Source organism: Pseudomonas sp. GD04058, from assembly GCF_029836855.1.
GTDB lineage: Bacteria > Pseudomonadota > Gammaproteobacteria > Pseudomonadales > Pseudomonadaceae > Aquipseudomonas > Aquipseudomonas bharatica.
The window spans coordinates 1-57149 of record NZ_JAOECN010000015.1 but is presented as its reverse complement, the minus strand read 5'-3'; the positions used below and the strand labels follow the sequence as shown (position 1 = coordinate 57149).

At 62.2% G+C, this 57149-nt stretch carries 50 protein-coding genes and 2 tRNA genes (1 of these 52 running past the window's edge); 32 read left to right on the top strand and 20 right to left on the bottom strand.

All coding sequences use genetic code 11. The annotated features are described in order from the left end of the window. Positions 1–395, top strand: the 3' portion of a protein-coding gene (locus N7650_RS14590) for a hypothetical protein (protein WP_051032725.1). It extends 43 nt beyond the left edge of the window; the window shows 395 of its 438 coding nt (coding positions 44–438); the start codon falls outside the window, past its left edge; the stop codon is at positions 393–395. Between the two features lie 25 nt (positions 396–420). Here N7650_RS14590 and yhbY read toward each other — a convergent pair whose 3' ends face one another. Beyond that, positions 421–729, bottom strand: a complete 309-nt coding sequence (gene yhbY / locus N7650_RS14585) for a ribosome assembly RNA-binding protein YhbY (RefSeq protein ID WP_009404291.1) — start codon at positions 727–729, stop codon at positions 421–423. Positions 730–832: 103 nt separating this feature from the next. Here yhbY and rlmE point away from each other — a divergent pair, with 103 nt between their 5' ends. From rlmE to N7650_RS14505, 16 genes are all read left to right on the top strand, one after another. Then, entirely contained in the window at positions 833–1459 is a 627-nt protein-coding gene (gene rlmE / locus N7650_RS14580; protein ID WP_009404292.1) for a 23S rRNA (uridine(2552)-2'-O)-methyltransferase RlmE, read from the top strand. A 202-nt stretch (positions 1460–1661) separates the two neighbouring features. Beyond that, positions 1662–3569, top strand: coding sequence for an ATP-dependent zinc metalloprotease FtsH (gene ftsH, locus N7650_RS14575; RefSeq protein ID WP_009404293.1), 1908 nt, complete (start codon positions 1662–1664; stop codon positions 3567–3569). Between the two features lie 8 nt (positions 3570–3577). After that, complete coding sequence (gene folP / locus N7650_RS14570) at positions 3578–4429, top strand: dihydropteroate synthase (protein WP_279898801.1); 852 nt, start codon at positions 3578–3580, stop codon at positions 4427–4429. A gap of 17 nt (positions 4430–4446) precedes the next feature. Further along, positions 4447–5787 (top strand): phosphoglucosamine mutase, encoded by a 1341-nt coding sequence (gene glmM / locus N7650_RS14565; RefSeq protein WP_009404295.1) that lies wholly within the window; start codon positions 4447–4449, stop codon positions 5785–5787. A 66-nt stretch (positions 5788–5853) separates the two neighbouring features. Beyond that, on the top strand, positions 5854–6609 hold the full coding sequence (gene tpiA / locus N7650_RS14560) for a triose-phosphate isomerase (RefSeq protein ID WP_009404296.1): 756 nt from the start codon (positions 5854–5856) through the stop codon (positions 6607–6609). Positions 6610–6612: 3 nt separating this feature from the next. Continuing rightward, positions 6613–7008 carry a preprotein translocase subunit SecG gene (secG, locus tag N7650_RS14555; protein WP_009404297.1) on the top strand — a complete coding sequence of 132 codons (396 nt, stop codon included), beginning with the start codon at positions 6613–6615 and terminating at the stop codon, positions 7006–7008. 19 nt (positions 7009–7027) lie between these two features. Next, positions 7028–7113, top strand: a tRNA-Leu gene (locus N7650_RS14550). 96 nt (positions 7114–7209) lie between these two features. Next, positions 7210–7286, top strand: a tRNA-Met gene (locus tag N7650_RS14545). A gap of 129 nt (positions 7287–7415) precedes the next feature. Next, positions 7416–7874: a ribosome maturation factor RimP gene (rimP, locus tag N7650_RS14540; RefSeq protein WP_009404298.1), complete on the top strand. Its 459-nt coding sequence runs from the start codon at positions 7416–7418 to the stop codon at positions 7872–7874. 58 nt (positions 7875–7932) lie between these two features. Then, positions 7933–9414 carry a transcription termination factor NusA gene (gene nusA / locus N7650_RS14535; RefSeq protein WP_009404299.1) on the top strand — a complete coding sequence of 494 codons (1482 nt, stop codon included), beginning with the start codon at positions 7933–7935 and terminating at the stop codon, positions 9412–9414. A gap of 26 nt (positions 9415–9440) precedes the next feature. Beyond that, positions 9441–11960 carry a translation initiation factor IF-2 gene (infB, locus tag N7650_RS14530; RefSeq protein WP_009404300.1) on the top strand — a complete coding sequence of 840 codons (2520 nt, stop codon included), beginning with the start codon at positions 9441–9443 and terminating at the stop codon, positions 11958–11960. 122 nt (positions 11961–12082) lie between these two features. Continuing rightward, positions 12083–12484: a 30S ribosome-binding factor RbfA gene (rbfA, locus tag N7650_RS14525; RefSeq protein ID WP_009404301.1), complete on the top strand. Its 402-nt coding sequence runs from the start codon at positions 12083–12085 to the stop codon at positions 12482–12484. Between the two features lie 3 nt (positions 12485–12487). Continuing rightward, entirely contained in the window at positions 12488–13405 is a 918-nt protein-coding gene (gene truB, locus N7650_RS14520; RefSeq protein WP_009404302.1) for a tRNA pseudouridine(55) synthase TruB, read from the top strand. A 149-nt stretch (positions 13406–13554) separates the two neighbouring features. Further along, complete coding sequence (gene rpsO, locus N7650_RS14515; protein ID WP_009404303.1) at positions 13555–13824, top strand: 30S ribosomal protein S15; 270 nt, start codon at positions 13555–13557, stop codon at positions 13822–13824. Positions 13825–14077: 253 nt separating this feature from the next. Then, a complete protein-coding gene (pnp, locus tag N7650_RS14510; RefSeq protein ID WP_009404304.1) occupies positions 14078–16183 on the top strand; it encodes a polyribonucleotide nucleotidyltransferase in 2106 nt (701 codons plus the stop codon). Between the two features lie 372 nt (positions 16184–16555). Then, positions 16556–16909 (top strand): BON domain-containing protein, encoded by a 354-nt coding sequence (locus N7650_RS14505; RefSeq protein ID WP_009404305.1) that lies wholly within the window; start codon positions 16556–16558, stop codon positions 16907–16909. 112 nt (positions 16910–17021) lie between these two features. On the opposite strand, the gene N7650_RS14500 is transcribed toward N7650_RS14505, so the two are convergent. From N7650_RS14500 to dksA, 15 genes are all read right to left on the bottom strand, one after another. Then, positions 17022–19949: a DUF748 domain-containing protein gene (locus tag N7650_RS14500; protein WP_279898795.1), complete on the bottom strand. Its 2928-nt coding sequence runs from the start codon at positions 19947–19949 to the stop codon at positions 17022–17024. 99 nt (positions 19950–20048) lie between these two features. Next, entirely contained in the window at positions 20049–21065 is a 1017-nt protein-coding gene (locus N7650_RS14495; RefSeq protein ID WP_279898793.1) for a class I SAM-dependent methyltransferase, read from the bottom strand. Positions 21066–21143: 78 nt separating this feature from the next. Then, the gene (locus N7650_RS14490) at positions 21144–22322 is read right to left on the bottom strand and encodes an acetyl-CoA C-acetyltransferase (protein WP_009404308.1); all 1179 of its coding nucleotides are present in this window, start codon (positions 22320–22322) and stop codon (positions 21144–21146) included. Positions 22323–22527: 205 nt separating this feature from the next. After that, a complete protein-coding gene (locus N7650_RS14485) occupies positions 22528–23400 on the bottom strand; it encodes an oxygenase MpaB family protein (RefSeq protein ID WP_279898792.1) in 873 nt (290 codons plus the stop codon). A 58-nt stretch (positions 23401–23458) separates the two neighbouring features. Next, on the bottom strand, positions 23459–25393 hold the full coding sequence (gene acs / locus N7650_RS14480; protein ID WP_279898790.1) for an acetate--CoA ligase: 1935 nt from the start codon (positions 25391–25393) through the stop codon (positions 23459–23461). A 132-nt stretch (positions 25394–25525) separates the two neighbouring features. Next, positions 25526–27190 carry a glucose-6-phosphate isomerase gene (pgi, locus tag N7650_RS14475; RefSeq protein ID WP_279898788.1) on the bottom strand — a complete coding sequence of 555 codons (1665 nt, stop codon included), beginning with the start codon at positions 27188–27190 and terminating at the stop codon, positions 25526–25528. Between the two features lie 166 nt (positions 27191–27356). Continuing rightward, a complete protein-coding gene (gene panC, locus N7650_RS14470) occupies positions 27357–28214 on the bottom strand; it encodes a pantoate--beta-alanine ligase (RefSeq protein ID WP_279898786.1) in 858 nt (285 codons plus the stop codon). Then, complete coding sequence (gene panB, locus N7650_RS14465) at positions 28211–29011, bottom strand: 3-methyl-2-oxobutanoate hydroxymethyltransferase (protein ID WP_009404315.1); 801 nt, start codon at positions 29009–29011, stop codon at positions 28211–28213. Before panB ends, panC begins: the two co-directional genes overlap by 4 nt. Before the next feature lie 606 nt (positions 29012–29617). After that, positions 29618–30097 carry a 2-amino-4-hydroxy-6-hydroxymethyldihydropteridine diphosphokinase gene (gene folK, locus N7650_RS14460; protein ID WP_009403749.1) on the bottom strand — a complete coding sequence of 160 codons (480 nt, stop codon included), beginning with the start codon at positions 30095–30097 and terminating at the stop codon, positions 29618–29620. Next, positions 30094–31482: a polynucleotide adenylyltransferase PcnB gene (locus tag N7650_RS14455; RefSeq protein ID WP_009403751.1), complete on the bottom strand. Its 1389-nt coding sequence runs from the start codon at positions 31480–31482 to the stop codon at positions 30094–30096. The genes folK and N7650_RS14455 overlap by 4 nt, the downstream gene beginning before the upstream one ends. A gap of 727 nt (positions 31483–32209) precedes the next feature. Then, positions 32210–33649, bottom strand: a complete 1440-nt coding sequence (locus tag N7650_RS14450) for a sigma-54 dependent transcriptional regulator (protein ID WP_279898784.1) — start codon at positions 33647–33649, stop codon at positions 32210–32212. A 22-nt stretch (positions 33650–33671) separates the two neighbouring features. Then, on the bottom strand, positions 33672–36626 hold the full coding sequence (locus tag N7650_RS14445; protein WP_279898783.1) for a sensor histidine kinase: 2955 nt from the start codon (positions 36624–36626) through the stop codon (positions 33672–33674). Next, entirely contained in the window at positions 36610–36786 is a 177-nt protein-coding gene (locus tag N7650_RS14440) for a hypothetical protein (protein WP_003250005.1), read from the bottom strand. Before N7650_RS14440 ends, N7650_RS14445 begins: the two co-directional genes overlap by 17 nt. A 152-nt stretch (positions 36787–36938) precedes the next feature. Further along, entirely contained in the window at positions 36939–37826 is an 888-nt protein-coding gene (gene gluQRS, locus N7650_RS14435; RefSeq protein ID WP_279898782.1) for a tRNA glutamyl-Q(34) synthetase GluQRS, read from the bottom strand. Positions 37827–37889: 63 nt separating this feature from the next. Continuing rightward, on the bottom strand, positions 37890–38336 hold the full coding sequence (gene dksA / locus N7650_RS14430) for an RNA polymerase-binding protein DksA (protein ID WP_009403762.1): 447 nt from the start codon (positions 38334–38336) through the stop codon (positions 37890–37892). 213 nt (positions 38337–38549) lie between these two features. Here dksA and N7650_RS14425 point away from each other — a divergent pair, with 213 nt between their 5' ends. Both N7650_RS14425 and sfsA read left to right on the top strand, forming a co-directional pair. Continuing rightward, the gene (locus N7650_RS14425; protein WP_009403764.1) at positions 38550–39722 is read left to right on the top strand and encodes a pyridoxal phosphate-dependent aminotransferase; all 1173 of its coding nucleotides are present in this window, start codon (positions 38550–38552) and stop codon (positions 39720–39722) included. Next, positions 39722–40435 carry a DNA/RNA nuclease SfsA gene (sfsA, locus tag N7650_RS14420; RefSeq protein ID WP_279898779.1) on the top strand — a complete coding sequence of 238 codons (714 nt, stop codon included), beginning with the start codon at positions 39722–39724 and terminating at the stop codon, positions 40433–40435. Before N7650_RS14425 ends, sfsA begins: the two co-directional genes overlap by 1 nt. Here the strand turns inward: sfsA and N7650_RS14415 are convergent. Beyond that, the gene (locus N7650_RS14415) at positions 40425–40742 is read right to left on the bottom strand and encodes a Rieske 2Fe-2S domain-containing protein (RefSeq protein ID WP_037061568.1); all 318 of its coding nucleotides are present in this window, start codon (positions 40740–40742) and stop codon (positions 40425–40427) included. The genes sfsA and N7650_RS14415 overlap by 11 nt on opposite strands. Before the next feature lie 137 nt (positions 40743–40879). Between N7650_RS14415 and N7650_RS14410 the strand changes: the two genes are divergently transcribed. The 4 genes from N7650_RS14410 (at position 40880) to N7650_RS14395 (ending at position 44468) form a co-directional block, all read left to right on the top strand. Continuing rightward, positions 40880–41758 carry an ABC transporter substrate-binding protein gene (locus tag N7650_RS14410; protein ID WP_009398797.1) on the top strand — a complete coding sequence of 293 codons (879 nt, stop codon included), beginning with the start codon at positions 40880–40882 and terminating at the stop codon, positions 41756–41758. Positions 41759–41808: 50 nt separating this feature from the next. Beyond that, positions 41809–42792, top strand: a complete 984-nt coding sequence (locus tag N7650_RS14405) for an iron ABC transporter permease (RefSeq protein WP_167654043.1) — start codon at positions 41809–41811, stop codon at positions 42790–42792. Beyond that, positions 42792–43559, top strand: a complete 768-nt coding sequence (locus tag N7650_RS14400; protein ID WP_279898777.1) for a heme ABC transporter ATP-binding protein — start codon at positions 42792–42794, stop codon at positions 43557–43559. The genes N7650_RS14405 and N7650_RS14400 overlap by 1 nt, the downstream gene beginning before the upstream one ends. A gap of 75 nt (positions 43560–43634) precedes the next feature. Beyond that, positions 43635–44468, top strand: coding sequence for a ChaN family lipoprotein (locus N7650_RS14395; RefSeq protein ID WP_279898886.1), 834 nt, complete (start codon positions 43635–43637; stop codon positions 44466–44468). A gap of 185 nt (positions 44469–44653) precedes the next feature. Here the strand turns inward: N7650_RS14395 and N7650_RS14390 are convergent, their stop codons facing one another. The 3 genes from N7650_RS14390 to N7650_RS14380 all read right to left on the bottom strand — a co-directional run bounded on the left by N7650_RS14390 (position 44654) and on the right by N7650_RS14380 (position 47114). Continuing rightward, the gene (locus N7650_RS14390; protein WP_279898775.1) at positions 44654–44926 is read right to left on the bottom strand and encodes a TfoX/Sxy family protein; all 273 of its coding nucleotides are present in this window, start codon (positions 44924–44926) and stop codon (positions 44654–44656) included. 161 nt (positions 44927–45087) lie between these two features. Further along, on the bottom strand, positions 45088–45432 hold the full coding sequence (locus N7650_RS14385) for a pentapeptide repeat-containing protein (RefSeq protein WP_009398806.1): 345 nt from the start codon (positions 45430–45432) through the stop codon (positions 45088–45090). 119 nt (positions 45433–45551) lie between these two features. Beyond that, on the bottom strand, positions 45552–47114 hold the full coding sequence (locus N7650_RS14380) for a bifunctional aminoglycoside phosphotransferase/ATP-binding protein (RefSeq protein WP_279898774.1): 1563 nt from the start codon (positions 47112–47114) through the stop codon (positions 45552–45554). A 118-nt stretch (positions 47115–47232) separates the two neighbouring features. On the opposite strand from N7650_RS14380, the gene mrcB reads away from it, so the two are divergent. From mrcB to msrQ, 9 genes are all read left to right on the top strand, one after another. Beyond that, complete coding sequence (gene mrcB, locus N7650_RS14375) at positions 47233–49554, top strand: penicillin-binding protein 1B (protein ID WP_009398810.1); 2322 nt, start codon at positions 47233–47235, stop codon at positions 49552–49554. Positions 49555–49579: 25 nt separating this feature from the next. After that, positions 49580–50323 (top strand): tetratricopeptide repeat protein, encoded by a 744-nt coding sequence (locus N7650_RS14370; protein WP_009398813.1) that lies wholly within the window; start codon positions 49580–49582, stop codon positions 50321–50323. Continuing rightward, on the top strand, positions 50320–50652 hold the full coding sequence (locus N7650_RS14365) for a YqcC family protein (protein WP_158467777.1): 333 nt from the start codon (positions 50320–50322) through the stop codon (positions 50650–50652). Before N7650_RS14370 ends, N7650_RS14365 begins: the two co-directional genes overlap by 4 nt. A gap of 412 nt (positions 50653–51064) precedes the next feature. Then, positions 51065–52789, top strand: a complete 1725-nt coding sequence (locus N7650_RS14360) for an acetolactate synthase 3 large subunit (protein ID WP_009398816.1) — start codon at positions 51065–51067, stop codon at positions 52787–52789. A gap of 1 nt (position 52790) precedes the next feature. Then, positions 52791–53282 carry an acetolactate synthase small subunit gene (gene ilvN / locus N7650_RS14355; RefSeq protein ID WP_008096911.1) on the top strand — a complete coding sequence of 164 codons (492 nt, stop codon included), beginning with the start codon at positions 52791–52793 and terminating at the stop codon, positions 53280–53282. Between the two features lie 53 nt (positions 53283–53335). Next, positions 53336–54352: a ketol-acid reductoisomerase gene (gene ilvC, locus N7650_RS14350; protein ID WP_009398817.1), complete on the top strand. Its 1017-nt coding sequence runs from the start codon at positions 53336–53338 to the stop codon at positions 54350–54352. Positions 54353–54499: 147 nt separating this feature from the next. Beyond that, positions 54500–55357, top strand: coding sequence for a CDP-diacylglycerol--serine O-phosphatidyltransferase (gene pssA / locus N7650_RS14345; protein ID WP_009398818.1), 858 nt, complete (start codon positions 54500–54502; stop codon positions 55355–55357). Positions 55358–55423: 66 nt separating this feature from the next. Then, positions 55424–56437 carry a protein-methionine-sulfoxide reductase catalytic subunit MsrP gene (gene msrP / locus N7650_RS14340; RefSeq protein ID WP_279898770.1) on the top strand — a complete coding sequence of 338 codons (1014 nt, stop codon included), beginning with the start codon at positions 55424–55426 and terminating at the stop codon, positions 56435–56437. Further along, positions 56437–57057, top strand: a complete 621-nt coding sequence (gene msrQ / locus N7650_RS14335) for a protein-methionine-sulfoxide reductase heme-binding subunit MsrQ (protein ID WP_279898769.1) — start codon at positions 56437–56439, stop codon at positions 57055–57057. The genes msrP and msrQ overlap by 1 nt, the downstream gene beginning before the upstream one ends. Positions 57058–57149 lie beyond the last annotated feature (92 nt).

The window sequence follows — 57149 nt, the reverse complement described above, 5'->3', positions numbered from 1 at the left end:
GCGTCGAAGCCATCCTCTGGCAACTGGCCCAGGTGTTCTGGGTCGGTGGCCTTTGGGTGTTTCATGTCGGCCTGGTGCCGGCGTTGAAGGTCAGCAGCCTGGCGCCCCTGCTGATAGAGGACATCTCTATCCAGATCGACCGCTGGTTGATCGGTGTGGCGGCGCTGGGATTGTTGACGCAATTGGCCGTGCTGGTGCGGCTGAAGGGATTGCCGGCATGCTGGCGGCTGTTCAGCGGCAAGTTGCTGCTGGTCGGTTTCACCGCTTGCATCGGCTATTACACCTTGCGCTACGGCTTCTCGGCCGGTGCGCGCTGGCAGGTGTTCTGCTTCGTCGTGCTGGGGCTCAGCGGCATTGCGCTGGTGGCCCAGCCCGTCCCGACCAGGGCGCGCTAAGACGCGCCGCTGACCGGTATCACCGTTACTTGTAGCGGTGGATATTGGACAGTTGCTTGTTCGGTTGCGGGTTACGGCGATACAGCAGGACCATCTTGCCGATGATCTGTACCTGTTCGGCTCGGCCGATCTTGCTCAGTTCATCCATGACTGCCCGACGCTCTTCCCGGTCTTCGAGCTTGACCTGCACCTTGATCAGTTCATGATCTACCAGGGCACGCTCGAGTTCGGCGAGGACACCTTCGGTCAAGCCATTGCCCGCCACGATCAGGACCGGTTTCAGGTCGTGACCAATGGATTTGTACTGTTTCTTCTGCTCGTTATTGAGCGGCATAATCTGACCCTTTCGTCTGGATTCTGTAAAAATGGCGGCCATTTTACCCGAGGGCCCGTGGCTCCGCCCAGTCAATCACGACGCTTAATCATCGAGGTGCCCAGTGGCGCAGCGTTCCAAGAGCAGCCATAACTGGCTGAGAGAGCATTTCAACGACCCTTTCGTCAAACAGGCGCAAAAGGACGGCTACCGCTCGCGCGCGAGCTACAAACTGCTGGAAATCCAGGAAAAGGACCGCTTGATCCGCCCGGGCATGAGCGTGATCGACCTCGGCGCCGCGCCGGGTGGCTGGTCCCAGGTCACCAGCCGGCTGATCGGCGGGCAAGGTCGGCTGATCGCTTCCGACATCCTGGAAATGGACAGCATTCCCGACGTGACCTTCATCCAGGGCGATTTCACCCAGGACGAAGTGCTTGCGCAGATTCTCGAAGCCGTAGGTAATTCACAGGTGGACCTTGTGATTTCGGATATGGCCCCCAACATGAGTGGTACGCCTGCTGTCGATATGCCGCGGGCGATGTTCCTTTGTGAGCTGGCCCTTGATCTGGCCAGTCGCGTCCTGCGTCCAGGTGGGGATTTTCTGATCAAGATCTTCCAGGGTGAAGGCTTCGATACCTATTTGAAGGACGTTCGTCAGAAATTCGACAAGGTCCAGATGCGCAAGCCGTCGTCGTCACGTGATCGCTCGCGTGAGCAATACCTTCTGGCGAGGGGTTACCGCGGCGAATAACGCGGCGGTTTAACGCGGTACCGATAGTATTTTCCAATCGGTCTCCCTGCGTGGTGTGGATGAATATCGTGTAGTCTGGATTCACAAAGGGTTACAGACGGCGCCAACAGCCGTTGTAGGAATGTAGTAAGTTAAGCCGCTGATTATCATGCGAGGCACGGTTGCGCCTAAACCTGCTTCAGAGGGTAGCGAATTGAACGATATGGCAAAGAATTTGATCCTGTGGTTGATCATCGCGGCTGTCCTGGTGACGGTGATGAACAACTTCTCCAGCCCGAATGAGCCGCAGACCCTCAACTATTCCGACTTCATCCAGCAAGTCAAGGATGGCAAGGTCGAGCGCGTCACGGTCGACGGTGCTGTCATTACCGGCAAGCGCAGCGACGGCGATACCTTCAAGACCATCCGTCCGGCGATCCAGGACAACGGCCTGATTGGCGACCTGGTCGACAATCACGTGGTGATCGAAGGTCGTCAACCCGAGCAGCAGAGCATCTGGACCCAGTTGCTCGTAGCCAGTTTCCCGATCCTGGTGATCATCGCGGTGTTCATGTTCTTCATGCGCCAGATGCAGGGCGGTGCCGGCGGCAAGGGTGGCCCGATGAGCTTCGGCAAGAGCAAGGCGCGCCTCTTGTCCGAAGACCAGGTCAAGACGACCCTGGCCGACGTCGCTGGTTGCGATGAAGCCAAGGAAGAAGTTGGCGAGCTGGTCGAGTTCCTGCGTGATCCGGGCAAGTTCCAGCGCCTGGGTGGTCGTATCCCACGCGGCGTGCTGATGGTCGGTCCTCCGGGTACCGGCAAGACCCTGCTGGCCAAGGCTATTGCAGGTGAGGCCAAGGTGCCGTTCTTCACCATTTCCGGTTCGGACTTCGTGGAAATGTTCGTCGGTGTCGGTGCCAGTCGTGTGCGCGACATGTTCGAACAGGCCAAGAAGCACGCACCGTGCATCATCTTCATCGACGAGATCGACGCCGTGGGTCGCCATCGTGGCGCCGGCATGGGCGGCGGTCACGACGAACGCGAGCAGACCCTCAACCAGTTGCTGGTAGAGATGGATGGCTTCGAAATGAACGATGGCATCATCGTCATTGCTGCTACCAACCGTCCTGACGTGCTTGACCCGGCGCTGCTGCGTCCCGGTCGTTTCGACCGCCAGGTGGTGGTCGGCCTGCCGGATATTCGCGGTCGCGAACAGATCCTCAAGGTCCACATGCGCAAGGTGCCGATCGGCGACAACGTCAACCCGGCGGTCATCGCGCGCGGTACACCTGGCTTCTCCGGTGCCGACCTGGCCAACCTGGTCAACGAGGCCTCGCTCTTCGCCGCTCGCGGTGGCAAGCGCGTGGTGGAGATGAAGGAGTTCGAACTGGCCAAGGACAAGATCATGATGGGCGCCGAGCGCAAGACCATGGTCATGTCGGAGAAAGAGAAACAGAACACTGCCTACCACGAGGCGGGCCACGCCATCGTCGGTCGCATCGTTCCCGAGCATGATCCGGTGTACAAGGTTTCGATCATCCCGCGCGGTCGTGCGCTGGGCGTGACCATGTTCCTGCCGGAAGAAGACCGCTACAGCCTGTCCAAGCGCGCGCTGATCAGCCAGATCTGCTCGCTGTACGGCGGCCGTATCGCCGAAGAGATGACCCTGGGCTTCGACGGCGTGACCACCGGGGCCTCCAACGACATCATGCGTGCCAGCCAGATCGCACGGAACATGGTGACCAAGTGGGGGCTGTCGGAAAAGCTCGGGCCGCTGATGTACGCCGAGGAAGAGGGCGAAGTGTTCCTGGGCCGAGGCTCCAGTGGCCAGCACACCAATGTGTCGGGCGAGACCGCCAAGCTGATCGACTCCGAGGTGCGCAGCATCATCGACCAGTGCTATGCCACTGCCAAGCAGATCCTCACGGACAACCGTGACAAGCTCGACGCCATGGCCGATGCGCTGATGAAGTACGAAACCATCGACGCCGACCAGATCGACGACATCATGGCAGGTCGTACACCGCGCGAGCCGCGGGACTGGGACAACGATTCCGGTACTTCGGGCACCGCTGCATCCCAGGGCGACCGTCCCGAGTCCCCTATCGGTGGTCCGGCTGCGCAACACTAAGGGTTGACATGACTTCACAGCAGTACCCAACCCGGTTGCCTTGCGGCAACCGGGTTCTCGACCTTTCCCGTACCCATGTCATGGGTATCCTCAATATCACTCCGGATTCCTTCTCCGATGGCGGCCGCTTCACCCAGCGTGATGCGGCCTTGCGTCATGCCGAGGAAATGGTTGCGGCAGGAGCCACGCTTATCGACGTCGGTGGCGAGTCCACTCGGCCAGGTGCGCGGGTGGTGACGGCGCTCGAAGAGCTGGAACGCGTTGCGCCCATCGTCGAAGCGCTCAATCGCGAGCTGGATGTGGTGATCTCCGTGGACACATCCACGCCGGCGGTCATTCGCGAGTCGGCGCGGCTGGGGGCGGGGTTGATCAACGATGTCCGCTCGCTGTCACGGGATGGCGCCCTGGATGCGGCGGCGGCCACCGGCTTGCCGGTATGCCTGATGCATATGCGCGGCGAACCCGGAAACATGCAGGACGACCCGCATTACGAAGACGTGACTGCCGAGGTCGGGCGCTATCTTGAAGCGCGTATGGCTGCCTGTGCGGCGGTCGGCATCGAGGCGGAACGCATTATTCTTGATCCGGGCTTCGGCTTTGCCAAAACCCTGGAGCATAATCTTAGTCTGTTCAAGCACATGGACAGCTTGCAGCGCCTGGGGCGCCCGCTGTTGGTGGGCGTTTCACGCAAGAGCATGATCGGCCTGACCCTCAACCGGCCAGTAAACGAGCGGATGTACGGTAGCCTGGCGCTGGCTGCCTTGGCGATGACAAAAGGGGCCGCGATCCTGCGTGTCCATGATGTCGCTGAAACCGTCGATGTCGTACGGATGATCGCCGCAGTACAAAACGCCGAGTAAAGAATGACGGAGCATTTATGAGCAGAAAATATTTTGGTACCGACGGCATTCGCGGCCGCGTCGGGGAATACCCGATCACTCCTGATTTCATGCTCAAGCTTGGCTGGGCGGCGGGCATGGCGTTCCGCAAGCAGGGCAACTGCCGGGTGCTGGTGGGCAAGGACACGCGCATTTCCGGGTACATGTTCGAATCGGCGCTGGAAGCCGGGCTGTCCGCTGCCGGGGCGGACGTCCTGCTGCTGGGCCCGATGCCGACCCCGGCCATTGCCTATCTGACCCGGACCTTCCACGCCGAAGCCGGTATCGTGATCAGCGCGTCGCACAATCCGCACGACGACAACGGCATCAAGTTCTTCTCCGGGCAGGGCACCAAGCTGCCGGATGAGGTCGAACTGATGATCGAGGAGTTGCTCGACCAGCCGATGACCGTGGTCGAGTCCAGCAAGCTGGGCAAGGTTTCGCGGATCAACGACGCGGCGGGCCGCTACATCGAGTTCTGCAAGAGCAGCGTGCCGAGCAGTACCGACTTTTCCGGGCTCAAGCTGGCCATCGACTGTGCCCACGGCGCAACCTACAAGGTAGCGCCCAGCGTGTTCCGGGAGCTGGGCGCCGATGTCACGGTGCTTGCCAACCAGCCCGATGGGCTGAATATCAACGAAAACTGCGGCTCCACCCACATCGAGTCATTGCAGGCGGCGGTCCTGGTCGGGCATGCCGACCTCGGCATTGCCTTCGATGGTGACGGTGATCGCGTGCTGATGGTGGATCACACCGGTGCCATCGTCGATGGTGACGAACTGCTGTTCATCATCGCTCGTGATCTGCAGGAGCGCGGCAAGCTGCAAGGTGGCGTGGTCGGGACGCTGATGAGCAACCTTGGCCTGGAGCTGGCCTTGAAGGACCTCGACATTCCGTTCGTACGTGCCAAGGTCGGCGACCGCTATGTCATGTCCGAGCTGCTCGAGCGCGACTGGATCATCGGCGGCGAGAACTCCGGGCATGTCGTGTGCTGCAGCCACACCACCACCGGCGATGCGATCATCGCGGCATTGCAGGTGCTGATGGCCCTCAAGCGTCGCGGCGAGACCCTGGCACAAGCCCGCCAGGCCGTGCGCAAATGTCCGCAGGTGTTGATCAACGTGCGTTTCGGCGCCAGCAAGGTCGACCCGCTGGAGCATCCTGACGTGAAGGCTGCTTGCGAGCGTGTCACCGAGGAGATGGCCGGACGTGGCCGCGTGTTGCTGCGCAAGTCCGGAACAGAGCCTCTGGTGCGCGTAATGGTCGAAGGTGACGACGAATCCCAGGTGCGTGGCCATGCCGAAGCCCTGGCAAAACTGGTAAGTGAAGTTTGCGTTTGATTTACGCTTGCCAGTGATGAATTGGTTGGGTAACATCTGCGCCCACTTTGACCCACGAGGTAAAGCATGCGTCGCCCAATGGTAGCTGGTAACTGGAAAATGCACGGTACCCGCGCCAGCGTCGCTGAGCTGATCAAGGGCTTGAGCAATCAGATCCTGCCGAGCGGTGTTGATGTCGCGGTGTTCCCACCGAGTCTGTTCATCAGCCAGGTGATCGAGGGGCTGGAAGGCAAATCGATCGTGGTAGGTGCGCAGAACGCTGCGGTGGAGTCCCAGCAAGGGGCTCTGACCGGAGAGGTGGCGCCGAGTCAGTTGGTCGATGCCGGTTGCAAGCTGGTGTTGATTGGTCACTCGGAGCGGCGGCAGATCCTGGGCGAGCAGGACTCGACCCTGATCCGGAAGTTCGCAGCGGCACAGTCCTGTGGCTTGAAGCCAGTGTTCTGTGTAGGGGAAACCCTCGAAGAGCGTGAAGCGAACAAAACGCTCGAGGTTGTGGGGCGTCAGTTGGACAGCATCATCAACCAACTGGGTATTTCTGCTTTTGCAGATGCGATTATCGCTTATGAGCCTGTATGGGCCATCGGCACTGGCCTGACGGCCACTCCGCAACAGGCGCAGGATGTGCATAAAGCCATCCGCGACCAGTTGGCGGCGAAGGATCCGGAAGTTGCGCAAAATACGCGGCTTCTATACGGCGGCAGCGTGAAGGCGGCCAATGCGGCTGAGCTGTTCGGCATGCCGGATATCGATGGGGGGCTGATTGGTGGGGCTTCCCTGAACGCAGACGAATTCGGTGCAATTTGTCGCGCCGCAGGAAACTGAAAAATGCTGGAAACAGTTATTGTCGTTCTTCATCTGTTGGGCGCACTGGGCTTGGTAGTACTGGTTCTGCTGCAACAGGGTAAAGGTGCGGAAGCGGGTGCATCTTTCGGCGCAGGTGCTTCAAATACTGTGTTCGGAAGCCAAGGTTCCGCTACCTTTTTGAGTAAGTTTACTGCTATACTAGCTGCCTCTTTCTTCTTAACTGCTCTTGGGTTAGGATACTTTGCTAAAGAGAAAGCTCATCAGCTGACTCAAGCAGGTTTGCCAGATCCAGCGGTTCTGGAAGTGCAGCAAAACAAACCGGCAACAGATGATGTACCGGTGCTCCAGGGGCAACAGCAACAGAAGAACGAAGCTGGCAACAATAGCGATGTTCCTCAGGCTCCAGAGCAGAAGTAACGGGTTTCAAAGTAGTATTGCCGAGGTGGTGGAATTGGTAGACACGCAACCTTGAGGTGGTTGTGCCCATAGGGTGTAGGGGTTCGAGTCCCCTTCTCGGTACCAATTGAAGCATGGGAGCCCGCACTAGCGGGCTTTCTTGCAGGTGGAGGTTGATTGACCCTCCCGGGGTTCGGTCGTATACTTTCGCCCCAGCTTTGTCGCGGGGTGGAGCAGTCTGGTAGCTCGTCGGGCTCATAACCCGAAGGTCGTTGGTTCAAATCCAGCCCCCGCAACCAGTTTTAGCGGAGCCCCTTTTCAGGGGCTTTTTGTTAGCTAAACAGTTCTCAGGCGCCACATTCCACGGCGCATTTCACGATGGGCGCTTGCCCATTTTTTATTTGCACAGCATGCACGAGGGGGTTCAGGTGTCGAGCAAGCTAGAACAGTTGCAGGCCTTGTTGGCCCCGGTAGTCGAAGCGCTTGGCTATCAATGCTGGGGGATTGAGTTCATTTCCCAGGGCAAGCATTCGGTACTGCGTATCTATATCGACAAAGAGGACGGCATCCTGGTGGATGACTGCGAAGTCGTCAGTCGCCAGGTCAGCGGTATTCTGGACGTTGAAGATCCCATCAGCACCGAATACACCCTGGAAGTCTCCTCTCCTGGCATGGATCGCCCGCTGTTCACCCTTGAACAGTTTGCTTCGCATGCCGGCGAACAAGTGAAGATCAAGCTGCGTACGCCCTTCGAAGGTCGTCGTAACTTTCAAGGCCTGATCCGTGGTGTTGAGGAGCAGGATGTCGTGGTCCAGGTGGACAATCACGAATTCCTGCTGCCCATCGACTCGATCGACAAGGCCAACATTATTCCCAGTTTTGACTGAGACATGCCGGAGCTGCGGTTGACGCGGTTCCAATGGCTTGCGAAAGGCGAGGCGTACGATGAGCAAAGAAGTACTGCTGGTTGTTGAGTCGGTATCCAATGAAAAGGGTGTACCGGCGGGCGTGATTTTCGAAGCGCTGGAGGTGGCCCTGGCCACTGCAACCAAAAAACGTTTTGAAGACGAAGTCGACCTGCGTGTGGAAATCAACCGCCACACCGGTAACTACGAGACATTCCGTCGCTGGACCGTGGTCGAGGACGAAGACCTCGACGATCCGGCCATCGAGCTGGCGGTAGACCAGGCCCAGGCCAAAAAGCCGGGCGCAGTGGCGGGCGACATCATCGAAGAGAAGATCGAGTCCATCGAGTTCGGTCGCATCGCAGCCCAGACCGCCAAGCAGGTCATCGTGCAGAAGGTTCGCGAAGCCGAGCGTGCACAGGTCGTCGACGCTTATCGCGAGCGCCTGGGCGAAATCATCTCCGGCACCGTGAAGAAGGTGACCCGCGACAACGTCATCGTTGACCTGGGTAACAACGCCGAAGCCCTGCTGGCTCGCGAAGACATCATTTCCCGCGAGACCTTCCGCGTCGGCGTTCGCGTTCGTGCGCTGCTCAAGGAGATCCGCACCGAGAACCGCGGCCCGCAGTTGATCCTGTCGCGTACCGCGCCGCAGATGCTGATCGAACTGTTCCGCATCGAAGTGCCGGAAATCGCCGAGGGCCTGATCGAAGTGATGGGCGCGTCCCGCGACCCGGGCTCCCGTGCCAAGATCGCCGTCCGCTCCAAAGACAAGCGTATCGACCCGCAAGGCGCCTGCATCGGCATGCGCGGTTCGCGCGTCCAGGCCGTTTCCGGCGAACTGGGTGGCGAGCGGGTCGACATCGTGCTTTGGGACGACAACCCGGCGCAGTTCGTCATCAATGCCATGTCGCCTGCCGAAGTGGCGGCGATCATCGTTGATGAAGACGCCCACGCGATGGACATCGCCGTGGCTGCCGACAACCTGGCCCAGGCCATTGGCCGAGGTGGCCAGAACGTGCGCCTGGCGAGCCAACTGACCGGCTGGACCCTGAACGTGATGACCGAATCGGACATCCAGGCCAAGCAGCAAGCCGAGACTGGCGACATCCTGCGCAACTTCATCGAAGAGCTGGAAGTCGACGAGGAACTGGCCCAGGTGCTGGTTGACGAGGGCTTCACCAGCCTCGAAGAAATTGCCTACGTACCGCTGGAAGAAATGCTCAACATCGATGGCTTCGACGAGGAAATCGTCAACGAGCTTCGCGCTCGGGCCAAGGACCGCCTGTTGACCAAAGCCATCGCTACCGAGGAAAAACTGGCAGACGCCCACCCGGCCGAAGACCTGCTCTCCCTCGAGGGCATGGACAACGACCTGGCAGCGGAACTGGCGGTGCGCGGCGTGGTTAACCGCGAAGACCTGGCCGAGCAGTCGATTGACGACCTGCTCGACATCGACGGCATCGACGAAGAGCGTGCCGGCAAGTTGATCATGGCCGCCCGAGCCCACTGGTTCGAGTAAGCAGGCTGGCCTGAGGAGAGAAGTGCATGACGCAAGTCACGGTGAAAGAATTGGCCCAAGAGGTCGCTGCACCGGTAGAGCGCCTGCTGCAGCAGATGCGTGAGGCAGGTCTGCCGCACACCGACGCCGGTCAGCTGGTGAGCGATAGTGAAAAGCAGGCTCTGCTGACCCATTTGAAAAGCAGTCACAAGGCGAAAGTGGAAGAACCGCGCAAGATCACCTTGCAGCGCAAGACCACCAGCACCCTGCGTGTTGCCGGCAGCAAGAGCATCAGCGTAGAAGTACGCAAGAAGAAGGTTTTCGTCCAGCGCAGCCCGGAAGAGATCCAGGCCGAGCAGAAACGCGAGCTGGAAGAGCGGCGCGCCGTCGAAAACGCAGCCCGCGAGAAGTCCGAGGCCGAAGCGCGTCAACGCGCCGAGGAAGAGGCTCGTCGCCAGGCGGCTGCCGACAAGGCTGCAGCGCCCGCAGCGCCAGCTCCGGCCGCCCAGCCAGCCGCTCCGGCGCCTGCCCCGGCAGCTGTCGAAGCTGCTGCTCCGGCTCCGACCGCCGAGCGCAAGAAAGACGACAACCGTCGCAACGACCGCACCCGTGACGACGACCGTCGTGGTGGCGAGCGCCGCAACGAAGCGCCGCGTGTTTCGGTCAAGGTCAAGGAGAAAGAGAAAGCTCCGACCCCTCGTGCTGCCCCACGTACCACCGACGAGGAAAGCGATGGCTTCCGTCGTGGCGGCCGCGGCAAGGCCAAGCCGAAGAAGCGCAACGCCCACGGTTTCCAGAGCCCGACCGGTCCGGTTATCCGCGACGTGACCATCGGCGAGACCATTACTGTTTCCGAACTGGCGCAACAGATGTCGGTCAAGGCCGCTGAAGTCGTCAAGTTCATGTTCAAGCTGGGCACTCCGGTGACCATCAACCAGGTGCTCGACCAGGAGACCGCTCAACTGGTCGCCGAAGAGCTGGGTCACAAGGTCACCCTGATCAGTGACACCGCCCTGGAAGACTCCCTGGCCGAATCGCTGAAGTTCGAAGGCGAGAGCGTTTCCCGTGCACCGGTCGTGACCGTCATGGGCCACGTCGACCACGGCAAGACCTCGCTGCTCGACTACATCCGTCGTGCGAAGGTCGCTGCCGGCGAGGCGGGTGGTATCACCCAGCACATCGGTGCCTACCACGTAGAAACCGACCGCGGCATGGTCACCTTCCTCGACACCCCGGGCCACGCCGCGTTTACCGCCATGCGTGCCCGTGGTGCCAAGGCTACCGACATCGTGATCCTGGTGGTTGCGGCGGACGACGGCGTGATGCCGCAGACCGTCGAAGCCGTCCAGCACGCCAAGGCTGCCGGCGTACCGCTGGTGGTTGCGGTGAACAAGATCGACAAGCCGGGTGCCGACCTCGATCGCATCCGCAACGAACTGGCCGTTCACGGCGTGACCTCCGAGGACTGGGGTGGCGACACTCCGTTCGTCAAGGTTTCGGCGAAGATGGGTACCGGTGTCGACGAACTGCTCGAAGCCGTTCTGCTGCAGGCCGAGATTCTCGAGCTCAAGGCGATGCCTACCGCTCCAGGTCGTGGTGTCGTGGTCGAATCGCGTCTGGACAAGGGCCGCGGCCCGGTCGCTACCGTGCTGGTTCAGGACGGTACCCTGCGTCAGGGCGACATGGTCCTCTGCGGCTCCAACTACGGTCGCGTTCGCGCCATGCTCGACGAGAACGGCAAGCCTGTTAAGGAAGCCGGCCCGTCGATCCCGGTCGAGATCCTCGGCCTGGACGGCACTCCGGATGCCGGTGACGAACTGAGCGTTGTGGCTGACGAGAAGAAGGCCCGTGAAGTCGCGCTGTTCCGCCAAGGCAAGTTCCGCGAAGTCAAACTGGCTCGTGCTCATGCCGGCAAGCTGGAAAACATCTTCGAAAGCATGGGCCAGGAAGAGAAGAAGACCCTCAACATCGTCCTCAAGGCCGACGTTCGTGGTTCTCTCGAAGCCCTGCAGGGCTCCCTCGGTGGCCTGGGCAACGACGAAGTACAGGTTCGCGTGGTCGCCGGCGGTGTCGGTGGTATCACCGAGAGCGACGCCAACCTGGCGCTGGCTTCGAATGCGGTCCTGTTCGGCTTCAACGTGCGTGCCGATGCCGGTGCGCGCAAGATCGTCGAGCAGGAAGGTCTGGATATGCGTTACTACAACGTGATCTATGACATCATCGAAGACGTCAAGAAGGCCCTGACCGGCATGCTCGGCAGCGATGTTCGCGAGAACATCCTGGGTGTCGCCGAAGTGCGTGACGTGTTCCGTTCGCCGAAGTTCGGCGCCATCGCCGGTTGCATGGTCGTGGAAGGTACGGTCTACCGTAACCGCCCGATCCGTGTACTGCGCGAAGACGTGGTTATCTTCGAAGGCGAGCTGGAATCGCTGCGTCGCTTCAAGGACGACGCGTCCGAAGTCCGTAACGGCATGGAGTGCGGTATTGGCGTCAAGAGCTACAACGACGTCAAGATCGGCGACAAGATCGAGGTCTTCGAGAAAGTCCAGGTGGCTCGTACGCTCTGATGCGCGAGCTTGGAAGCGCCAGGCAGGTGGCCGCATGGCCCCGCTGGATGCTCTGAACGCAACGCCCGGTCAGGCTTCATGCCTGGCCGGGCGTTTGCCGCTTTAGTTACAGGTAGCAAGACATGGCAAAAGAATATAGCCGTACCCAACGTATCGGCGATCAGATGCAGCGCGAGCTGGCCCAGCTGATTCGTCGTGAAGTGAAAGACCCGCGCGTCGGCCTGGTTACCATCACCGCCGTCGATGTCAGTCGCGATGTCGGCCATGCCAAGGTGTTCATCACCGTCATGGGCCAGGAAGGCGACGATGCGATCCAGCAAAGCCTGAAGGTCCTCAATTCCGCCGCCGGCTTCCTGCGCATGCAGCTTGGTCGCGAAATGAAGCTGCGCAGCGTGCCGCAACTGCATTTCCACTATGACGAAAGCGTCAGCCGCGGTGCCCACCTGTCGGCCCTGATCGAGCGCGCCGTTGCCGAGGACAGCCTGCACCAGAGCGCCGACGCTCCGGACAGCGACAAGGAGTAACCGGTGGCCCAGGTCAAACGCATCCGCCGTAACGTCAGCGGCATCATCCTGCTCGACAAACCGTTGGGGTTCACGTCCAACGCCGCGTTGCAGAAGGTCCGCTGGCTGCTCAACGCCGAGAAGGCCGGACACACCGGCAGCCTCGATCCGCTGGCTAGTGGCGTTCTGCCGCTGTGCTTTGGCGAAGCCACCAAGTTCTCCCAGTACCTGCTCGATTCCGACAAAGGCTACGAGACGGTCATGCAACTGGGTCAGACCACCAGTACTGCGGATGCCGAAGGCGAAGTGCTGCGCACCCGCGATGTGACCGTTGGTCGCGCGGACATTGAAGCGGTTCTGCCACGATTCCGTGGTGAAATCAGCCAGATACCGCCGATGTACTCGGCTCTCAAGCGTGATGGCCAGCCGCTGTACAAACTGGCCCGTGCAGGGGAAGTAGTGGAGCGTGAAGCGCGTTCTGTTACTATTACCCGCTTGGAACTGCTGGAGTGCGAAGGCACCCGGGTTCGCCTGTCGGTCGGCTGCAGCAAAGGCACGTATATTCGCACCTTGGTCGAGGACATCGGCGAGGTACTGGGCTGCGGTGCTTATGTCGCGGAACTGCGCAGGACCCAGGCCGGACCGTTCGAGCTGGCCCAGACCGTGACCCTCGAAGAACTCGAGGCGGCCCACGCCGAAGGTGGCAACGAAGCGATCGATCGCTTCCTGATGCCTTCCGACAGCGGTCTGCAGGACTGGCCGTTGCTGCAGTTCTCCGAGCACAGTGCTTTCTACTGGTTGCATGGTCAGCCGGTACGTTCGCCGGACGCGCCGAAATTCGGCATGGTCCGCGTTCAGGATCACAACGGTCGCTTCATCGGTATCGGTGAAGTGAGCGAAGACGGGCGCATCGCGCCGCGTCGACTGATTCGGTCGGAATGATCGAAACCGTCAGTGCAGGGCCTTGGCCAGGTACTGGGGGACACGAGGGTGGCTGTCAACAGGCATGGTCACACCTCATTTTCTTAATACAGGGCTTGTCCCTGGCCTGTTGGGAACCTTCGGGTTTCCGTTGATTTGGAGAAAGCCAAATGGCACTCAGCGTTGAAGAAAAAGCTCAGATCGTTGCCGACTATCAGCAAGCCGCCGGCGACACCGGTAGCCCGGAAGTGCAGGTTGCCCTGCTGACCGCCAACATCAACAAGCTGCAAGGCCACTTCAAGGCCAACGGTAAAGACCACCACTCCCGTCGTGGCCTGATCCGCATGGTTAACCAGCGTCGCAAGCTGCTGGACTACCTGAAAGGCAAAGACACCACTCGTTACAGCGCCCTGATCGGTCGTCTGGGTCTGCGTCGCTAATAGCGGCCCGACCAGTGGTGTGCGCGGCGTACTGCGGTCGTCAGCCGGGGGCTTCGGCTCCCCGGCACGCGAACGCACCCCGCGTATCCGAGAGGTTGGTTGGCTGTTCCGCCGGAGCGCTTAGCGCGATGGCAGGGCAGGCTCCCAACCTCTAGTTTTATCTGGACGGTCAATGGGGCCGATTCCCCGTTCTGCCCAAGAATTCGCAAGAAACCAGTTCCCCCAAGTGCAACTGAAGAGAAGGTAGGAAACCGTGAACCCGGTAATCAAGAAATTCCAGTTCGGTCAATCGACCGTAACCCTCGAAACGGGCCGTATCGCCCGTCAAGCGTCCGGTGCCGTACTGGTCACCGTCGACAATGATGTCACCGTGCTGGTCACCGTTGTCGGTGCCAAGCAGGCCGACCCGGGCAAGGGCTTCTTCCCGCTGTCCGTCCATTATCAGGAAAAGACCTACGCCGCCGGCAAGATCCCTGGTGGCTTCTTCAAGCGTGAAGGCCGTCCTTCCGAGAAAGAGACCCTGACCTCGCGCCTGATCGACCGTCCGATCCGTCCGCTGTTCCCAGAAGGTTTCATGAACGAAGTGCAGGTCGTCTGCACCGTCGTTTCCACCAGCAAGAAGACCGATCCGGACATCGCTGCGATGATCGGTACCTCGGCTGCGCTGGCCGTCTCCGGCATCCCGTTCGAAGGCCCGATCGGCGCTGCCCGCGTTGCCTTCCACGAAAGCACCGGTTACCTGCTGAACCCGACCTACGAGCAACTGGCTGCCTCCAGCCTGGACATGGTCGTAGCCGGTACTTCCGACGCCGTACTGATGGTTGAATCGGAAGCCAAGGAACTGACCGAAGACCAGATGCTGGGCGCCGTGCTGTTCGCCCACGACGAATTCCAGGCCGTGATCCAGGCCGTCAAGGAATTCGCCGCCGAAGCCGCCAAGCCGACCTGGGACTGGAAACCTGCGGTTGCCAACACCGAACTGCTGAACGCCGTTCGTGCCGAGTTCGGCGAAGCCGTTTCCCAGGCCTACACCATCACCGTCAAGGCCGACCGTTACGCCCGCCTGGGCGAGCTGCGCGACCAGGCGGTCGCCAGGTTCTCCGGCGAAGAAGGCCAGCCTGGCGCTGGTGAAGTGAAGGACATCTTCGGCGAGATCGAATACCGCACCGTTCGCGAAAACATCGTCAACGGCAAGCCACGTATCGACGGCCGCGACACCAAGACCGTTCGCCCGCTGAACATCGAAGTCGGTGTTCTGCCGAAGACCCACGGTTCCGCACTGTTCACCCGTGGCGAGACCCAGGCCCTGGTCGTTGCAACCCTGGGTACTGCCCGTGACGCACAGTTGCTGGACACCCTGGAAGGCGAGAAGAAAGACCCCTTCATGCTGCACTACAACTTCCCTCCGTTCTCGGTGGGCGAGTGTGGTCGCATGGGCGGTGCTGGCCGTCGCGAAATCGGTCACGGCCGTCTGGCCCGTCGTTCGGTCCAGGCCATGCTGCCGGCTGCCGACGAATTCCCGTACACCATCCGCGTCGTATCGGAAATCACCGAATCCAACGGCTCCAGCTCCATGGCTTCGGTCTGCGGTGCTTCCCTGGCGCTGATGGACGCCGGTGTGCCGATGAAGGCGCCAGTTGCCGGTATCGCCATGGGCCTGGTGAAGGAAGGCGAGAAGTTCGCCATCCTGACCGACATCCTGGGTGACGAAGACCACCTGGGCGACATGGACTTCAAGGTCGCCGGTACCGCCAAGGGCGTTACCGCGCTGCAGATGGACATCAAGATCAACGGCATCACCGAAGAGATCATGGAAATCGCCCTGGGCCAGGCCCTTGAAGCGCGCCTGAACATCCTCGGCCAGATGAACCAGGTTATCGCCCAATCCCGCAGCGAGCTGTCGGAAAACGCGCCGACCATGATCGCGATGAAGATCGACACCGACAAGATCCGTGACGTCATCGGCAAAGGCGGCGCGACCATCCGTGCCATCTGCGAAGAAACCAAGGCTTCGATCGATATCGAAGACGACGGCTCGATCAAGATCTTCGGTGAAACCAAGGACGCCGCTGAAGCTGCACGCCAGCGCGTACTGAGCATCACCGCCGAGGCCGAGATCGGCAAGATCTACGTCGGCAAGGTAGAGCGCATCGTCGACTTCGGTGCCTTCGTCAACATCCTGCCGGGCAAGGACGGCCTGGTGCATATCTCGATGCTGAGCGACGCTCGTGTCGAGAAGGTCACCGACGTGCTGAAGGAAGGCCAGGAAGTCGAAGTGCTGGTACTGGACGTGGACAACCGCGGCCGTATCAAGCTGTCGATCAAGGACGTTGCTGCTGCCAAGGCATCGGGCGTCTGAGTCCTCGCGACCATAGCTGAATGAAAGGGCCCTTCGGGGCCCTTTTTTTATGCATTCTGAATGCTTGCACCAACCCCTGTGGGAGCTGGCTTGCCAGCGATTGCTATGGTGAATTCACTGCAGCAATCGCTGGCAAGCCAGCTCCCACAGGGTCGGTGTTGTGCTTTCGGGTTTGGTAACTTGCATCTTGCAAGCGAAACGGCAGCCCACTTTGCAAATTGCACGATCCAGCGAAACCTCTTAATTCGTAAGTTACTGTTTTTAAACGATTTTATTTGGATAAAAAACTGGCACAGCCCCTGCAATAACTCAGGTACACCTGCCGCCAGGACATGTCGGCGCAGGCCCTTTCGAAAAACAGGAGTGTCTCGTATGAAGAAGTTCGCTATCGCTGCTGCCACCGCTACTGCCCTGACCCTGACCCTGGGCAATGTCGCCTTCGCTGCTCAACAGTCCACCCAGGCTCCGATGATGCTCGCAGCCGGTGAAGTGACCAAAGCGAAGGAAGCCACTTCCGACACCTGGATCACCACCAAGGTCAAAGCCGACCTGGTCACCGAGAAAGGTATTCCAGGTACCGACATCAAGGTCGAGACCAACAAGGGTGTGGTATCGCTGTCCTCCGACGTGGCCGTGACTTCGGCGCAGAAAGACACCGCCGTTGCCATCGCCAAGAAAATCAAAGGTGTACAGGCTGTTTCGGCTGATGGCCTGAAAACCAACTGATAATGGTTTGTTCCGCTCGCTGATCCTGACGGTTCATGCGACAGCCCAAAAGGATTTGGGCGCCCCGAGCCCCGGCCATGCGCCGGGGCTCACTTTTTTGGCTCACGGGAAATCACTCTGCGTCGAGGTGCAACGGGGTGATGACCCGCCCGTCGGATTCGGCTTCGCCCAGGCTGGCATCGATGAAATAGACGCGGTCATCCTCCAGCTTGCCCTTGTCCACCAGATAGTCCTTGATGCTGCTGGCCCGCGCCTGGCCCAGTTGACGAAGCAGAACGCTGCTTTCCGCCCAGCTCTTCAGCACCGCGTCACGCATATTGACAATGCGCTGCTTGGTGTCCAGTTGCTCCCATTCCTTGGGTGGCTGTTGTTTCAGGCGGGAGCGGTAGATGCCCTCGAGCATGGCCGGCTTGTCATCTTCCGGCACCTGAAGCATCGAGGCCTGGGCTGGTACCTTGTCGCCACGTCGCTGCAGCATCTTGTAATAAGTGCTCTGGTATTCCCTTTCCAGGCGCTGCCCGGCGATCAGCGGGCCATCGCTGCTCTGGGCGCTGGTGCCTTCGATTTCCAGACGCAGGGTCGGGCGCTGCTGCAGGGCGGCGGCGAGCTTGTCCAGCGAGCCTTGGGCGTCCGCAGTCAGATCGCTGGAGCCGGGGGTGAAGGCGACGGTGCCAAGGTCTTCGGAGCCGCCGCCGGCGATCAGCCCGCCGATCAGCTTGAACGGCGCCTGTACCGCGCGCAAAACCAGGTTGCGCAACGTCTGCCAGACAATCGGCATTACGCTGAACTGCGGGTTGTTGAGATCGCCGGTGACCGGCAATTCGATGGAGATCTTGCCTTCGGTGTCCTTCAGCAGGGCGATCGCCAGGCGGATTGGCAGGTCCACGGCATCCGGGCTGTCGACCTTCTCACCCAATTGCAGTTGCTCCACTACCACCTTGTTTTCGGCCTTGAGCTGGCCGTTGGTAATCAGGTAGTGCAGATCGAGGTTGAGCCGGCCCTTGCGAATGCGATACCCGGCGAACTTGCCGGAGTAAGGGGTCAGGGTGGTCAGCTCGACCCGCTTGAAGCTGGTGGCAATATCCAGGCTGGCCAGCGGGTTGAAGGGATTGAGCGCGCCCTTGATGGTTACCGGCGCATAGCGGTCGACCTTGCCTTTCACATCGACCTTGGCCGGAACCGGCTGGCGGTTGTCGATGGTGCCGATCTGGCCATTGAGCTGCTGGATGGCGGTGGCGAAGTTCGGCGTCAGGCTAAAGTCGGCAAAGTTTGCCGAGCCGTCATTGATGGTGATCTGGCCAATGCGTATGCCCAGCGGCTTCTCGTTGCTGGCCGCAGTCCTGGCCTGGGGCGTGGTCTCTTTGCCGGCGGGCTGCGGAATCAGCAGGTCGTCGATGTTGGTGGTACGGTCCTCGTTGATCATGAAGCGCGCGTAGGGCTGTTGCAGATCGACCCGGCCGATGCTCAGCGCGTCGCCGTGACGGTAGTCGATGCCGCTCAGGTCAAGTTGTTGCCATTTGACGAAGTCGCGGTCCTTGATGGTGTCGAGGGTGTGCATCTGGTTGACGCGGGCCTTGCCGGCGACGGTGAAGGCCAGCGGCTCCGCGCTCTTCAGATCGACGTCGAGATCGGCACCGAGCATGCCGCTGCGCAATTCCAGGCGGATGAACGGGCTGATGTAGGCCTGGGCAATGCGCAGGTCGATGTCCTGGGTGCTGACTTTCAGCTTCGCCTTCACGGGGGCCAGGTTGACCTCGCCGGCCGCTTGCAGCTTGCCCTGCTTGCCGACGCCGCTATCGAGCCTGAGCGTGAAGGGCGACTGGTTGAGGCTGTCGAAGTTCTGCAGGTCGGCGTTCAGCGGGCCCACATCCAGGGCAACCGGCTCTTTCCGGGTACGGTCAGCGAGGTGAACCCGGTAGTTGCGCACCTGGGTGTCCTTGAGCAGCACCTGCCAAGGTTTGTCCTCCACGGCCTGTTCTTTCGGCGTAGGTTCGGCGGCGGCGGGCTCGGCCTTTTGCTTTTCGGTGGCCTTGGGCGGCTGGCTGGCGAACAGTTTCTGCCAGTCCAGTTGCCCATCGGCTTCCAGGGCAGCCCAGGTTTCCAGCTGGTCACTGCGGATCTTGCCGACGGTGACCAGTTGCTTCGCCAGGTCGATGGAGGTTTCGCTGACATCCAGCCTGGCCAAGCGTGCTAGCGGTCGGTCGTCCGGCGCCTTGATTGCGAAGGATGATACGCCCAGCGCCACGTTCTCCAGCAGCAGCTCGGTCTGCTTGCCGAGGCTGAAGTTGTAGTCGCTTTGCAGGTTCCAGGTGCCATCCTCGAGCACCAGCGGTGCGGCATCGCGAACGTAGGGCCAGAAGGCTTTCATCTTGGCATCGCTGACTTTCAGCGAGCCCTTGGAGGCGATCGGCGACAGGCTGAAGGTGCCGGTCCAGTCGATCTGGCCACCGTTGGGGCCGGTAGCTACCAACGTCATGTCGGTGTTGTCGTCAGGCAACGTGCTGAGGTTCTTCAACTCCAGGTTCATCGCATCGTAGAGGAATTCGATCGGCTCGCTCGGGCGGGCATCCTCGAAATGCAGGTAGCCGTCGCTCAGGCGGATGCTGCCGATGCGCAGTGGAAACGGTTCGCTGGCCGGTTCCTCGGGCTTGGATTCGCTGGGGGGGAGCTTGAACAGATTGACCAGGTTGAGTTGTCCATCCTTGGCGAACAGTACCTCGGTACGTGGCTTGACCAGCTCGACCCGCTCCAGGTGCAAGGCCTTGGTCCATAGGCTATCCAGTTGCAGGTTGGCATAAAGCTTCTCGAAGCCGAGTTGTTCCTTGCCCGGCTCGCCGATCTGCAGGCCCCAGACAGTCAACTCAAGGCTGAACGGGTTGAGTTCGATGCGCTGTAGGTGGGCGGGAACGGTGGCGTACTGCGCCAACTGCTGGTTGGCAATTCGCAGGGCAACGCCGGGGAGGATGAAGAAGCCGAGAAGGCTGTACAGGGCAAGCGCAACCAACAAGGCGCCGAGGGCGCGTTTCAATCCTTTGGGCATGTGCGGCATCTGCGTGGAGAGCGGGACGCTTAGAGTATGGCAGGTAAATGGAGTTCCGAAGGCTGTCGGAGCGATCCGACAGCCACGCTATACAAATCTTTAGAGATGCAACACCAGGGTTTTCAGCGGCGGGCGAGCGTCCGAGGAGGGGAAGTCGGCTGCCGGTGTAATTACCTGCCATTCCCGCACCGGGCGTCCCGCCTTTTCGGCACAGCGCAATACCAATTCACGCCAATCGTCCATATCGACCTTGGCCAGGTTGTTATTGCAGACGAGCACGCCGTCCTGGGCAGTGGTCAGCAGTGCCGGCTTGAGCAGGCTCTGGTAATCGCGCAACAGGTCCACGGTGCCGAAGGCGCTCTTGGCCCAGGCCGGCGGGTCGAGGAATACCAGGTCGTACTGGCGTGCCTGCAGGCGCGGGTAAGAGGGCAGTTTCTGTCCACGGCGCTGGCTGACCGGCAATCCTGCCAGTTGGCGAATGGCCGGGAAATAGTCGGACTGGACGAACTCCATCGGTGTTACCTGTGGATTGAGCGCGCCATTCTCCCGGCCCACGGCCAGGTTGCCTTCAGCGAAGTCCAGGTTGCATACCTCACGGGCGCCGCCCGCCGCAGCGGCAAGGCCGACGCCACAGGTGTAGGCGAACAGGTTGAGCACGCGCTTGCCAGCGCTATGCTGCTTGACCCAGCCGCGGGCGTTGCGCAGGTCGAGGAACAGCAGCGGGTCCTGGCCGGCGTGGCGGCCGCGCACCCGGTAGTTCAGGCCCCACTCGTGGCCGACCATATCGGCCAGCGCCTCGTCGCTGGCCTCATGGACGGTGTCATGGCGATCCACCCGGCTATTGCCCCGGGAGCGGTCGTTATAGACCAGGTGCAACTGCTGGCCGAGGAACTTCTCGATGGTCGCGTGCAGGTCCAGCAGGTCGTTCCGCTCCACGGTCTGGTGGAAGCTCTGCACCAGCAACTGTGGGCCATAGCGGTCGGCGGTGAGGCCGGGGGCGCCTTCCTGGCTGCCGTGGAACAGGCGATAGCAGTCGGTGCCCTGGGCATGCAGTTCGGCGAGAAGGGATTGACGGTTGTCGAGGGCGGCGCGCAGCGCCTGGTTCAAGGAAGACATGCACGTGGCCTTGGTTGCGGGCGTGCAGTTTACCAGTTGCGCAACGGGGAGGGGCCGGGCAGCCCCTCCCCGCGTCGATCAGCGTTCGATCGCCAGGGCCACGCCTTGGCCACCACCGATGCACAGGGTAGCGAGGCCTTTCCTGGCATCGCGCTTGATCATTTCATGCAGCAGGGTCACCAGCACGCGGCAGCCGGACGCGCCGATCGGATGGCCAAGGGCGATGGCTCCGCCGTTGACGTTGACCTTCGAGGCATCCCATTGCAGCTCCTTGCCCACCGACAGGGCCTGGGCGGCAAAGGCCTCGTTGGCTTCGATCAGGTCGAGCTGGTCCAGGCTCCAGCCGGCCTTCTCCAGGCAGCGGCGGGTGGCGCTGACCGGCCCGATGCCCATGATCGCCGGATCGACACCGGCATTGGCATAGGCCTTGATTCGCGCCAACACCGGCAGGTTCAGCGCCTCGGCCTTGGCCGCGCTCATCAGCATCACGGCGGCCGCGCCGTCGTTCAGTGAAGAAGCGTTGCCGGCGGTAACGGTGCCGTCCTTCTTGAACGCCGGCTTGAGCTTGGCCAGGGCCTCGGCCGTAGTGCCGGCGCGGGGTTGCTCGTCGGTGGCGAATGCAACCGGATCACCCTTGCGCTGCGGGATCAGGATCGGCGTGATTTCCTCGACGAAGCGCCGGCTTTCGATGGCGGCGGCAGCCTTCTGCTGGGAGGCGGCGGCGAAGGCATCCTGGTCTTCACGGCTGATCCCGTACTTTTCCACCAGGTTCTCGGCGGTGATGCCCATGTGATAGTCGTTGAAGGCATCCCACAGGCCGTCGCTGATCATGCTGTCGATCAGGCTCGCGTGGCCCATGCGCAGGCCGGTGCGGGCACCGGGCATGACGTAGTTGGCCAGGCTCATGTTCTCCTGGCCGCCGGCGATGATGACCTCGGCATCGCCGCAGCGGATCGCCTGGGTCGCCAGGTGCAGGGCCTTGAGGCCGGAGCCGCAGACCTTGTTCAGGGTCATGGCGGGGACTGCGTGGGGCAGGCCGGCCTTGATCGCGGCCTGGCGCGCCGGGTTCTGGCCGGCACCGGCGGTCAGTACCTGGCCAAGGATCACTTCGTCGACCTGGGCGCCGTCCAGGCCGGTCTGGGCCAGCAGTTGACGGATCACGGCGGCGCCGAGATCGACGGCAGGAATATTCGCCAGCGCGCCCTGGAAGCTGCCGACCGCAGTACGGGTGGCGGCGACGATTACGACATCTTGCATGCTCTAGTCCTCTGTCTTGTTCGTTTTGACGTTGAGTCTGCGGTGGGCTCGCGCATAGTGGCACAGATGGGCAGGTCGGGGCAGTGGTGGCTTTGATGGCCTCATCGCTGGCAAGCCAGCTCCCACAGGGTTTTGTGTTGACCACAGGACTTATGTTCGACGCGGACACTGTGGGAGCTGGCTTGCCAGCGATGAGGCCATCAAGTCACTGCAGACCCATCCGCCGCCGCGCCCGATGCACCGAGCCATCCCGCATCGCCCAGCGCAACACCGGCCCGACCAGCGCATTCATGCCCAGATCGACCACCCGCTGCTTCACCGGGCCCAGCCTCAACCCGAGCATGTCGCCGGCCCAATCGGGCAGCAGGCCGATCCCCGCCTGCATCATCAGGTTCCCCACTGGCCGGGCTATCCGGCTCGGCGCCGGGGCATTCAGTAGCACCCGCACCACCTCGCGGCTGCGCTCGTCGCAAACCAGTTGCGGACGTACCCGGCGCAGATAGTCCGCCACCTCCTGCCGCGACCTGGGCACATCCCGCGCTCCCAGCCGCTCGGCGATCAGGGCGATTTCGCTGTAGTAGGCATCCTGCGCCGCATCGGCCATGTGGCGGTTGCGGTAACGCAGGTGGGCGGCGAGGAAGCTGCGTACCTCGGCGACATGCACCCAGGTCAGCAGGTCCGGGTCGCTGGCGGCATAGGGCGTTCCATCGGCAGCGTTGCCGGCGACCTGCAGGTGGATGGTCTTGACCCGTTCGATCAGCCATTCGGCATCGTCGGTCGCGCCAAAGGTGGTGCCGGAGATGAACTGGCTGGTGCGGCGCAGCCGGCCGAGCATGTCTTCGCGGAAATTGGAGTGATCCCAGACTCCGGCCAGGGCCAGTGGGTGAAGCATTTGCAGGAGCAAGGCACTGATTCCGCCTGCCAGCATACTGGGGTAATCGCCGTGTACCTGCCAACTGAGGCTCTGCGGGCCGAACAGGCCGGGGTCGCCCTTGGGGTTTTCCAGGTCGAGCTGGCCGAGGGACAGGCCGGTGAGGCTGAGGAGCTGGGTTTCGATGCGGCGGCGTAGGGCTTCCATGAATACCTTTGGGCTCAGGTCGCTGGGGCCGCTTTGCGGCCCCAAAATACCCGGTATATCAGGTATTCAGCCGCTTATCGATCAACCCCTGCACCACCGAAGGATCCGCCAGCGTCGAGGTATCCCCCAGGTTCTCCAGCTCGTTGCAGGCAATCTTGCGCAATATCCGCCGCATGATCTTGCCCGAGCGAGTCTTGGGCAGCGCCGGTGCCCACTGGATCAGTTCCGGCTTGGCGAAGCTGCCGATCTCCTTGCTCACCAGTGCCAGCAGCTCCTTCTTCAGCGCTTCGTCCGGTTCGACCCCATTCATCGGCGTAACAAAGGCGTAGATACCCTGGCCCTTGAGGTCATGGGGATAACCCACCACGGCGGCCTCGGCGATGCTGTCATGCAGGACCAGCGCGCTTTCCACCTCGGCCGTACCGATGCGGTGTCCGGAAACGTTGATCACGTCGTCGATCCGCCCGGTTATCCACAGGTCGCCCTGCTCGTCGCGGCGCGCGCCGTCGCCGGTGAAGTAATAGCCGGGGAAAGGTTTGAAGTAGGTGTCGATCATCCGCTGGTGATCGCCATATACGCTGCGGATCTGTGCCGGCCAGCTGGCCTTGATCGCCAGCAGCCCGGCGCCGGGGCCTTCGATCAGCTTGCCTTGCTCGTCGAGCAGTACCGGCTGTACACCGAACATGGGCCGGGTCGCGCAGCCGGGCTTGATATGCCGGTTGCTGATCAGCGGGGTGAGCATGATGCCGCCGGTTTCGGTCTGCCACCAGGTGTCGACGATAGGGCAGCGCTGCTCGCCCACGGCATTGAAATACCACTCCCAGGCTTCCGGATTGATCGGCTCGCCAACGCTGCCGAGCAGACGCAGGCTTTTGCGCGAGGTGCCCTGCAGTGGCCCGTGGCCTTCGCGCATCAGGGCGCGCAGGGCCGTCGGCGCGGTATAGAAGATGTTGACCTGGTGCTTGTCCACCACTTGCCAGAAACGCGAGGCGTCCGGGTAGTTCGGCACACCCTCGAACATCAGGCTGGTAGCACCGTTGGCCAGCGGCCCGTAGACGATATAGCTGTGCCCGGTGACCCAGCCGACATCGGCGCTGCACCAGAACACCTCGCCGTCGCGGTAATCGAATACCACCTTAAAGGTCATCGTCGCCTGCAGCAGATAACCGGCACTGGTGTGCAACACCCCCTTGGGCTTGCCGGTGCTGCCGGAGGTGTAGAGGATGAACAGCGGATCCTCGGCATCCATCGGCTCCGGTGGGCAGTCGTCGCCGGCACCGGCCGTTGCGTCGTGGTACCAGAGGTCGCGCGGTTCGCTCCAGTCCACCTTGCCACCGGTACGCCGTACCACCACGACGCTGCTGACATTCGGGCAACTGGCCAGGGCCTTGTCGACGTTCTGCTTGAGCGGGACAGTCTTGCCACCGCGTACGCCTTCGTCAGCGGTAATCACGGTGCGGCAGTCGGCATCGAGAATGCGGTCGCGCAGGGCATCCGGTGAGAACCCGCCGAATACCACGGAATGAATCGCGCCGATCCGTGCGCAGGCCAGCATGGCGAAGGTCGCCTCCGGAATCATCGGCATGTAGATGCACACCCGGTCGCCCTTCTTCACGCCGCGCTGCTTGAGCACATTGGCCAGGCGGCACACCTGCTGGTGGACCTGGCGATAGGTAAGGGTGGCCGAACGCGAGGGGTCGTCGCTTTCCCAGATGATCGCCGGCCTGTCGCCATGTTCCTCAAGGTGACGGTCGAGGCAGTTGTAGCTGACGTTGAGCCGGGCGTTCTTGAACCAGATCGCCTTGCCGCTGCGGATATCGCAGTCCTGCACGGTGCTCCACGGGCTGATCCAGTCCAGCCGGCGGGCCTGTTCGGTCCAGAATTGCTCGGGGTGCTCGATGGATTGGCGATAAAGGCGATCATAGTCGCCCTGGCTCAGCTCGGCGGCACGGCTGACGGCATCGGCATGGGGGAATCGACTGATATCGAACATGGGCACGACCTGTCCTGTTGTTATGGACGGCGTTGCCTTCGTCGACGACGCGGGGAAGCCTTTCGAAGGCAGCCGGGGGTCAGGATAGTGTAGCCGCTGCCCCCGGCCATGCCCGGGGGCGGCGACCGGGGGTCAGCCGCGGTGACGGCCGCGGAAGTAGTTGATCAGCCCCTGGGTCGAAGCGTCTTCTGCCGGCTCCTCGATACCGCCGATCAGGCGCTGGTAGACGCCCTTGCCGAGCTCCTTGCCCAGTTCCACGCCCCACTGGTCGAAGGCGTTGATACCCCAGATCACGCTTTGCACGAAAACCTTGTGCTCGTACATTGCAACCAGGGCGCCAAGACGGCGCGGGCTGATGCGTTCGACCACCAAGGTGTTGCTCGGGCGATTGCCCGGGATCACCTTGTGCGGCGCCAGCCTTTGCACATCGGTTTCGCTCATGCCCTTGTCGCGCAGCTCGGCCTCGGCTTCGGCGCGGGTCTTGCCGAGCATCAGCGCCTGGCTCTGCGACAGGCAGTTGGCGTACAGCCACTGATGATGGTCGGCGACCGGGTTGAAGCTCACCACCGGGACGATGAAGTCCGCCGGGATCAACTGGGTGCCCTGGTGCAGCAACTGATGGTAGGCGTGCTGGCCATTGCAGCCGACGCCGCCCCAGATCACCGGACCGGTGTCATGGTTGACCGGCGTGCCGTCCTGGCGCACGTGCTTGCCATTGGACTCCATGTCCAGCTGCTGCAGGTGCTTGGTGATGTTGCGCAGGTAGTGGTCGTACGGCAGGATCGCATGGCTTTGCGCCCCCCAGAAGTTGCCGTACCAGATACCGAGCAAGGCCAGCAGCACCGGCATGTTCTGCTCGAACGGGGCATTCTGGAAATGCTGGTCCATGGTGTAGGCACCGGACAGCAGTTCCTTGAAGTTGGCGGTGCCGATGGCCAGGGCGATCGGCAGGCCGATGGCCGACCACAGCGAATAACGTCCGCCGACCCAGTCCCACATCGGGAAGATGTTCTCTTCGCGGATGCCGAAGGCGACGGCCGCCGCCTTGTTGCTCGATACGGCGATGAAGTGGCGATACAGCTCGGCTTCCGACCCCCCCTGGGCCAGGTACCAGGCGCGAGCGGCCTGGGCGTTCTTCAGGGTTTCCAGGGTGTTGAAGGATTTCGAGGAAACGATGAACAGCGTGGTTTCGGCGCGCAGCTTGGCCGACAGCTCATGGAACTCGCTGCCGTCGATATTTGCCAGGTAGTGGCAACGCACGCCGCGCTGGGCATAGGGCAGCAAGGCCTCGGAAACCAGTTCCGGGCCGAGGAAGGAGCCGCCGATGCCGATGTTGACCACGTCGGTGATCGGCTTCTCGCTGTAGCCGCGCCACAGGCCATCGTGGATCTTGCCGACCAGCTCGGTAACCTGGTTGAGCACTTTATGCACGTCCGGCATCACGTTGACGCCATTGACGCTCAGTTTGTCGCCCACCGGACGGCGCAGCGCGGTGTGCAGTGCCGGACGGCCTTCGGAGGCGTTGACGATCTCGCCGGCGAACAGTGCCTGGATGGCTTGCTGCAGGCCCACTTCATTGGCCAGCTCGACCAGCTTGTCGCGGGTCTCGGCATTGATCAGGTTTTTCGAGTAGTCGAGGAACAGGCCACAACTGCTCAGGGAAAACTGGTTGAATCGCTGCGGGTCGGCGTTGAAGGCCTCGCGCATGCTGAAATCCTGCATGGTTTCGCGGTGTTGCTGGAGTGCCTGCCAGGCTGGCAGTGCGGTGACATCATGAGGAGTACGGTAATACGCCATCGCTGCAGGGTTCCTTGATTGCTTGAACTGCCTTGGACACGGAGAACGTGTAGCCGTTACCGGCCCGTCGCGGATTATTTCGCGACGGGCCGGTAAAAGCCATTGAGATATGTCATTTCGCTACAGCCTGTTCACCGGGCGTCCTGGCCCGGTGTGTCCCGAGAGCTTAGTTGGCTTCGAGATTGAGGTGCAGGTTATCGATCAGGCGGGTAGGGCCAAGATAGGCGGCGACCAGAATGACCAGATCGTGGTCGTTGGCGAGGGCGGGGCGCAGGTCGACGGCGTGACGGACTTCCAGGTAGTCGGGCTTGAGGCCGGCGTCGATCAGCGCCTGCCGACCCTCGGCGATCAGTGCCGGGAAATCGCGACGGCCCTGGCGGATACCATCGGCCAATTGGCTCAGGGTGCGATAGACCACGGGGGCGATGGCACGCTGCTCGGCATTCAGGTAACCGTTGCGCGACGACAGCGCCAGGCCATCCTCGGCCCGTACGGTCGGCTCGCCGATGATCTGGATCGGCATGTTCAGGTCGCGGACCATGGCGCGGATTACCGCCAGTTGCTGGAAGTCCTTCTGGCCGAACACTGCGATGTCCGGCTGGACCATGTTGAACAGCTTGCTGACCACGGTCGCCACGCCTTCGAAATGGCCCGGGCGGCTGGCGCCACAAAGCCCTTCGGACAGTTGCGGGACGCTGACCCGGGTCTGCACGGCCATGCCGTCCGGGTACATTTCGTCCACGGTCGGGGCGAACAGCAGGTTGCAGCCGGCCTCGAGGAGCTTTTCCTGGTCGGCGGCGAGGGTTCGTGGATATTTGTCGAGGTCTTCACCGGCGCCGAACTGCAACGGGTTGACGAAGATGCTGGCAACCACGAAATCAGCGCGCTGGGCGGCCTTGGTCACCAGCGCGGCATGGCCGCTGTGCAGGTTGCCCATGGTCGGCACGAAGGCGATGCGCTTGCCTTCGCCGCGGGCACGGGCGACGGCGGCGCGCAGTTCAAGGACGGTCTTGACGGTATTCATGCGCTGAACCCGTGTTCGCTGCCGGGGAAGCTGACGTCCTTGACCGCTTGCACGTAGGCTTGCAAGGCACTCTGGATGTCCGGCTGGCCGGCCATGAAGTTCTTCACGAACTTCGGCGCACGACCGCTCAGCGACAGGCCCAGCATGTCGTGCAGGACAAGGACCTGGCCGTCGGTGGCGCTGCCGGCGCCAATGCCGATCACCGGGATGCTCACCGCCTGGGTGATTTCCGCAGCCAGCTCGCTTGGTACGCATTCCAGCAGCAACATTGCGGCACCGGCCTGCTCCAGGGCGATGGCGTCCGCGCGCATCTGGCGTGCCTGGTTTTCCTGACGCCCCTGGACTTTGTAGCCACCGAGGATGTTGACCGCCTGCGGGGTAAGGCCCAGGTGCATGCACACCGGCACGCCGCGATCGGCCAGCTGGCGTACGGTCTCGCCCAGCCAGGCCGCGCCTTCGAGCTTGACCATGTGCGCGCCGGCACGCATCAGCTCGGCGCAATTGGCGAAGGCCTGGTCGGCGGTGGCATAGGCCATGAATGGCAGGTCGGCGAGGATCAGCGCACCTTCGTTGCCGCGCTTGACGCTGGCGACGTGGTAGGCCATTTCCGCATTGGTCACCGGCAGGGTGCTGTCGTGGCCCTGCAGGACCATCCCCAGGGAGTCGCCAACCAGCAGGATCTCGACGCCGGCACGGGCCGCCGCCTGGGCGAAGGTCGCGTCGTAGCAGGTCAGCATGGCGATTTTTTCACCCTTGGCCTTGAGGGCCTGGAGAGTGGTCAGGGTTACGTCTGGCATGAAAAGCAATCCTCGTTCAGGCGCTGTGAAAAACCACTGCGTACAACGCATGTATTCATCTTCTGGAACGGCACATCATCGAGTGTGGTGTTTGGGTCAAATCCGTTCCCGGCCTTGTATACGGCACGGTCGTGCCACGGGACGCCTATAGTCGTGAGCGCGCGGGGGGAAGTCAATTACGGTGTTACCGCATTGTTACTGGCGTTACCGGTGGGAGCGCATGTCGGAACATCTTCAGTGCCCTCAAGACCGAGCGCCGCCCGCGCGGCGCATCGCTGGCAAGCCAGCTCCCACATTTGTTGCAACGCGCCATGGCCTGTGAGATCCCCGCTGTCAGTTTTTGGATGTTCGATGATCCACCGTGGGGAGGCCGTTGGGCACGACACGGTATCGCGCCTTACAAACAAGGCGATCACTATGGCCTGACAGGCATAGGTACGTTGCAACAAATGTGGGAGCTGGCTTGCCAGCGATGCGCCGCGCGGGCGGCGCTCGATCTCGAGGGCGCTAAAAAAGTATCGTCATGCACAGCGATGCGCCGCCTGAGCGCCACAGAGCTCCAGGCAAGCACATGCACGCCAGGACGCAGCTTTCAGCCAAGCCCTGCTACAGCCGCTCCAGCCCGACGAACGGGCAATCTGCCAACAGTGATGCAAGGGTGCGTTGGTCCGCCAGACGGAAGTCTTCTGGCACCAGTTCGGCAAGGGGATAGAGCACGAAGGGGCGGGCGTGCATGTGGTAGTGCGGCACTTTCAGGCGCGGCTCATCAATCACCTGATCGGCATAAAGCAGGATGTCCAGGTCGAGCGTGCGCGGCCCCCAGCGCTCCTTGCGCTCGCGGCCCTGGTCGGCCTCGATGCCTTGCAGGGCGTCGAGCAGGTCGAGGGGGGCGAGGCTGGTGTCCAGCGCGGCCACGGCGTTGGTGTAGCGCGGCTGGCCCGGGGACAGGGAATCGCTGGCATAGAAGGACGAGACGCCCGCCAGTCGCGTATCCGGCAACTGCGCCAGCGCGTCGAGGGCACTGCGCAGTTGCGCCTGGGGGTTGGCCAGGTTGCTGCCCAGGCCGATGTAGGCGCGCTGGGTCATTCGCCAGCGCCACCGTCGGCGCGACGTCGCTTGCCCGGGCTGCGCTTGCGTTTGCGCGGGCCGGCACCGCTGCCGTCTTCGCGGCCGCCGAGGTCGCGGATCATGTCGCGGCGCTCGCTTTCATTGCATTCCTGGTAATCGGTCCACCACTGGCCGAGGTCATCGGTGTCTTCGCCGGCGCTTTCGCGCAGCAGCAGGAAGTCATAACCGGCACGGAAACGCGGATTGTCCAGGAGCAGGTCGGCACGTTTGCCGCTGCGACGCGGCAGGCGTTCCTGCATATCCCAGATTTCACGGATTGGCAGGGTGAAGCGCTTGGGAATGGCGATGCGCTGGCACTGTTCGAAGATCAGCTGGTGGGCCGCTTCGTTCATTGCCGGGATCGGCGGCATGCCGCGGCCCTGCAGCTGCAGGGCGCGTGCTGGCAGGGCAGGCCAGAGCAGGGCGGCGAAAAGGAAGGCCGGGGTGACCGGCTTGCCTTGTTTCACCCGCAGGTCGGTGTTGATCAGCGCGTTGCTGATCAGCGTGTGGGTGTAGGTCGGCTGTTCTTCGAGGGCCTCGGCACTGGCGGGGAACAGCGGGTCGAACAGTTGCAGGTCGACCAGCATCTCGAAGGTGTCGGCTGCATGGCCGGACAGGAATAGCTTCAGCGACTCCTCGAACAGCCGCGCCGCCGGGATTTCCCGCAGCATCGGCGCCAGTTCGCGGATCGGCAGCACGGTATGCTTTTCGATGCCGAAGTTGAGCTTGGCAGCGAAGCGCACGGCGCGCAGCATGCGCACCGGGTCTTCCTGGTAACGCTGGGTCGGATCGCCGATCAGGCGGACCAGGCGGTTGCGCACATCGTGCACGCCGTTGGCGTAGTCGAGGATGCGCTCGCTGACCGGATCGTAGTACAGCGCGTTGATAGTGAAGTCACGGCGCTGGGCGTCGTCCTCCAGCGTGCCGTAGACGTTGTCACGCAGGATCCGTCCGCTTTCGTTGCGGGACGACTGGTGACTGTTTTCTTCTTCGTCAGTCGGATGGTTGGCACGGAAGGTCGCGACTTCGATGATTTCGCGACCGAAATGCACATGAACCAGCTTGAAGCGCCGGCCGATGATGCGTGCGTTGCGGAACTCGGCACGGATTTGCTCGGGCGTGGCGCTGGTGGCGACGTCGAAATCCTTGGGGGTGATGCCCAGGAGCAGGTCACGTACGCAGCCACCGACCAGGTAGGCCTGGTAACCGGCGCTTTGCAGGCGCTCGACGATGTTCACCGCGTGACGGCTGAATTGATGACGTTGCAGCGAGTGCTGCGAATGGTTGATCACCTCGGGCGTGGTGCGCTTGTGGTGCTGGACGCGCGCCGGGGGACGGAAAGACTGGAACAGCTTCTTCAGCATGGGATGCACTGTTTGAAGGAATTTTCGGCCAGAAAGGAAGAATGGCCGCATGATGGGCACGGATTCTAGCATTTAGTCGGAAAAGGGTGTAGGCACCCGAGAAATGGGCTGGTAACGCTGCGCAGAGGGAGTGCCAGAAGGCGGAAGCTACAAGGGGAGCCGAAGCTCCCCAAGAAGTAGTTGCGTGCTCTTATTGTTTTTTTGTCGGGCTTCTTGTTTTTGTTCATGCCCTGATCCACTGAATGCCCTGGGGCCTGTGGACTGTCTCCCTAACCGGGAGTACAAGAGCAAACGGATTGCTTTGGTCGCTGACGTTGCGATGACCTTTCGATCCAACCAGTTCAGGTTCTGCTTGAGTGCAGTTTTTGTTGTTCTCTACCTGGTTGTGGGGCAAGCCCCAAACACAACTCCTCTCCAAAAGAATCAGTTAGCTGCGCCTCCGCCGTCTTGTTCTTATTGTGCGTGAGCCGATTCGTCTTATTTTTATTGTGTTTTGCAGTGCTTGTTATTGTTCTTGTACCGAACATATAGCAGGTGCCGTGCCAACTTTTGCAAAGCCCAGTAAAACAAGGGGTTAGCACGGTCATGGGGCATTTTCGAGGCGTAAAAAAACCGGGGTTTCGTTACCGTAAGCCCCGGTTTCTGTTACGGCGTTGCCGTGAGGTAACAGTTTTTGGCCGAAACGCGGTGTTACCGAATGAGGGTGACACCATGTCGCACCCTCCCGTCAGCTTTCGCTGGTGGCCCCGCTCTTGCGCCGTGGAATGCCCAGACGCTGGCGGCGTTCCCACAGGCATTTGCGGCTTACCCCGAGCTTGCGTGCCAGCTCGGTTTCGGTCATGTGGTCCTGGTGTTCGAGAACGAAGTGCTGGAAATAGTCCTCCAGCGACAGGTCTTCGGTAGGCTCATGGCTGGCGGCGTTGGCCTGGCTGGCGATGGCCGGAAGGGTGTCGAAGGCGTCGTCGTCTTCCAGGTCACTCAGTTCTATATCGATGCCCAGCAGGTCTGCGGAAATCTCCGGGCTCTCGGAAAGAATCACCGCACGCTCCACTGCGTTTTCCAGTTCACGTACGTTCCCCGGCCAGGAGTAATGACGGATCGCCTGCTCGGCGTCGTGGGCGAACTTCAGGTCGTTGCGTCCGATTCGGGCCGCCTGGCGGGCGAGGAAGGCGTTGGCGATCTCGTTGACGTCGGCACCGCGTTCGCGCAGGGCCGGCAGCTTGAGGGCGATGACGTGCAGGCGATAGTAAAGGTCCTCGCGGAACTGACCGACCTTGGCCAGGTTCTTCAGGTCGCGGTGGGTGGCGGCAATCAGGCGGACATCGACTTTCTGCGATTGCACCGAACCGACCCGGCGGATCTCGCCTTCCTGCAGTACACGCAGCAGGCGGGCCTGGGCTTCCAGTGGCAGTTCGCCGATCTCGTCGAGGAACAGGGTGCCACCATCGGCAGCTTCCACCAGGCCGGCGCGGCCGGCACTGGCGCCGGTGAACGCGCCCTTCTCGTGGCCGAACAGCTCGGATTCGATCAGGGTTTCCGGGATCGCCGCGCAGTTCACCGAGATCATCGGCGCCTTGGCCCGACGCGAGAGATTGTGCAGGGCGCGGGCCACCAGCTCCTTGCCGGTACCGGATTCGCCCTGGATCAGGACATTGGAATCGGTGGGCGCCACCTTGCGGATCTTGCTGTACAGGTCCTGCATGGGCGCACAGGAACCGATGATGCCGATTTCGCCGTTGGCATTGGCCGTGCCAGCCGCCTTGTCCGCGGCAGGCGCCTTGGCGTTGCTGCGTTCCACCGGCGCCGCCGGCGCATTCTGCCGGTCGCGCAGGATACGGGCGACGGCCTGGAGCATTTCATCGTGGTCGAACGGCTTGGCGATGTAGTCCACCGCGCCCATCTTCATCGAGTCGACCGCCGAGCGCAGGCTGGCATAGCTGGTCATGATCAGCACCGGTGTGCCCTGGCCCAGCTTTATCAGCTCGGTACCGGGGGCACCCGGCAAACGCAGGTCGCTGACGATCAGGTCGAAGGTGGCGATGCTGAACCGCTCCTGGGCTTCCTGCACCGACCCGGCCTCGCTGACCTGGTACTGGTTGCGTTCCAGCAGGCGGCGCAGGGCGGAACGGATGATGGTTTCGTCTTCGACGATCAGAATATGAGGCATTGATTCAATTCTCTCGACGGTCTCAGTTCACAGCGGACGTCGCTTCGACATGTCGTGGCAAGGTCACACGGATGCGCGTGCCACGTTGGCTCTTGGTATCGGCCGGGCTGTCGATGGTGATCTGTCCATAATGCTCTTCCACGATGGAATAGACCAGAGCGAGCCCCAGCCCGGTTCCTTCGCCCGGATCCTTGGTGGTGAAGAAGGGTTCGAACAGGCGGTCCATGATGTTTTTCGGAATGCCGCTGCCTTCGTCCTCGACGATCAGGTCCACGGTATGTTCGCTGGCCTCGCTGCGCACGCGCACCGCCGCTCCGGCGGGCGAGGCGTCGCGGGCGTTGGAGAGCAGGTTGATCAGTACTTGGGCGAGGCGCTGGGGGTCGCCTTCGACCCAGTGCTCCGGGTCGCACAGGTTGAAGAACTGTACCTCGAAGTTGCGCCGGTTCAGTGCCAGCAGACCAATGGCGTCCTGTGCCACTTCGGCCAGGCACACCGGCTCGTCGCTGTGCTGGTGGCTGCCGGCATGGGCGAAGCTCATCAGCGACTGGACGATGCGCGAGATGCGCTTGGTCTGTTCGAGGATCTGGCTGCTCAGCTCGGTGATTTCCCCGTCTTCCTCGCGCTCTTCACGCAGGTTCTGCGCCAGGCAGGCGATGCCGGTCACCGGATTGCCGATCTCGTGGGCTACCCCGGCCGCCAGGCGACCGATGCTGGCCAGGCGTTCGGAGTGCACCAGCTTGTCTTCGAGCATCTGGGTTTCGGTGAGGTCTTCCACCAGCAGTACCAGGCCGCTATTGCCGGGGGCCAAGGGTTCGTCGATGGCCGCCTTGTGCAGGTTCAGCCAGCGGGTCTGGCCATCCAGCGCCAGGCGTTGCTTGTGCAGGTGCTCGTCGGGCACGTTGATGAAGCCCAGCAGCAGCCCCCGCCATGGCTCGACGATGGTGCTCAGGCGCGAACCGACCACGCGCTTGGCGGGAATCCCGGTCAGCTCCTCCATGGCCCTGTTCCACATGAGGATCTCCTGGTCCTTGGCCAGGGAGCAGACGCCCATCGGCAGTTCCTGCAGGGTCTGCCGGTGATAGCGGCGCAGGGCATCGAGTTCGGCGGCCAGGCCGGTCAGGCGCGAGTGATAGTCCTCAAGGCGGCTTTCGATGAAATGGATGTCCTCGGTCACGTAGTTTTCGCTGCCGGACTTGTAGGGCAGGAAGGTTTCCACCATGTCCTGGGCCACGCTCGGCCCCATCAGGCCCGACAGGTTGGCCTCGATGCGGTCGCGCAGGCGGCGCAGAGCGTAAGGGCGGCGTTCATCGAAGGGCAGGTAGAGGTCGCGCAGCGCCTGCTCGACCTCCTTCTGCGCGGCCTTGGCGCCCAGTGGCTTGGCCAGTTGCGTGGCGAACTCCTGCGGCGAAGCGGCGTGCAGCTCGCGCCGTTGCGGGCGTCGGACGTTATCCACCGCACAGGCTTCGGCAGCGCCGACCTCTTCGGAGCTGGCGTTGGTGAACAGGGAGATCAGGGTGAACAGCAATACGTTGGCGGCCAGCGAGGCGATTGCGGCCATGTGCCAACTGGTGTCGTCGAGCACGTAGATCATGTTCAGCAACGGGATGTAGAAGCCCTGCAGGTTGCCGACCAGCGGCAGCAGCATGGTCACCATCCATACCGTGATACCGGCCAGCAGCCCGGCGATGAAGCCGCGCCGGTTGGCGGTCGGCCAATACAGCACCGAGAGCACGCCCGGCAGGAACTGCAGGGTGGCAACGAAGGCAACGATGCCGAGGTTGGCGAGGTCCTGTTGCGCCCCGAGCAACAGGTAGAAACCGAAGCCGGCCGCGATGATGGCGACGATCAGGGCGCGCCGGGTCCATTTCAGCCAGCGATAGATATTGCCTTCGGCGGGCGGCTGGTAGAGGGGCAGCACCAGGTGGTTCAAGGCCATTCCCGAAAGCGCCAGCGTGGTCACGATGATCAATCCGCTGGCGGCCGATAGCCCGCCTATATAGGCCAACAGGGCCAGGGCCTGGCTGTTGGCGGCGATCCCCAGGCCAAGGGTGAAGAACTCCGGATTGGTGCTGGCGCCTAGCTTGAGGCCGGCCCAGAGGATCAGCGGCACCGCCAGGCTCATCAGCAGCAGGAACAGCGGCAGGCCCCAACTGGCGCTGACCAGCGAGCGTGGGTTGAGGTTTTCGGTAAAGGCCATGTGATACATGTGCGGCATCACGATGGCCGAAGCGAAGAACACCAGCAGCAATGTGCGCCAGGGGCCTTCCTGCAATGGTGTGTGCAGGGCGGCGAGGGCGGTCTGGTTCTGCAGTAGCCAGACCTCCAGTTGATGCGGGCCGCCGAACACGCCGTACAGCGCATACAGACCAATCCCGCCAAGCGCCAGGAGCTTGACCACGGATTCGAAGGCAATGGCGAAGACCAGCCCCTCGTGTTTCTCGCGGGTCGCGATGTGCCGGGAGCCGAAGAAGATGGTGAACAGCGTGATCATTGCGCAGAAGGCCAGGGCCACCCGGCTCTTCACCGGTTCGCCGGTAAGGATGCTGATGGAGTCGGCCACCGCCTGGATCTGCAGGGCCAGCAACGGCAGGACACCGATCAGCATGAACACCGTGGTCAGCGCACCTGCCCAGGTGCTGCGGAAGCGGAAGGCGATCAGGTCGGCCAGGGACGAGAGCTGGTAGGTGCGGGTGATCTTGAGGATCGGGTAGAGCAGCACCGGCGCGAGCAGGAAGGCGCCGGACACGCCGAGGTAGCAGGCAAGGAAACCATAGCCGTATTGGTAGGCCAGGCCGACCGTGCCATAGAAGGCCCAGGCGCTTGCGTAGACACCAAGTGACAGGGTGTAGGTCAGTGGATGACGGATGATCGCCCGGGGGATCATGCCGCGTTCGCTGATCCAGGCCACGCCGAACAGCACCAGCAGGTAGGCGGCGCTGATCAGGATCATCTGGGTCAGGCTAAAGCTCATCGGCATCACGTTGGCTCTGCAGGATAAAGGTCACGACGATCAGGATCAGCCAGAGCAGGTAAGGGCGATACCAGGCACCGGTCGGCTCGATCCACCAGTCCATGATGGCCGGGGAGAACAGGTAGATCCCCACGACCAGAAGCAGGACCAAACGATAGATGTACATGCTGGCCTCGTAGGAATTGCGCGCTGCGAAGTGGATTTATTATTGGCGCAAAACGCGGCTGATGGTAACGGAAGGGCCGGCGCCTGCAAACGGGCCGGCGGACAATACCCAAGGTTTTGAATCTATTGGCCTTTTCGATCTCCGGCAAGCACTCAGTGCAGTTCCGCCTCGGCGAGGGCCAGGCTGCGCGGAATCGCTTGTGCATTCCAGTGCCGGGCGGCGTGCGCCAGTACCTCGGCGGGGCGGGCTGCGGCCATGCCGGCGTCGGTAGGCTGGCCCAATGCGCGCAAGGCTCGCAGGATCAGTGGTGCGGCCTGTTCCGCCGGCAGTGGTGCCGAACGGTAGGACTTGCCCAGCTTGTGCCCGTCTGGCTGGACGATAAGCGGGACGTGCAGATAGCGTGGTTGTGACAGCCCCAGCAACTCCTGGAGATAAAGCTGGCGCGGTGTGTTGTCCAGCAGGTCGGCACCGCGAACGATATCGGTCACGCCCTGCCAGGCATCGTCCAGGACCACCGCCAATTGATAAGCATAGAGACCATCGCGGCGGCGGATGACGAAGTCACCCACTTCCTTGCCCAGATGTTGCTGAAAGTGCCCTTGTACACGGTCGTTGAAGCTGTAGGTCAGTTCCGGTACGCGGATACGAATCGCTGCATCTTCCTGAGCGTGCCCGAGATTGCGGCATAGCCCCGGATAGATGCCGTTATAACCTTCCAGCTGCTTGCGCGAGCAGGTACAGGCGTAAGCCAGGCCCTGGCGGAACAGGCGGTCGATCACTTCGGCGTAGGCGCCGTGGCGGTCGTGCTGGTAGACCACCTCGCCATCCCATTCCAGGCCGTAGCTTTCCAGGGTGTCGAGAATCGCTTTTTGCGCGCCGGGTGCCTCGCGCGGCGGGTCGATATCTTCCATGCGCAACAGCCACTGGCCGCCGACGGCCCGGGCATCGAGCCAGGAGGCGAGGGCCGCGACCAGCGAGCCGAAATGCAGGAAACCACTGGGAGTGGGGGCGAAGCGCCCGATATAGCGGGAGTCGGTCATGATCGGTGCGGGCTGTATAAATGAAACGGGGCGCATGATGCGCCCCGTCTGCAGGAGTCAGGATCAGCCTTTGCCGACCTGCTTTTCCTTCTTCTCGTCGAGTTCCTTGCAATCGAAGCACAGGTCTGCGGTGGGGCGGGCTTCCAGGCGGCGCAGGCCGATTTCGATGCCGCACTTCTCACACCAGCCGTAGTCACCGTCCTGGATTTTCTGCAGGGTCTTGTCGATTTTCTTGATCAGCTTGCGCTCGCGGTCGCGGTTACGCAGCTCCAGGGCGAATTCTTCTTCCTGGCTGGCACGGTCGGCCGGGTCGGGGAAGTTGGCGGCTTCGTCCTTCATGTGGTCCACGGTGCGGTCCACGCTCTGCATCAGTTCCCCTTTCCAGGCGCCGAGCAGTTTGGTGAAGTGAGCCTTCATGGCTTCACCCATGTACTCCTCACCCTTGGTCTCCACATAGGCATCGACACCGTACATGGAATGACCGGCTTTTTGCTTTTCTACGGTGGACATGAATAGACCGCCTCTCACTCATCTGATCCAATGCGCAGGCATGTTTCCATATCCGGCGACCGCCGGCCCTGCGACTGCGAGCCGCCGAACTTACCAGATAGGATCGGGGTGCGCTACTCCCGGTTATCTCCGGTAGGACAGCGGGGTTTATCCATACGTTCACCGCGGCGCGCGGTTAGAATCATCAGTCTAGTCCCGATTGAGAGAAGGCCAATGGCTCAGCCCTACAGTGCGCGCAGTCGCGCCATCGAACCCTTTCACGTGATGGCCCTGCTGGCACGGGCCAATGAATTGCAGGCCGCCGGCAACGACGTCATCCACCTGGAGATCGGCGAGCCGGACTTCACCACCGCTGCGCCCATCGTCGAAGCCGGGCAGGCGGCGCTGGCTGCCGGCCACACCCGTTACACCGCCGCGCGCGGGCTGCCGGCACTGCGCGAAGCGATCGCCGGGTTCTACGGGCAGCGCTATGGGCTGAACATCGATCCGCAGCGGATTCTCATCACCCCTGGTGGCTCCGGCGCGCTGCTGCTGGCCAGCAGCCTGCTGGTGGATCCGGGCAAGCATTGGCTGCTGGCCGATCCTGGGTATCCGTGCAACCGTCATTTCCTGCGCTTGGTCGAGGGCGGTGCGCAACTGGTGCCAGTAGGTCCAGAGGTGAACTACCAGCTCAATGCCGACCTGGTGGAGCGTTACTGGGACCACGATACGGTTGGCGCCCTGGTGGCCTCGCCGGCCAACCCGACCGGTACCGTGCTCGACCGCGAAGCGCTGGCCGGCCTGTCCCGCGCTACCCGTGCGCACAATGGTCATCTGGTGGTGGACGAGATCTATCACGGCCTGACCTACGGCATGGATGCTCCGAGCGCGCTGGAGGTCGACGACCAGGCTTTCATCCTGAATAGTTTCTCAAAATATTTCGGCATGACCGGCTGGCGTCTCGGTTGGCTGGTGGCGCCGCCTGCGGCGATTCCGGAGCTGGAGAAGCTGGCGCAGAACCTCTACATCAGTGCACCCAGCATGGCCCAGCATGCCGCTCTGGCCTGCTTCGAACCGCGCACCATCGAAATCCTCGAAGAGCGCCGCGCCGAATTTGCCCGCCGTCGTGATTTCCTCCTGCCGGCGCTGCGGGAGCTGGGCTTCGGCATCACCGTGGAGCCGCAGGGCGCTTTCTATCTTTACGCCGATATCAGCAAGTTCGGCGGCGATGCATTCGCTTTCTGCCGGCACTTCCTCGAAACCGAGCATATCGCCTTTACCCCGGGTATCGACTTCGGTCGCCATCAGGCCAGCCACCATGTGCGTTTCGCCTATACCCAGAGCCTGCCGCGCTTGCACGAGGCGGTGGAGCGGATTGCCCGGGGCTTGCGGAACTGGCAAGGCTGATGGAGTTTTCCCCGTTGCTCGAGCAGGCGCGACTGCTCAAACGCTACAAGCGCTTTCTCGCTGATATCGAATTGCCCAGCGGCGAGCAGATGACCATCCATTGTCCGAATACCGGGTCGATGCTCAATTGCATGAAGGAGGGTGGCCAGGTCTGGTTCAGCCGCTCCGGCGATCCCAAGCGCAAGTTGCCGGGCACCTGGGAAATCAGCGAGACACCCCAGGGCCGCCTGGCTTGTGTGAATACCGGGCGGGCCAACGCCATTGTCGAGGAAGCGCTGCGCGCCGGAGTGATCAGCGAGCTGGCCGGCTTCACCGCCCTGCGCCGCGAAGTGCCCTATGGCGAAGAAAAGAGCCGTATCGACTTCCAATTGACCTACGACACCGGATTGGCTTACGTCGAGGTTAAAAGCGTGACCCTAGGCTTCGATGGCTCGACCATCGCGGCCTTTCCTGACGCTGTGACCCAGCGCGGTGCCAAACACCTGCGCGAACTGGCGGCGCTGGCTCGTCGGGGCGTGAGGGCCGTGCAGCTTTACTGCGTGAACCTGGCCGGTGTCGATGCGGTACGCCCGGCGGAGGAAATCGACCCCGGCTACGCCATCGCCTTGCGCGCGGCCGTGCTCGATGGCGTCGAGGTGCTGGCCTACGGTGTCACGCTGGACAACCGCCAGGTTCGCATCGACCGGCCCTTGCCGGTACTGCTCAATCCCTGAGCCAGATGCCCTGGTTGTCCTCGTGGCAGTCCAGGGCTTCCAGGGCATCGCCGGCGCAGGGGCCGGCAACGCATTCGCCGCTTTCGATCAGGAACAAGGCGCCATGATGGGCGCAGGCGATCAGGCTGGCGCTGCTGTCGAGGAACCCGTCCGGCTGCCAGTTCAGCGCAATACCACGGTGAGGGCAGCGGTTACGGTATAGATAGACCTGGCCGTGGCGGCGAACGCCCAGCAGCTCGACGCCTTCATGGTTGAAGCCACGGCTCTGGCCTTCGCTCAGTTCGACGCCGCTACATAGAAGGTGCATGGGAAACTCCGTGACGGATTCGGTCGGCTTGACGCCTAAATGCAAATAATTATCAAATTACCGGCTCGGGCCGCGTCGGGCGTCTTTATACCCTGTCCGTGATCCCACTCCCAACCTCATCAACAGGAAGCTGCCTTATGCGCCGATATGCCAGCCTGGTCGCCCTTTGCCTCGGGCTTGTGTTCAACCCGGTGCAAGCCGGGGAGCCGCCGCAACGCTGGGTCAGCGCCGGTGGTGCGCTGAGCGAGTGGATTGTCGAGCTCGGCGCGCAGTCCCGCCTGGTCGGCGTCGATACCACCAGCCAGCACCCTGAATCCTTGAAGGCGCTGCCGAGCATCGGTTATCAACGCCAGCTTTCAGCCGAGGGCGTTTTGAGCCTGCGTCCCGACTTGCTGGCAGGCACCGCCGAAATGGGCCCGCCCCCGGTGCTCGCGCAGATCCGCAGCGCCGGCGTGCAGGTCGAGCTGTTTTCCAGCGAGGCCGACCTGGATGCCGTGCATGACAATCTCAAGCACCTGGGGCGGTTGCTGGGCAAGCCTGAGCAGGCCGAACAGCGTTTCGTCGATTACCGCCGGCAGCTCGCTGCATTGCAGGTGAAGATCAGCGCGGCCCGGGCCGCCGAAGATGCCCCGGGGGTCATCCTGCTGGTCGGCCATGCGGGCGCCAGGCCGATGATCGCCGGCAGGGGAACTGCGGGCGACTGGCTGATCGAGCAGGCCGGAGGACGCAACCTGGCGACCAACGACGGTTACAAGAACTTCTCCACCGAGACCCTGGCTGCGCTGAATCCCCAGGTGGTGGTGTTCGCCGACCGCGCGTTGAGCGGTGATGCTGCGCTAGAGGCGCTTATCAAGGAGAACCCGGCCCTGGCATCGTCGCGTGCGGTGCGCATGAAGCGCTTGATCGCTCTTGACCCGACGCTGTTGGTCGGAGGTCTCGGGCCGCGCTTGCCGGCCAGCCTGCAGGCGCTGGCCCAGGCCTTCTATCCGTCGGCCAGGGCCGAGCTCGCGCGATGATCCGACTGGTAACGCCCCGCACGCTGTTTGTCGTACTGGGCCTGGCGTGTCTGCTGGCAGTCTGGTTGTCGCTGGCCCTCGGGCCAGTCAGCCTGCCAATGATGGACACCCTGCGGGCCGGCCTGCGCCTGCTCGGCCTGCCAGTGAACGGCGCGGGCCTGGAGCAGGCGGAACTGATCCTCGGTCAGATCCGTCTTCCGCGTACCCTGCTTGGACTGGCAGTAGGTGCGGTGCTGGCGCTGGCCGGGGTGGCGATGCAGGGGTTGTTTCGCAATCCACTGGCGGACCCGGGGCTGGTCGGGGTGTCCAGTGGCGCGGCGCTGGGAGCGGCGATTGCCATCGTTGGCAGTGCCTGGGTGGGCGGCATTCCGGAAGCCTTTGCGCCCTATCTGTTGTCACTGTGCGCCTTCCTCGGCGGGTTGGGTGTAACCGCGCTGGTCTACCGGCTCGGCCGCAAGGACGGCCAGACCAGCGTTGCCACCATGCTGCTCGCCGGTATTGCCTTGACTGCCCTGGCCAGCTCTGCGGTGGGCCTGTTCACCTATCTGGCCGACGATGCCACCCTGCGCACCCTGACCTTCTGGAACCTGGGCAGCCTCAACGGCGCCAGTTACCAGCGCCTATGGCCGCTGGTGCTGGTGGCGACCGGCGTGGCGCTGTGGCTGCCGCGCCGCGCCGAGGCACTCAATGCCATGCTGCTGGGCGAGTCCGAGGCGCGCCACCTGGGCTTCGAGGTAGAAAAGCTCAAGCGCGAACTGGTCTTCTGCACTGCCCTGGGCGTTGGTGCAGCGGTGGCGGCGGCCGGCCTGATCGGCTTCATCGGCCTTGTCGTGCCCCATCTGATCCGCTTGCTGGCCGGGCCTGACCACCGGGTCCTCCTGCCGGCCTCGCTGCTGGCGGGTGCCTCGCTGCTGTTGTTCGCCGATCTGGCCGCACGCCTGGTGCTGGCGCCGGCCGAGTTGCCGATCGGTATCGTTACCGCCTTCATCGGAGCGCCGTTCTTTTTGTATCTGCTGCTGCGAGGGCGCGCCTGATGCTCCAGGTCCGGGATCTGCAGGTCATTCGCGGACACACGAGCGTCCTCGACGGCATCACCCTCGATGTGACCCCGGGGCAGGTGCTGGGTGTGCTTGGGCCAAACGGCGCGGGAAAGAGCACCTTGCTGGGTGCCCTGTGCGGTGAGCTGGCGCCTCATCGTGGTCGGGTCCTTCTGCATGACCGTCCGCTGGCCGACTGGCCGGGGCCGGAGAGGGCCCGGTGCCTGGCGGTGTTGCCGCAGGTCTCCAGCCTGGGCTTTGCGTTTCGCGTCGAGGAGGTGGTGGCGATGGGCCGTCTGCCCCATCGTACGGGGCAGGCCCGTGATCGGGAGATCGTGATCGAGGCGCTGCAGGCCGCGGACGCGTTGCATCTTGCCGAACGCAGCTACCTGGCGCTGTCCGGTGGCGAACGCCAGCGCGTGCATCTGGCCCGTGTACTGGCGCAGCTTTGGCCTGGCGAACAGGGGCGAACCCTGTTGCTCGATGAGCCGACCTCTGCGCTCGATCCCCTGCACCAGCACACGACGCTTCAAGCCGTGCGCGGTTTCGCCGATCGCGGCGGAGCGGTACTGGTTATCCTTCATGACCTGAACCTGGCTGCACGCTATTGTGATCGCATCCTGCTCCTGCAGAACGGTCGGCCCCGTGCCCTCGACACACCCCAGGTGGTGCTGCAGCCGGACGCGCTGAAGGCCGTGTTCGGTCTCGACGTGCTGGTGCAGCCTCATCCCGAGCGGGGGCATCCGCTCATCATTGCCCGATAGGAGTCGTCCATGTCCCTGTCCCGCGTGCTTGGCGTGGTTGTATTGTTGGCCGGAGGGCTGGCGGGATGTCAGTCCATGCCTGCGTCGCCTGCGTTGCCGCCGCTTCCGGCCTGGCAAAGCCCCGAGGGGCGCGGGCATGCGGAACTGGCGGTGATTCGCAAGACGGCCAGTGGCAAGGCGTTGACCCCGGAGCAATTACTCCAGCGCCTGGCGGGGGTACCGCGGGTCCTGGTCGGTGAGCAGCACGACAACCCTGATCATCATGCCTTGCAACGTTGGCTGTTGCAGGCGCTGAACCAGCGACGGGCGCAAGGCAGCCTGTTGCTGGAAATGCTCGAGCCGGCGCAGCAGGTCAAGGTCGACCTGGTCCGTCAGCAACAGCCTTTGCCCAGCGACCTGGCCAAGGCCATCGACTGGCGCCAGGGCTGGGACTGGACGTTCTACGCGCCGATCGTTCGTGAAGCCTTTGCCAAAGGCTACCCGGTTTTGGCGGCCAATCTCGACCGCGGGGAAATGGCGGCGATCTATCGCAATCCGCCAGACCTCGATGGCCCGCGCTCTACCACTGCGGCGGTGCGTGATGCGCTGATGGAGGAAGTGCGCGACGGTCACTGCGGCATGCTCCCGGAAAGCCAGTTGCCGTCCATGGTTGCGGTGCAACAGCAGCGTGACCGGCGCATGGCCGAACGTCTGCTTGCTGCCCCCGCACCGAGCCTGCTCCTGGCCGGTGGCTACCATGTGCGCAAGGATGTCGGTGTGCCGCTGCACCTGGCTGATCTCGGTGCGGAGCAGGGTACGCTGGTGCTGATGCTGGCGCAGGTGGGCGAAGACATTAGCCCGCGGATGGCCGATTTCGTCTGGTACACGGCGGCTCTGCCGAAGAAGGACTACTGCGCCGATCTGCGCTGAGTTCACGATCGAGCAGGCAAAAAAAGACCCGGCAAAGTGCCGGGTCAATAACCGTGATTAGCCTGATGAGGAGATAATCTGAGAGTCCGAACCAGGGGCTTTCAGTTTATCCAACCAGTCTCGCGACCAGTTGCGGTAATCATAACGATTCTCATTTCTATGTCAACGGACCAATCCGAAAAAACTCAGATTTTTTTCCGCAGGCTGGTCGCATCCAATTGCTGATTCAGCGCCTCCTTGCGTTCTGCGGGGATATCGTTCCAGTGCACATCCAGCAACGCGCCTTCAATGGCGTAAAGCAGCACCTTCGATGCCCGGAAGCCCCGTGTGCGTACCGCCCGATAGGCATCCACCGCGCCAAGGCGACGCAGGTCGGATGCGCTGTGGATACCTACCGCGTGCAGCCACTGTGCCGAGGTCTTGCCAAGATTCTTCAGGTGCTGGAGTTCATCGTTCATCAAGCCTCCTTGCGCCGGCTGAACGGGTCTGGTGGAGGAAGTCGCGGAATATCACTCAGCAGTGTAGCGGCACTTGGCAATAACGCGGCTATTTGCCAGTGCCGTTGGGAATGTCGCCCAGGTCGGGCGTCGAGGAGGGCTCAAGGCTTTCCGAACAGAGCCTAGCGCGGACGATAACGCATGCGGGTACCGTACTTCACCGACATAAGGATCTCGTCGGCGCTCAGATCAGCGGGAAAATAGGTGCCCGAGATCTGCGCGTGGGCCAGGCTGGCGCCTTCGAGGGGCACATCCCGCAAGTCAAGGCCGCGCAGGTCGGCAGCGCGGAAGTAGGCGTCACGGAAATCGATGCCGCTGGTGTCGAGGTCACGCAGGTCAAGCCCGCGGAAGTCACCCCCGCGGAAATCAATGCTGGCGTCCTTGGGTTTTTCGCGGTTGAAACCCGTGATGTCCTCGTTGCGAATCAATGCAAACAGCGAACTGTCCAGTAGCCGTGGTTGATTCATGATGAGCGCCTCGTGATCGGCCGAAGGAGGTGGCCGGATACTGGCATTATAGTGTCACGCTCTCCGGAAAGCCCCGGAGCAGAGGCGTGAAGTGTGGACTGCTTCACGCCTATGCAGGATTACAAGCCGGGCAGGCGCTGACGGATCTGCTCGATGAGCTTGTCGAGGCTGTCGCTCTCGTTGGTTTCCACGCGCTTGCTGTGCAGTTGCTCTTCGGCATTCAGTGGGTCGCGGCTGACCTGCTGGGCAGCAATGACTTCCAGGGTCGCGTCGGAAGGGTCGGTCCGGTCCGCCTGGCGCTGCGCCAGCCAGCTGGCGATCACCGCATCCGGGGCGTTGCAGTCGAGGATAAGGAAGGGCACCCCGGTCTCGCTGGCGACTTCGGCGGCGGCAGCGCGCTGCGGCTGCTTAAGGTACGTGGCATCGATCACCACCGGGAAGCCGGCGCGCAGGATCATCGCAGCCAGTTGGTGCAGGCGCTCATACGTGGCCTGGCTGGCGTCGCTGCTGTAGATGCCGGTTTGCAGTTCGCCGGTCGCCTCGCCGGCCTGCTCTCCGAACATTCGCTTGCGCTCGACGTCCGAGCGCAGGCGGATGGCACCGAGCGCCTCGACAAGGCGCATGGCCACATGGCTTTTGCCTACCGCGGAAACGCCGTGGGTGATGGCCAGCAGCCGCGAAGGAATGGCGCTGTAGCTTTCGGCCAGGTTGGCGTAGTTGCGGTACTGACGCAGGGTCGTGGCACGCTGCACGCCGTCGGCATCTGCCGGCATGCTGAACAGGGCGACCTTGGCCCGGACCAGGGCGCGGTAGGCCTTGTAGAAGTTGAGCAGTTCCAGGCCGGCGTAATCGCCGGTCAATTCCAGGTACTGGCTGATGAAGCGCCGCGCCAGGCACTTCAGGCCACGGTCTTCGAGGTCCATTGCCAGGAAGGCCGTGTCGGCGTAGACATCGGTCAGGCGGAATGGCTCGTTGAATTCGATGCAGTCGAAGATCACCACCTTGCCGTCGATGACGGTTGCGTTGCCCAGGTGGATATCGCCGTGGCATTCACGGATGAACCCTTGTGCCTTGCGCGCTTCCAGCAGCGGGTGCAGGCGGTCGAAATTGCTGCGGGCCCAGGCCTGCAGTGCATCGAGCTGTTGCAGGTCGGCCTTGTCGCTGAGGAACGGGCGGATCTGTTCGAAGTTCTGTTCCACCGGCGCCATCACGCTTTCCGGCGTGCCCAGCGGGTGTTCGACGGCAACGCGCGGGGCCTGGAGGTGGAATTCGGCAATCTGCCTGGCCATCTGGTCGATATGCGCGGCAGTCAGCTCGCCGTTGGCCTGGAGGGTGCTGAGCATCTGTTCCTGGGGGAACTGGCGCATCTTCAGGGCGAACTCGATCGCTTCGCCTTCGCCGCCGAGCTGCGGTGCCTCGGCGCTGCCGGTGATCGGCAGGACATCCAGGTACAGGCCATCGGTCAGGCGCTTGTTGAGGCGCAATTCTTCGTTGCAGAAGTGCTCGCGACTGGACAGCTCGGTGAAATCGAGAAAGCCGAAATTCATCGGCTTCTTGATCTTGTAGGCGTAATCGCCAGTGAGCACGACCCAGGAAATATGCGTCTCGATAACCCGGAAATCCTTCACTGGATGCGGGTACAGGGCTGGGTTCTGCAGGGCTGCGATCAAGGCTTGGCTCACGGGCGATCCTTCCGGGGAAAATGGGATTCTAATCGGTCATTATGGCGGCAAGCATGCCGTCTGGAAACCGCCGGGGGGCGTCTGTCGATGAACGATAAAGTGCGTATAATCCGCGCCCATGACACGTACCCGATCTTCCCGTACCCCCAAAAAACAAGCGTCCAGCCGCTCCCGCGCCTGGCTCGGCTGGGTCATCAAGCTCAGCCTGGTCGGTCTTGTGGTGCTGGCCGGCTTCGCCGTCTATCTCGATGCCGTCGTCCAGGAGAAATTCTCCGGCAAGCGCTGGACCATTCCGGCCAAGGTCTACGCGCGGCCGCTGGAGCTTTTCGTTGGCCAGAAGCTGAGCAGGGACGATTTCCTGGTTGAGCTCGACGCCCTTGGCTATCGCCGTGAAAGCGTGGCCAACGGCCCGGGCGCGGCAGCGGTGAACGGCAATACCGTCGACCTGAACACCCGCGGCTTCCAGTTCTATGAGGGCATGGAGCCGGCACAGAAGGTCCGCGTGCGTTTCTCCGGTGACTACGTGGCCGGCCTCAGTGCGGCCAACGACGCCAAGCTGGCAGTGGTGCGCCTGGAACCGTTGCTGATCGGCGGCCTGTATCCGAAGAATCTCGAAGACCGCATCCTGATCAAGCTGGACCAAGTGCCGCCGTACCTGCTGGAAACCCTGGTGGCCGTTGAAGACCGCGATTTCTATCACCACTTCGGTGTGTCGCCCAAGTCCATTGCCCGTGCCGTCTGGGTCAATACGTCTTCCGGGGCCATGCGCCAGGGCGGCAGTACCCTGACCCAGCAGTTGGTCAAGAACTTCTTCCTGACCAACGAACGCAGCCTCAGCCGCAAGCTCACCGAAGCCATGATGGCGGTGCTGCTGGAAATGCACTACGACAAGCAGGAAATCCTCGAGGCCTACCTCAACGAGGTCTTCGTCGGCCAGGATGGCCAGCGTGCCGTGCATGGCTTCGGACTGGCCAGCCAGTTCTTCTTCAGCCAGCCGCTGTCGGAGCTGAAGCTGCACCAGGTGGCTTTGCTGGTGGGTATGGTCAAGGGGCCGTCCTACTACAATCCGCGCCGTTATCCCGAGCGTGCCCTGCAGCGGCGCAACCTTGTCCTCGATCTGCTGGCGGAGCAGGGCGTGGCAACGCCAGAAGCGGTGGAGGCCGCGAAGAAAATGCCGCTGGGCGTGACCAAGCGCGGCAGCCTGGCGGACAGCTCGTTCCCCGGCTTCCTCGATCTGGTCAAGCGCCAGCTGCGCCAGGACTATCGCGACGAAGACCTTACCGAAGAAGGCCTGCGCATTTTCACCAGTTTCGACCCGATCCTGCAGATGAAGGCCGAGTCGTCCATGGCCGATACCTTCAAGCGTCTCGCGGGTCGCAAGGGTGCCGATGAGGTGGAAGCGGCGATGGTCGTGACCAACCCTGAAACCGGTGAAGTGCAGGCCCTGATCGGCAGCCGGCAGGCCGGTTTCGCCGGCTTCAACCGGGCTATCGACGCAGTGCGCCCGATCGGCTCCCTGGTCAAGCCGGCGGTCTACCTGACGGCGCTGGAGAAACCCAGCCAGTACACCCTGACAAGCTGGGTCCAGGATGAGCCTTTCTCGGTCAAGGGCGCCGATGGCCAGGTGTGGAAACCGCAGAACTACGACCGCCGCGCCCATGGCACCATCTACCTGTACCAGGGGCTGGCAAATTCCTACAACCTGTCCACGGCCAAGCTGGGCCTGGAACTGGGTGTGCCGAATGTGCTCAAAACCATCGGGCGCCTGGGTGTCGAGGTCGACTGGCCGGCCTTCCCGTCCATGCTCCTGGGCGCTGGCGGAATGTCACCGATGCAGGTGGCGACCATGTACCAGACCCTGGCCAACGGTGGCTTCAATACACCGATGCGCGGTATCCGCAGCGTGCTGACCGCCGAAGGCGAGCCGCTCAAGCGTTATCCGTTCCAGATCCAGCAGCGTTTCGATCCGGGCTCCATCTATCTGGTGCAGAACGCCATGCAGCGGGTGATGCGCGAAGGTACCGGGCGCTCGGTCTACAGTGTGCTGCCGGCGTCGCTGAACCTGGCGGGCAAGACGGGTACCAGTAACGACTCGCGGGACAGTTGGTTCGCTGGTTTCAGCCAGGACCTGCTGGCGGTTGTCTGGCTCGGTCGTGACGACAACGGCAAGACGCCGTTCACCGGTGCCACCGGTGCCCTGCAGGTGTGGACCAGCTTCATGCGCAAAGCCGACCCGCTGCCGCTGGACATGCCGCAGCCGGACAACGTGGTGCAGGCCTGGGTCGATCCGCATACCGGCCAGGGCTCCGATGCGAGCTGCCCTGGCGCGGTGCAGATGCCTTATATTCGCGGAAGCGAGCCGGCTGCAGGTGCGGCCTGTGGCGGTGAACAGAACCCGGCCGAGTCAGTCATGGACTGGGTCAAGGGCTGGATGAATTGATCGGCGAGAGCCAAGAGGACCTGACGTGAAAAAATGGTGGTTTCCAGCCCTGACGGCGCTGGCCTTGCTAAACGGCTGCGCCACCGTGCAGCGTGGTTCGATCCCGGTGGTGGATTCCGGTACCCGGGTATCCAATAGCGAGCGTGTCCAGGCCAACCGCGGCAACACCGCGCCTGTGCGCAGCGGTACCAGCCAGGCCCAGTCGGTGCCGCAGGACAGCGGCGTGACCGTGATGATCCCGCAAGGCAGCGGCGCGGCGCCTATCCAGACCTTCCCGGCGTCCACCGCGCCGGCCGGAATCAGCACCGGGCCGATCGTCCCGGGGCCGTCGACTTCGCAGCCGTACACTCCGCAAGGAAGTACCAGCACCTATACGATGCCGTCGGCGCCGACCGGTATTCCGCGGGCCAATACCAGTTCGGGTGGCCTGTCGGCCGACGAGCAGTTGGACGGTCCGGTGCTCGCGCTGCTGACCACTGCCCAGCAACAGCAGGGCAGTGGCGACTACAACGGTGCCTCGTCCAGCCTGGAGCGTGCCCAGCGCATCGCGCCGCGTGAACCCCAGGTGCTTTATCGACTGGCCCAGGTGCGCCTGGCCCAGGGGGATGCCGCCCAGTCCGAGCAACTGGCGCGTCGTGCAATGACCTATGCGAACGGTCGTCCCGACCTGCAGGCCGGGCTGTGGAACATCATTGCCCAGGCGCGCGACAAGCAGGGTGACGCTGCGGGTGCCGCCCTGGCCCGGCAGAAAGCCCAGGCGCCGCAGTGATGGATCCGCGCATTCTCGATATCGCCGATCATCTGCTGTTGATCGAGCGTGAACTGCATGTGCAGGGCTGGTGGAGCGATGAGTCCCCCAGCGTCGAAGCACTGTCCAGCACCGTGCCGTTCGCCGTCGACACCATGGCGTTCGATCAGTGGCTGCAGTGGATCTTCCTGCCGCGCATGAAGGAGATCCTCGAGCGGGGGCTGCCGTTGCCTAACGCGTCGGGGATCCTGGTCATGGCCGAGACGGTCTATGTGGACCGTCCGGAAGAAAGCCGTCAATTGCGCAAGCTGTTGGCCGAGTTCGACCAATTGATCAATCCATCTGCCTGATTTGCCTGCCGTTATCGTCCGGGGCCGCTTTTGCGGCCCCGTTTCGTTGCAGGCAAGGCCGTGCAAACGTTTCCGCCCGGCTGGCAAAGGCGCTGCGGCGGAATTTAAACCGTTAAGTCTCTTGACTTGCGCAGTTCGAATCACAACAATCCGAAGTCCGCTGTAGGGGGACTGCCAGAAGCAGACCCGCTAAGCAGATCATGAGGCGCACACCCGCGCCGACCTGTTACACCCCGCAACGCGTTACCTCGCGCTGGGTGGGAAGACCCCGCAACACTTTGGGGCGCTCCCAATACTTGCTCAGTCAGTGCTGACGTAGTGGCATTTTCGTCGCTCATGCTCTGCTTGGCAGTAAACCTATTAAGACCCGTTCCGGAGCGAACGGTATTCTGGCGTTTTAGAGGTGAACAACGTGGAGCTTTTATCCGGCGCTGAAATGGTCGTCCGCTTCTTGCGTGACGAAGGCGTTAAGCACATCTATGGGTACCCTGGCGGTGCTCTCCTTCATGTTTACGATGCCCTGTTCAAGGAACCGGAAGTGAACCACATCCTGGTTCGCCACGAGCAGGCTGCTACCCATATGGCGGACGGCTATGCCCGTGCCACCGGCAAGGCCGGCGTGGTACTGGTAACTTCCGGCCCTGGCGCTACCAATGCCATCACCGGCATTGCCACCGCCTACATGGACTCCATCCCGATGGTCATCCTGTCCGGCCAGGTGCCCAGCACCATGGTCGGTACCGATGCCTTCCAGGAAACCGACATGATCGGTATTTCCCGGCCGATCGTGAAGCACAGCTTCATGATCAAGCACGCCTCGGAAATCCCCGAAGTCCTGAAAAAAGCCTTCTACCTGGCCCAATCCGGCCGTCCCGGCCCTGTGGTCGTGGACATTCCGAAGGACATGACCAACCCGGCTGAAAAGTTCGAGTACGTCTATCCGAAGAAGGTCAAGCTGCGTTCCTACAGCCCTGCCGTGCGTGGTCACTCCGGCCAGATCCGCAAGGCTGCCGAGATGATCATCGCTGCCAAGCGCCCGATCATCTACGCCGGTGGCGGCGTGATCCTTGGCGGCGGCTCCGAGGCGCTGACCGAGCTGGCGCAACTGCTGAACGTCCCGGTTACCAACACCCTGATGGGCCTCGGTGGCTATCCTGGCACCGACCGCCAGTTCCTCGGCATGCTCGGCATGCACGGCAGCTACACCGCCAACGTGGCGATGCACCATGCCGACGTGATCCTGGCTGTCGGCGCACGCTTCGACGACCGCGTGGTCAATGGCCCGGCCAAGTTCTGCCCGAGTGCCAAGATCATCCACATCGATATCGACCCGGCTTCGATCTCCAAGATGATCAAGGCCGACGTACCTATCGTTGGACCGGTGGAAAGCGTCCTCACCGAAATGCTCGCTGCAGTTCGCGAGATCGGCGAGAAGCCTGAAAAGGCGGCGATGGATGCATGGTGGAAACAGATCGAAGAGTGGCGCGGCGACCGCGGCCTGTTCCCTTACGACAAGGGCGACGGCAGCGTCATCAAGCCACAGACCGTGATCGAGACCCTGTGCGAAGTCACCAAGGGCGATGCTTTCGTCACCTCCGACGTGGGCCAGCACCAGATGTTCGCGGCGCAGTACTACCGCTTCAACAAGCCGAACCGCTGGATCAACTCCGGCGGCCTGGGCACCATGGGCTTCGGTTTCCCGGCGGCCATGGGCGTCAAGCTGAACTTCCCGGAAGCAGACGTAGCCTGCGTTACCGGCGAAGGCAGCATCCAGATGAACATCCAGGAACTGTCGACCTGCCTGCAGTACGATCTGCCGGTGAAGATCGTCAACCTGAACAACGGTGTGCTGGGGATGGTTCGCCAGTGGCAGGACATGTCCTACAACAGCCGTCACTCCCATTCGTACATGGAATCGCTGCCTGACTTCGTCAAGCTGGCCGAGGCCTATGGTCATGTGGGTATCCGCATCACCAGCCTTAAGGACCTCAAGCCCAAGCTCGAAGAAGCCTTTGCCCTCAAGGATCGCCTGGTGTTCATCGATATCCAGGTCGATAACAGCGAGCACGTCTATCCGATGCAGATCAAGGATGGTTCGATGCGCGACATGTGGCTGAGCAAGACGGAGCGGACCTGATATGCGGCACATTATTTCCCTGCTGTTGGAAAACGAACCCGGTGCCCTGTCCCGCGTCGTCGGCTTGTTCTCGCAACGCAACTACAACATCGAAAGCCTGACCGTGGCGCCAACCGAAGACCCGACCCTGTCGCGTCTGACGCTGACCACTGTCGGCCATGATGAGGTGATCGAGCAGATCACCAAGAACCTGAACAAACTGGTTGAGGTGGTCAAGCTGGTCGACCTGTCGGAAAGTGCTCATATCGAGCGCGAACTGATGCTGGTCAAGGTGAAGGCCACTGGCGCCCAGCGTGCCGAGATCAAGCGCACCACCGATATCTTCCGTGGGCAGATCGTCGACGTCAGCGCCAGTGTGTACACCGTGCAGCTGAGCGGCACCAGCGACAAGCTCGACAGCTTCATTCAGGCTATCGGCACTGCGTCCATCCTGGAAACCGTGCGTAGCGGTGTCACCGGGATTGCCCGTGGCGACAAAGTGCTGAGCATCTAACTCTACGAAATTAGCGAATGGCCTGAACAAGGCCGAGATAACAGGGGTATTTCATGAAAGTTTTCTACGATAAAGACTGCGATCTGTCGATCATCCAGGGCAAGAAGGTTGCCATCATCGGTTACGGCTCCCAGGGTCACGCCCAGGCGTGCAACCTGAAGGACTCCGGTGTGGATGTCACCGTCGGTCTGCGTAAGGGTTCGGCTACCGTTGCCAAGGCTGAAGCCCACGGCCTGAAAGTTGCTGACGTCGCTACCGCCGTCGCCGCTGCCGACCTGGTCATGATCCTGACCCCGGACGAATTCCAGGGCACCCTGTACAAGAACGAAATCGAGCCGAACATCAAGAAGGGCGCTACCCTGGCCTTCTCCCACGGCTTCTCGATCCACTACAACCAGGTCGTTCCTCGCGCCGACCTGGACGTGATCATGATCGCGCCGAAGGCTCCAGGCCACACCGTTCGCTCCGAGTTCGTCAAGGGCGGTGGTATCCCTGACCTGATCGCCGTTTACCAGGACGCTTCGGGCAACGCCAAGAACGTCGCCCTGTCCTACGCCGCTGGCGTTGGTGGCGGCCGTACCGGCATCATCGAAACCACCTTCAAGGACGAGACCGAAACCGACCTGTTCGGTGAGCAGGCCGTTCTGTGCGGCGGTACCGTCGAGCTGGTCAAGGCCGGTTTCGAAACCCTGGTCGAAGCTGGCTACGCGCCGGAAATGGCCTACTTCGAGTGCCTGCACGAACTGAAACTGATCGTCGACCTCATGTACGAAGGCGGTATCGCCAACATGAACTACTCGATCTCCAACAACGCCGAGTACGGTGAGTACGTCACCGGTCCGGAAGTCATCAACGAAGAATCCCGCAAGGCCATGCGCAACGCTCTGAAACGCATCCAGGACGGCGAGTACGCGAAGATGTTCATCTCCGAAGGTGCCACCAACTACCCATCGATGACCGCCAAGCGCCGCAACAACGCTGCCCACGGCATCGAGATCATCGGCGAGCAACTGCGTTCGATGATGCCTTGGATCTCGGCGAACAAGATCGTCGACAAAACCAAGAACTGATTGGTTTCGAGCGAATGAAAACGCGGCTTCGGCCGCGTTTTTTCATTTCGGGGGGCAGCTTCTGGTATAAGCTTTCCATCCGTTTGTCGGCGAACCCTCGCCGCGAACCTTTGTCGAAACTTTCCAAACCGTTGCAAGGTAATCTCAATGAGCGAACGTCCCGAAGAGCCGAACAAGGCCTCTGACGCCGAAAGCCTGCTACCGATCGATGAGCATGTCGAAGAAGGACATGACGCCGAAGGACGCAAAGTCCGTCACCGCGGCATCTATCTGCTGCCTAACCTGTTCACTACCGCGAACCTGTTCGCCGGTTTCTATTCCATCATCAACTCGATGAGCGCCCAGAGCGCCTTGAGTGCCGGTGACCCGAAGGAGGCGAGCAAGTACTTCGCCTTCGCCGCCATCGCCATCTTCGTGGCCATGGTGCTCGATGGCCTGGATGGCCGTGTTGCGCGCATGACCAATACCCAGAGCGCTTTCGGTGCCGAGTACGACTCCCTGTCCGACATGGTCGCCTTTGGCGTTGCGCCGGCATTGCTGGCCTTTGGCTGGGCACTGGGTGACATGGGCAAGGTCGGCTGGATGGTCGCCTTCATCTATGTCGCTGGCGCTGCATTGCGTCTGGCGCGCTTCAACACCCAGGTCGGCAAGGCCGACAAGCGCTACTTCATCGGCCTGGCCAGTCCGGCTGCGGCGGGTGTGGTGGCGGGTACCGTCTGGGCGTTCAGCGATTTCGGCATCCAGGGTTCCAAGCTCTCGTTCCTGGTGGCCTTGCTGGTGGCAGGCGCGGGCATGCTGATGGTCAGCAACATCAAGTACAACAGCTTCAAGGAACTGGACCTCAAGGGGCGTGTGCCGTTCGTGGCCATCCTTGCCGTGGTGCTGGTGTTTGCGGTTGTCTTCAGCGATCCGCCGCGCATCCTCCTGCTGGTGTTCCTTGCCTATGCGGCCTCTGGTCCGGCGCAATATTTGTTACGCATGCGTCGGCGGAAAAACGTCGAGTAGGGCTGCAATATTTTCAGGACTCCGTAGTCTACTGCTGCATCTGTCCAGCGGTTCTGCGGAGTCATCATGCTGATCAAGTTCCCCCGGACTTCCGACTCTTCCGAGTCGGAAGTCACGCCCGAGTCGCTTTATCTTTCCCGTCGTTCCCTTCTGGGTGCCTCCATGGCCGGTCTGGCGGTTGCCGGACTGCCGGCTTGGGCGCGGGCAGCCGAGGCCTCCCGCTATGCCGATGTCGAGGCAGGCTCGCCGCCTGCCTGGTTCACCGAAAAACTACCGGGAGTGCACTGGCAGGCAGTGAATGTGCAGGGCGAGGCGATCACGCCGTTCAAGGACGCAACCCACTACAACAACTTCTATGAGTTCGGTACCGACAAGGGGGATCCGGCGGAAAACGCCGGGAGTCTTCCGACCTCGCCCTGGACCGTAGTTATCGATGGTGAGGTGGGCAAGCCGGGGCGCTATGCACTCGAAGATTTCATGAAACCGTACCAACTGGAGGAACGTATCTATCGTCTGCGCTGCGTGGAGGCGTGGTCGATGGTCATTCCCTGGTTGGGCTTTCCGTTGTCGGCACTGCTCAAGGCGGTTGAGCCGACTTCCAGGGCAAAGTACATCCGTTTCGAGACCTTGCAGGATCCCAAGCATATGCCGGGGCAGCGTTCAGGTTTTGCCCTGATCGACTGGCCTTATGTAGAGGGGTTGCGTCTGGACGAAGCGATGAATCCGCTGGCGATCCTTGCCGTAGGCATGTACGGGCGCGAACTGCCGAACCAGAATGGCGCGCCGCTCCGCTTGGTGGTGCCGTGGAAGTATGGCTTCAAGAGTGTGAAGTCGATCGTGCGCATCAGCCTGGTCGCCGAGCAGCCGCAAACCACCTGGCAGAAGATTGCGCCGGACGAGTATGGCTTTTATGCCAACGTCAACCCGACCGTCGACCATCCGCGCTGGACCCAGGCACGGGAGCGGCGACTGCCGAGCGGGCTGTTCAGTCCCAATGTGCGCGAGACGCAGATGTTCAATGGCTATGCCGAAGAGGTGGCTTCCCTGTACACCGGTCTTGATCTGCGGAAGAACTATTAATGCGCTATCCCCTGTTTCGCCTGAGTATCTTTGTGCTGGCAGCGGTTTGGCCATTGCTCTGGCTGTACCAGGCCTGGATCTTCGCCCTGGGGCCGGATCCAGGCAAGGTGCTGGTTGACCGCCTTGGCCTGGGCGGATTGATTTTCCTGCTGATCACCCTGGGCATGACGCCGTTGCAGCGTATGACCGGCTGGTCTGGCTGGATCGTGGTCAGGCGTCAGTTGGGATTGTGGTGCTTTGCTTATATAGCCTTGCACCTGTGTGCCTACCTTTTCTTTATCCTAGGTCTCGATTGGGGGCAGCTCACGGTCGAGCTGCGCAAGCGTCCCTACATCATCGTTGGCGTTCTGGGCTTCCTCGGCTTGTTCGCCCTGGCCGTGACGTCCAATCGCTACAGCCAGCGGCGGCTTGGTGCACGCTGGAAGCGCCTGCATAAATTGGTTTATGTGATTCTCGGCCTGGGGCTGCTGCATTTTCTCTGGATCGTCCGTGCGGACCTGAAGGAATGGAGCGTCTATGCCGTGATTGGCGTAGCGCTGTTGCTCACCCGGGTTCCCGCCATCCTTCAGCGTTTGCCGCGCTTTGCGGGGCGGAAAAGCGGTTCGGTAACAAAAGTTTAAATAAGTGCTTGACGTCCCGTTCCATCTCTCTATAATTCGCCCCACTTCCGGCGCAGTCGAAACGGAAAACTCCTTGAGATTCAACGAGTTAT

What these genes read in the sequence shown, in the direction of transcription:
- ftsH (WP_009404293.1), top strand. Translation starts at nt 1,662, where the DNA reads ATGGCAAAGAATTTGATCCTGTGGTTGATCATCGCGGCTGTCCTGGTG.
- folP (WP_279898801.1), top strand. Translation starts at nt 3,578, where the DNA reads ATGACTTCACAGCAGTACCCAACCCGGTTGCCTTGCGGCAACCGGGTT.
- N7650_RS14390 (WP_279898775.1), bottom strand. Translation starts at nt 44,926, where the DNA reads ATGAACGATGAACTCCAGCACCTGAAGAATCTTGGCAAGACCTCGGCA.
- nusA (WP_009404299.1), top strand. Translation starts at nt 7,933, where the DNA reads ATGAGCAAAGAAGTACTGCTGGTTGTTGAGTCGGTATCCAATGAAAAG.
- N7650_RS14495 (WP_279898793.1), bottom strand. Translation starts at nt 21,065, where the DNA reads ATGTCTTCCTTGAACCAGGCGCTGCGCGCCGCCCTCGACAACCGTCAA.
- panB (WP_009404315.1), bottom strand. Translation starts at nt 29,011, where the DNA reads ATGCCAGACGTAACCCTGACCACTCTCCAGGCCCTCAAGGCCAAGGGT.
- yhbY (WP_009404291.1), bottom strand. Translation starts at nt 729, where the DNA reads ATGCCGCTCAATAACGAGCAGAAGAAACAGTACAAATCCATTGGTCAC.
- dksA (WP_009403762.1), bottom strand. Translation starts at nt 38,336, where the DNA reads ATGTCCACCGTAGAAAAGCAAAAAGCCGGTCATTCCATGTACGGTGTC.
- N7650_RS14485 (WP_279898792.1), bottom strand. Translation starts at nt 23,400, where the DNA reads ATGGAAGCCCTACGCCGCCGCATCGAAACCCAGCTCCTCAGCCTCACC.
- N7650_RS14505 (WP_009404305.1), top strand. Translation starts at nt 16,556, where the DNA reads ATGAAGAAGTTCGCTATCGCTGCTGCCACCGCTACTGCCCTGACCCTG.
- rpsO (WP_009404303.1), top strand. Translation starts at nt 13,555, where the DNA reads ATGGCACTCAGCGTTGAAGAAAAAGCTCAGATCGTTGCCGACTATCAG.
- N7650_RS14400 (WP_279898777.1), top strand. Translation starts at nt 42,792, where the DNA reads ATGCTCCAGGTCCGGGATCTGCAGGTCATTCGCGGACACACGAGCGTC.
- ilvN (WP_008096911.1), top strand. Translation starts at nt 52,791, where the DNA reads ATGCGGCACATTATTTCCCTGCTGTTGGAAAACGAACCCGGTGCCCTG.
- N7650_RS14490 (WP_009404308.1), bottom strand. Translation starts at nt 22,322, where the DNA reads ATGCAAGATGTCGTAATCGTCGCCGCCACCCGTACTGCGGTCGGCAGC.
- pgi (WP_279898788.1), bottom strand. Translation starts at nt 27,190, where the DNA reads ATGGCGTATTACCGTACTCCTCATGATGTCACCGCACTGCCAGCCTGG.
- mrcB (WP_009398810.1), top strand. Translation starts at nt 47,233, where the DNA reads ATGACACGTACCCGATCTTCCCGTACCCCCAAAAAACAAGCGTCCAGC.
- pssA (WP_009398818.1), top strand. Translation starts at nt 54,500, where the DNA reads ATGAGCGAACGTCCCGAAGAGCCGAACAAGGCCTCTGACGCCGAAAGC.
- N7650_RS14455 (WP_009403751.1), bottom strand. Translation starts at nt 31,482, where the DNA reads ATGCTGAAGAAGCTGTTCCAGTCTTTCCGTCCCCCGGCGCGCGTCCAG.
- infB (WP_009404300.1), top strand. Translation starts at nt 9,441, where the DNA reads ATGACGCAAGTCACGGTGAAAGAATTGGCCCAAGAGGTCGCTGCACCG.
- ilvC (WP_009398817.1), top strand. Translation starts at nt 53,336, where the DNA reads ATGAAAGTTTTCTACGATAAAGACTGCGATCTGTCGATCATCCAGGGC.
- acs (WP_279898790.1), bottom strand. Translation starts at nt 25,393, where the DNA reads ATGTTCGATATCAGTCGATTCCCCCATGCCGATGCCGTCAGCCGTGCC.
- msrQ (WP_279898769.1), top strand. Translation starts at nt 56,437, where the DNA reads ATGCGCTATCCCCTGTTTCGCCTGAGTATCTTTGTGCTGGCAGCGGTT.
- N7650_RS14440 (WP_003250005.1), bottom strand. Translation starts at nt 36,786, where the DNA reads ATGTACATCTATCGTTTGGTCCTGCTTCTGGTCGTGGGGATCTACCTG.
- N7650_RS14425 (WP_009403764.1), top strand. Translation starts at nt 38,550, where the DNA reads ATGGCTCAGCCCTACAGTGCGCGCAGTCGCGCCATCGAACCCTTTCAC.
- rbfA (WP_009404301.1), top strand. Translation starts at nt 12,083, where the DNA reads ATGGCAAAAGAATATAGCCGTACCCAACGTATCGGCGATCAGATGCAG.
- panC (WP_279898786.1), bottom strand. Translation starts at nt 28,214, where the DNA reads ATGAATACCGTCAAGACCGTCCTTGAACTGCGCGCCGCCGTCGCCCGT.
- N7650_RS14445 (WP_279898783.1), bottom strand. Translation starts at nt 36,626, where the DNA reads ATGCCGATGAGCTTTAGCCTGACCCAGATGATCCTGATCAGCGCCGCC.
- tpiA (WP_009404296.1), top strand. Translation starts at nt 5,854, where the DNA reads ATGCGTCGCCCAATGGTAGCTGGTAACTGGAAAATGCACGGTACCCGC.
- N7650_RS14395 (WP_279898886.1), top strand. Translation starts at nt 43,635, where the DNA reads ATGCCTGCGTCGCCTGCGTTGCCGCCGCTTCCGGCCTGGCAAAGCCCC.
- N7650_RS14415 (WP_037061568.1), bottom strand. Translation starts at nt 40,742, where the DNA reads ATGCACCTTCTATGTAGCGGCGTCGAACTGAGCGAAGGCCAGAGCCGT.
- msrP (WP_279898770.1), top strand. Translation starts at nt 55,424, where the DNA reads ATGCTGATCAAGTTCCCCCGGACTTCCGACTCTTCCGAGTCGGAAGTC.
- folK (WP_009403749.1), bottom strand. Translation starts at nt 30,097, where the DNA reads ATGACCCAGCGCGCCTACATCGGCCTGGGCAGCAACCTGGCCAACCCC.
- sfsA (WP_279898779.1), top strand. Translation starts at nt 39,722, where the DNA reads ATGGAGTTTTCCCCGTTGCTCGAGCAGGCGCGACTGCTCAAACGCTAC.
- gluQRS (WP_279898782.1), bottom strand. Translation starts at nt 37,826, where the DNA reads ATGACCGACTCCCGCTATATCGGGCGCTTCGCCCCCACTCCCAGTGGT.
- N7650_RS14385 (WP_009398806.1), bottom strand. Translation starts at nt 45,432, where the DNA reads ATGAATCAACCACGGCTACTGGACAGTTCGCTGTTTGCATTGATTCGC.
- N7650_RS14410 (WP_009398797.1), top strand. Translation starts at nt 40,880, where the DNA reads ATGCGCCGATATGCCAGCCTGGTCGCCCTTTGCCTCGGGCTTGTGTTC.
- N7650_RS14450 (WP_279898784.1), bottom strand. Translation starts at nt 33,649, where the DNA reads ATGCCTCATATTCTGATCGTCGAAGACGAAACCATCATCCGTTCCGCC.
- secG (WP_009404297.1), top strand. Translation starts at nt 6,613, where the DNA reads ATGCTGGAAACAGTTATTGTCGTTCTTCATCTGTTGGGCGCACTGGGC.
- N7650_RS14500 (WP_279898795.1), bottom strand. Translation starts at nt 19,949, where the DNA reads ATGCCCAAAGGATTGAAACGCGCCCTCGGCGCCTTGTTGGTTGCGCTT.
- glmM (WP_009404295.1), top strand. Translation starts at nt 4,447, where the DNA reads ATGAGCAGAAAATATTTTGGTACCGACGGCATTCGCGGCCGCGTCGGG.